The organism is Rhodoferax sp. ZS1R25 (assembly GCF_056521335.1).
This window is the reverse complement of sequence record NZ_JBWMAZ010000004.1, coordinates 53,698-109,328: the sequence shown is the minus strand read 5'-3', so window position 1 is coordinate 109,328 and position 55,631 is coordinate 53,698. Positions and strand designations below refer to the sequence as shown.

Sequence of the window (55,631 nt, the reverse complement as noted above, 5' to 3'; positions counted from 1 at the left end):
GGGGAAAAGCGGTATCCTGAAAACTTAAAAACCCATGTTGGGGGATATAAATGGATAGCCTTTCCACACACAGCGCGTTGGCCCTGGAAGATTCAAACGATCAGGAGCAGGCCACTCGCAAACGTCCCAAAAGGGCGATGCTGGAAAATTTGTCAGTGCGAGCCAGTCTGTGGCTGGCGTTTGCCAGTGTGCTCGCCGGGGCCGTGGTCATTGGCGTGTTTTCGCTGTTCCAGATGGGGCGGTTGAACGCATCCACCAAGGCCATTTACGAGCAAGAGTACGCCGCCGGCCAGGCCGCCGAGCAGGCCCGCGGTCTGATCTTGCGTGCCAGCCGCGCCCAGACCCAGTTGCTGACCGCCACGACCGCGGCTGAGCGCAACACGCTGGGCACCGATATTGAAGCCAGCCTGACCCAGATCGGCCAGCGCCTGGAGACCATCAAGGGCCTCTCCCGCACCGAGGAAAGCAGCGCTTCCAGCCAGCAGCTGATTGACGCGATGACGAGCTGGACCAAACGCCAGCGCGCCTACATCACCCTGGTGAAAGAGCAGCCGCTGGACCTGATGCAGATCAGCCCCGACGTGCCCACCGAAGACGCCCGTCTGCTCAACGACACGCGAAAGCTCGAGAAGATTGTGGACCTGCTGGTGGAGCAACGCTCCAAATCGGCCGAGGCCACCATCGTGCACGCCGGGCAGATTTACCAGTCTTCGCAAACCTGGGTGGTGGGCATCATGGTGCTGTTGTTTGTGCTGTCCCTGGCCATCAGCGGATGGGTGACCCGGCGCCTGGTGCGCCAGCTGGGCGGTGAGCCGGCCTACGCCAAGTCGATTGCCAGCCGCATTGCGCAGGGCGACCTGTCCATGCACATTGCGGTGGACCCCAAGGACACCGAGAGTCTGCTGTATTCCCTGCGCGACATGCAGGGCAAGCTGGCCGACACCATGCGTGAGATTGCCAGCAGCTCCAAACAGGTCGCCAATGCCTCGCGCGAGATTTCCATGGGTAACCTGGATTTGTCACAGCGGACCGAACAGCAGTCTGCCTCGCTGGAAAAAACCACCACCAACGTGGAGCAGATGGCCGCTATTGCCAAGCGCCACGCCGACAGCGCCACCCACGCGGCCCAGCTCTCGGGTGTTGCCACGCGTTCGGCCCAACAGGGCGGCGACGTGGTGGCCAGCGTGGTCTCCACCATGGAGCAGATCAGCAAAAGCACGGACGCTATCCACGGCAACATCAGTGTGATCGAAGGCATTGCGTTCCAGACCAACATCCTGGCGCTGAACGCCGCGGTGGAAGCGGCGCACGCCGGTGAACAGGGCCGTGGCTTTGCCGTGGTGGCCGCGGAGGTGCGTTCCTTGGCCGAGCGCAGCGCCAAGGCCGCACGCGAAATCAACGCGCTGATCGAAGCCTCGTCCAGCCAAGTGAAGGACGGTGCGGCGCTGGCGCAGCGCGCAGGTCAAACCATCCGCGAAATGGCGCAGACGGTGGCCCAGGTGAGCACGGTGATGGAGGAGATTTCGGGCGCCTCGGTGCAGCAGAGCGCGGGCATCGAAGAGATCAACCGCGCGGTGGCCCAGTTGGACGACAGCACGCAGCAAAACGCTGCTTTGGTGGAGCAGGCTGCAGCGGCCGCCCAGTCGCTGGACGAGCAGGCGCAGTCGCTGGACCAGTTGGTCGGCCGCTTTGCCTTGCAGGGCGACAGCGCCCTGCCGATGTTGCGCTGAACCGGCTTACTTGAAGATCACGGTCTTGTGGCCGTTCAGCAGCACCCGGTGCTCGCTGTGCCACTTGACCGCGCGGGCCAGCACCTGGCTTTCGGTGTCGCGGCCCTGGGTGGTTAGGTCTTCCACAGTCTTGCTGTGGTCCACGCGGGCCACGTCTTGCTCAATGATGGGGCCTTCGTCCAGGTCCGCCGTCACGTAGTGGGCGGTGGCGCCAATCAGTTTCACACCGCGGTCATGCGCCTGGTAGTAGGGCTTGGCGCCCTTGAAACTGGGCAAAAAGCTGTGGTGGATGTTGATCGCGCGACCTGACAGCTTGCGGCACAGGTCGTCGCTCAGGATCTGCATGTAGCGCGCCAGCACCACCAATTCGGCCCCTTCGGACTCAATCACCTCGTACTGCTTGGCCTCGGCCTGGGACTTGGTGCCCGCGGTGAGCGGAATGTGGTGAAACGGCACGTTGTAGCTGGCCGCCAGCTGGTAGAACTCGCGGTGGTTGGAGACGATGGCGCGGATGTCCAGCGCCAGCAGCCCGCTCTTCCAGCGGAACAGCAGATCGTTCAGGCAATGGCCTTCCTTGCTGACCATGATGACGGTGCGCATGGCCTGGGCCGTGGCGTGCAGGCTCCATTGCAACTGCAGCGGCTCGGCAAAGTTGCCCAGCTGGGTGCGCAGCTCGGCGTGGCTGAGCTGGCTGCAGCTGAACTGCACGCGCATGAAGAACAGGCCGGTGTCAGGGTCGTTGTACTGGGCGGCTTCTTCAATGTTGCCGCCACGTTCCAGCAAGAAGCCCGAAACAGCGTGCACCAGCCCCAGGCGGTCGGGGCAGGAAAAGGTAAGGATGTAGGTCTGGCTCATGGGCATGGATTGTCGCAGTTCCCCGAACATGAAAAAGCCGCTCGGGGAGCGGCCTTTGTCGGGAGAAGGTGGGGGATTAGTGCACGATGACGGGGTTTTGCGCCAGCTCGGCGTAGCCTTCGAGCGTGTCTTCCACTTCTTCCTGGGTGGGCGTGTTCACCTGCCAGGCCTGGATGTGTTGCTGGAACAGCTCGGCCCAGGAACCATCGAGGTACACCTCTTTGCCGGATCGTTTGTCCACGATCTCAAAGCCGTGGCGGGCCAGGGTGGGCACGCCCATGGGGTAACGCTCGGTTTTTTCGACCACAAAACCCTCGGGCTCGCCATTGGCCAGCATGTGGGTGACAGAGAAGGTTTCAGAGTCGTACAGGGTGTGCATAGTATTTTCCAACGAGAGATACATGCCAAATGGGTGTCATCTTTACGGTTTCAAGAGTAGCAGGAAAAGTGCCCGGCTGTGCAAAGCTCAGGGTTTTTGGCTGCTGGCCCACAACAAATCAAGAAAGTCGCCGTTGGATTCCGTAATGCGGATGCGCAGTGGCAAATACCCCACGCTGGGCACGTACCAAAGTTCCAGTTTCTGGCTGCGCTCGGCCGTGGGCTCGTGCGTCAGCTTGATGGCGGGGAAGGTACCGCCTGGCACCTTGATGGGTTCCAGCGCACCTGCCTTGAAGGTCCAGTTCTCCGCATAGCGGTCGCCCACGGCCTGAAAGGTCACGGTTTTGCCCGCCGTCCAATCCTGGGGCTCGCCCGCCAGCACGCTGGCCAGTTGCATGAAGACGCTGAGCTGGTCTTGCGCGCCGGATTCCAGGGTGGCTTCTGGCGTGTTGGCACTGAACGTGATCTTGCCCTGGGGTCGCAGAAAGTTGGCGCTGATCTCGTCCTTACCCAGGCGCTTGCTGACAAAGCGCAACGGCTCCAGGCCCTGTGCGGTGAGCGCGCCCTTGCTGGTCCAGGTCTGCAGGCTCAGGCCAAATTTGCGCACCACGAGTTGCGAGGTGTAGCTGTTGCCCTCCCGCTGCCACAGCAGCTCGGCACTGCCGGTGTAGGGCGATGAGATCACGCCCTCAAAGTCATAGTTCAGGCGCACGGCAGCGGGCACGCTCACGGTTTGCGCGGCAGAGAGCGACGGCAGCACGGCCAACGTGCAGGCGAGCAGGGAGGCGGTCAGAAGGTGACGGAGTTGGGTGAGGGGCATAAAGAGAGGTTAGGGTTGTTCGCTGTCCGTCCACACCATGTCCAGCACATTGCCATTGCTTTCGGACAGGCGGATATGGGCGGGCAAGTAGGCCAGCTTGGGGGCCAGCCACAGTTCGGCCTTGGTGCTGTAGTCGCCGTTGGCTTCGCGCGTCAGCTTGATCGCGGTGAAGGTACCGCCCGGCACGGTGATGGTTTCCTCGGGTGAGACCACAAAGGTCCAGCTTTCAGACTGGCGCGGGCCAATCGACTGGAAACCAATGCTGTCGCCTGCCGCATAACGTTGTGGCTCGCCGGCCCAGATGCTGGCCAGCTGCATGAACACGCTGAGATGGTCCTGGGCGCCAGGTTGCAGGGGTGCTTCGGGCGTGTTGGCACTGAAGATGACTTTTCCTTCGTCGCGCACGAAATGCGCGGCCACTTCGCTGCTGCGCCCTTTGTCGCCAAAGCGCAGCGGGGCCAGACCCGTATCCGTCAGCGCGCCCTTGCTGGTCCATTGCCGCATGTTGACCAGGAACTTGGTGACCATCAGGTTGGCCTGGTAACTGGTTCCATCGTGCTTCCAGGTGATTTGGGCGCCCGCGGTGTTGCGGTTGCCGCCCGTCAGTGCCGACACGTCGTAGTTCAGCCGCACCGGGGGCGGAAAGGCATAGCGCTGCGGGCTTTCCTGGACTGCGGGCGCCGCAGCCGCGGTCACGGCAGGGGCCTCAACAGGGGGGAGGGGTGTGGGTTCTGCTACCAATTCAGGAGCTGCTGGCGCAATGTCTACAGGGGCTGGAGGCGTAAAAGGTATGGATGCCCCCTGTGCTGCGCCCGCAGGCCGGTGGGCGGGCTTGGCTGTGGTGCGTACGGGGGCTGGCTCTGCCGGCTTGGGCTGCGCGGGTGGCAACACGCGGGTCTGCATCGCCACAGTGCCCGCTTCTTGCGGTGCGTCGGAATAGCCCCAAAGTGTCTGCAGCGGTGCCCCACCCAGCAGCCACCAGTGCGTCCCCAGCACCGCAGCCAACACCAACGCCAGGCCCTTGAGGGGGCTGGAGGTGAGAGGGGCGGGGGAGTGTACGACCGGTGGCAAAGCCAAAGACATGCTGGATAGAACGCAAAAGTCCAGTGTACGGTAGACATGGGGCGAGACCCCGGGCCAAACCCGGCGAAAATGCCGCCATGAAACTCGCTACCTACCAAGACGGCTCCCGCGACGGGCAGCTGGTGGTCGTCTCCCGGGATCTGACCCAGGCGCATTACGCCACCCACATCGCCAACCGCCTGCAGCAGGTGCTGGACGACTGGAATTTCCTCTCCCCGCAGCTGCAAGACTTGTACGTGAGCCTGAACCAGGGCCGCGCACGCCATGCGTTTCCGTTTGACCCGGCGCTGTGCATGGCGCCGCTGCCGCGCGCCTACCAGTGGGCCGATGGCTCGGCCTACCTGAACCATGTGGAGCTGGTGCGCCAGGCGCGGGGCGCCGAGGTGCCCGAGAGCTTTTACACCGACCCGCTGATGTACCAAGGCGGCAGCGACGACTTGGCCGGCCCGCAGGCCGACATCGTCTGCGCCAACCCCGCCTGGGGCGTGGACTTTGAGGCTGAGCTGGCCGCCATCACCGGCGACGTGCCCATGGGCTGCCCGCCGGACCGCGCGATTGATGCCGTGCGCCTCCTGGTGCTGGTGAACGACGTGACGCTGCGCAACCTGATCCCCGACGAACTGGCCAAGGGCTTTGGCTTTGTGCAGAGCAAGCCTGCCACGGCGTTTGGCCCCGTGGCGGTGACGCCGGACGAGCTGGGCGATGCCTGGGCCCGCGGCCGGGTGCACTTGCCCGTGCAGTGCACCTGGAATGGCCGCAAGGTCGGCCTGTGCGAGGCCGGCAGCGACATGACCTTCCACTTCGGCCAGCTGGTGGCCCACCTGGCCAAGACGCGCCGTGTGCGGGCTGGCTCCATCATTGGCTCGGGCACCATCAGCAACAAGGGCGTGGCGCGCAAAAACCGCACCGACTGGCCCAACGGCTACAGCTGCATTGCCGAGAAGCGCGCGATGGAAACCATCCAGGACGGCCAGCCCAGCACCGAATACATGCAGTACGGCGACACCATCCGCATCGAGGTCAAAGGCCGCGATGGACAGAGCGTGTTTGGCGCCATCCTGCAAGAAGTGGTGCCGCCCGAATTCAAGGGCCGCGCGCCCGCAGTGGCCGCTGCTGCCCCGACTGTTCTTGCCGATACGTCTGACACTCCCGAACCACCGACCGAAACCCCAACCGAGACACCCGAATGAAAACACGCGCCGCCGTCGCCTGGAAAGCAGGCCAACCCCTGACCATCGAAACCGTGGACCTGCAAGGCCCCAAATTTGGTGAAGTGCTGGTCGAAATCAAAGCCACCGGCATCTGCCACACCGACTACTACACGCTCAGCGGTGCCGACCCCGAAGGTATCTTCCCCGCCATTCTGGGCCACGAAGGCGCAGGCATTGTGGTGGACGTGGGCCCCGGCGTGACCACGCTCAAAAAGGGCGACCACGTCATTCCGCTCTACACGCCCGAATGCCGTACCTGCAAGTTTTGCCTCTCCCGCAAGACCAACCTGTGCCAGCTGATCCGCGGCACGCAAGGCAAAGGCCTGATGCCCGATGCCACCAGTCGCTTCAGCCTGAACGGCGATCCCATCTTCCATTACATGGGCACATCCACCTTCAGCAACTACACCGTGGCGCCCGAAATCTCGCTGGCCAAGATCCGCGAAGACGCGCCGTTTGACAAGGTTTGCTACATCGGCTGCGGCGTGACCACGGGCATCGGTGCGGTGATCTTCACCGCCAAGGTGGAGGCCGGTGCCAACGCCGTGGTGTTTGGCCTGGGCGGCATTGGCCTGAACGTGATCCAGGGCCTGAAGATGGTGGGCGCCGACAAGATCATTGGCGTGGACCTGAACCCCGAACGCGAAGCGATGGCGCGCAGTTTCGGCATGACCCACTTTTTGAACCCCAAGGACATCGAGGCCGCCGGTGGCAACATCGTCGATGCGATTGTTCAGCTCACCGACGGTGGCGCCGACTACAGCTTCGAGTGCATCGGCAACACCAAGGTCATGCGCCAGGCGCTGGAGTGCACCCACAAAGGCTGGGGCCGCAGCATCATCATTGGCGTGGCCGAAGCGGGTGCCGAAATCTCCACACGCCCGTTCCAGCTGGTCACCGGCCGCAAGTGGGAAGGCTCGGCCTTCGGTGGCGCACGCGGCCGCACCGATGTGCCCAAGATCGTGGACTGGTACATGGAAGGCAAGATCAACATCGACAGCCTGATCACCCACACCATGCCGCTGGAAGACATCAACAAGGGCTTTGACCTGATGAAGCGTGGCGAGTCGATTCGCGGCGTGGTGATCTATTGATGGCGCTGGAGTTGCTCAGCGAACACGCCTGCTTCGGCGGCGTGCAGCGCTATTACCAGCATGCGTCCAGCGCGATCGGCCTGCCTATGCGCTTCTCGGTATTTCTGCCGGCGCAAGCGCAGCAGGGCGCGGTGCCGGCGGTCATGTACCTGGCCGGCCTGACCTGCAATGAAGAAACCTTCATGGCCAAGGGCGGTGCACAGCGCGTGGCGGCGGAACTGGGGCTGGCGCTGATTGCACCTGACACCAGCCCGCGCGGCGCCGGTGTGCCGGGTGAAGCCGAGTCCTGGGATTTCGGTGTGGGCGCGGGGTTCTACCTCGACGCCACGCAGACGCCCTGGGCGCAGCACTACCGCATGGAAAGCTACCTGCTGCAGGAGTTGCTGCCGCTGGTGGGCGAAAGCCTGCCGGTGGATGTGAACCGCCTGGGCCTGTTCGGCCACTCCATGGGCGGCCATGGCGCGCTGACCTTGGCGCTGCGCCATCCCGGACGGTTTAAAAGCCTGTCGGCCTTTGCGCCCATCTGCGCACCCAGCCAGTGCCCCTGGGGGCACAAGGCGTTTGCGGGCTACCTGGGGGAGGAGGACCGCACGGCCTGGGCCGCGCACGATGCCTCGGCCTTGATGGCGCTGCGCGGCACGCCGCTGTTTGCGCAAGGCATCTTGGTGGACCAGGGGCTGGCCGACAAGTTTCTGGAAGTGCAGCTGCACCCGCATCTGTTCGAGGCTGCGTGCGCTACGGCGGGCCAGCCGCTGACGCTGCGTCGCCATGCGGGCTACGACCATGGCTACTACTTCATCAGCACCTTCATGGAAGACCACCTGCGCCACCATGCGCAGGGGCTGGGCCTCGCGGGGTGATCAGGTGGCGGCAGCTACCTGTTGCACAAAGGTCTTGATGCCGCGCAGCATCATTTCAATCGCCACTGACACCAGCACCAAGCCCATCAGCCGTTCTACGGCCACGACCAGCCGCGTGCCAATCCAGCGCTGAATGCGCTCGGCCGACACCAGCACCACAGCGCTGACCAGCATGGTCACGCACAGGGCGCCGATCCACTCCATGCGCTTGTCGGGCTGCTGAGATACCAACAGCAAGACGGTCGCGAGGGCGGACGGGCCGGCAATGGCAGGTACCGCCAAGGGGACGATGAGTGGCTCCGTCGTGAGTTCGCCCTCGGCCGTGGCTGCCGGCGGAAACACCATGCGCAGTGCAATCAAAAACAGGATGACGCCGCCGCCGATTTGCAGGGACAGCTCGCTGAGGTTCATCACGCGCAAAAAGCTCTCGCCCACAAACATGAAGGTGAGCAGTAGCGCAAACGCAATCAGGATCTCGCGCAGGATGACCTTGGGCCGCCGCTCGGGCGCCACATGCTTGAGCGCATTGGCAAAGATGGGGATATTGCCAATCGGGTCGGTGATCAGGATCAGCAGAATGGTCGCCGAGGCGAAGGTGTAGTTCATCATGGTGTGCGGCGAAGAATAGCAGTGTCGCGCACCGCCGTCGGCGATAATTGTGCCCATGCCTGCCCTGCAAACCCTGCGCGAAACCCGCACCCTCGTCCGTTGGATGCTGGTGTGGTTCGCCTTGTCGCTGGGCGTGGCCGTGGCCTCGCCGGTGGTCAACCCGCAGGCACTGACCTTGGTGTGCTCCGCCGCTGGCGTGGTGCAGCTCAAGGCCGGCACCGATGGCGATGCGCCCCAGCCCATGGGCCACACGCTGGACTGCGTGCTTTGCATGGTGGCTGGTGCGCCGCCCGCGGCCCCCGTGGTGGTTCAACCGCCTGCCGCCCTGGCCCATGTGCTGCGCAGCGCCCTGGCACAGCGCCCTGTAGGCGCCATCGTGGCGGCCGCCGCCGCACGCGGCCCGCCTGCGCTGGCCTGACCTTCCCCCCCATCCTTCTCTTTTTTGCGAAGTGCCGTCCGCTGGGCGGTGGTTCGCCCGCGTGGGCCCGCCATCGGGCTGCGTATCTCAGGTATGCTTTTATGATTTCAAAATTTGCTATTCAATTTGTAGCTGCTTGCGCAGCGTTGACGGGGGCTGGCGCCTCTTTTGGACATGTAACCCTGCAAGACCCGGCCGCTGCCGCCGGTGCCGGCTACCGCGCGGTGCTGCAGGTGGGCCACGGCTGTGCCGGCTCGGCCACCACCGCCATCCAGGTCACCATTCCCGCCGGCTTCAATGCGGCGCAACCGATGGTGAAAGCCGGTTGGGCTGTGTCCACCAAGGTCGGCCCGCTGGCCCAGCCCTATGAGATGCACGGCACCCGCTACACCGAAGGCGTGCAGGAAATCACCTGGACCGCCAAGGGCGCTGAGAACGCCTTGCCCAGCGCGCTGTACGACGAGTTTGTGCTGCGCGGCACCACACCACGCAAGCCCGGCACGCTGTGGTTCAAGGTGGTGCAGCTGTGTGAGGTGGGCCGCAACGAGTGGGTAGAGATCCCCGCTGCCGGCCAGGACGCCCACAGCCTGAAGTCCCCCGCCGCTGCACTGGACGTGCTGGACGTGCAGGCCGCAGGCGGCCACGCCCACTGATCCGGCCCCATCAACCAACGGAGTCCCCCATGAAATCCTTGAAACTTGTGATTGCCACCGTGCTGGCTGCCACCGTATCCGCCCCGCTGTGGGCCCAGACCGTGGACGTCAGCGGCGCCTGGGCGCGCGCCACCGTGCAGGGCCAGAAGGCCAGCGGCGCCTTTATGCAGCTCACCGCCAAAGACGGCACCCGCCTGGTGGCCGTCACCAGTCCGGTGGCTGGCGTGGCCGAGGTGCATGAGATGAAGATGGAGGGCGATGTGATGACGATGCGCGCCGTCCAGGGCGGCCTGGAGCTGCCTGCGGGCAAACCCGTGGCGCTGAGCCCCAGCGGCTACCACGTGATGCTGATGGACCTGAAGCTGCCCTTGCGCAAGGACACCACCATTCCGCTGACGCTGGTGTTCAAGGACGCCAAGGGCGTGGAGAGCAAAAAGGAGCTGCAGGTGCCCGTGGCCACAACCGCGCCAACGCAGGGCAAACCCTGAGGCTGTAACTCGCTTGTGGCCGCGGCCTGTGCATTGGGTGTAAGCTGTACGCAGTGGCCTGGTTCACAGGCCCATTGGAGCAACCATGAGCGATGCAGACACCTCCGGTTTTGGCAAATTTGTCCCGGGTTTTGACTTCTTGCAGAACCTGGCCAAAGGCGCCGCCACCAACATTCCGCAAATGCCCAACCTGGCCAACTGGGTGGCGCCTACGCTGAATGTGGAAGAGCTGGACAAACGCATCGAAGAGCTCAAAAACGTGCACTTCTGGCTGGAGCAAAACTCCCGCGCCCTGGGTGCCACCATCCAGGCGCTCGAAGTGCAAAAGATGACCCTGGCCACGCTCAAGGGCATGAACTTCAATATCGGCGACGTGGCCAACGCGCTCAAGCTCAAGGCCGCCGACTCGGTGGCCAGCAGCGTGCAGCGTGTGACCGAAAAAGCAGCCTCCACCGCCAAGACCCTGTCTGACGTGGCCGGCACCACCAAGTCCACCAAGGCGGGTAGCGCTACCGGGCTGGTAGACCCGCTGCAGCTGTGGGGGTCGCTGACCCAGCAGTTCCAGAACATTGCCGCCAGCGCCATGAAAGAGGCCACCACCAAAACCGCGGTGGACATGACCAAGAACATGGCCACTGGCCTGGCCAAGGAGGCGCTGAAGTCCGCCACCGCCGCGGGCAAAAAGGCCGTGGGCAAGCGGCCCGCAGCGCGCAAAACTACCGCCCGCAAGACCACGGGCCGCTGAGCGCCCAGCCCGTCGTCCAGGCGCAGGCGCATGTCCCTGTTTCCGTACGCCCACGCAACCCATCCCCAGTGGCCCATGGCCGCGGCTCTGGTGTTGGCCCAGCTGCGCGCGCAGATGACGCTGCCAGGCTACGCCACCGCGCCCAGCCTGGCTCTGCTCTACATCACCGACCACTACGCGCCCCATGCCCAGGACATTCTGGAGCACCTGAGCGGCGAGCTGCCGCTGGTCACCGACTGGTCGGGCACCGTGGGCATTGGCATTGCGTCGAACAACGTGGAGTACTTTGACGAACCTGCCCTGGCTGTGATGCTGCTGGAGCTGCCCAGCCACCAGTACCGGGTGTTCTCGGGCATTGCGCCGCTGGGGCTGGGCTTTGAGGCCCATACCGCGCTGGTGCATGCCGATGGCGACACGCCCGACCTGGCCGAGCTGATCGACGAGATGGCCCGGCGCACCGACAGCGGCTACCTGTTCGGCGGCCTCTCTAGCAGCCGCAGCCAGAGCGTGCAATTTGCCGTGGCGGCCGATGGCAACCTGAGCGGACATGGCGCCGCCAGTGGCGTGTTCACGGGGGGCTTGAGCGGCGTGGCGTTTGGCGAGGGCGTGGACCTGGTGTCGCGCGTCACCCAAGGCTGCAAGCCTGTGTCGCCCACCCATGTGGTCACCGAGGCGGCCCACAACGTGGTGGTGGCGCTGGATGGTGAACCCGCGCTGGACGTGATGCTGCGCGACCTTGGGGTGTCGCTGGAGCGGCCCCAGGAGGCGCTGGAGGTGGTGCGTGCCACGCTGGTAGGCCTGGTGCAGCCGCAGGAGGGCGCCGCCCACGATGCGGCCATGGTGCGCCAGACCGGTAACTTTGGCAGTGACGTGGTCGTGCGCCACATCATTGGCCTGGACCCCGGCCGCCGCGGTATTGCCGTGGCCGACCAGGTGCAGGTGGGGGCGCAGCTGGCGTTTTGCCAACGCAACATGCAGGCCGCCAAAGCGGACCTCATGCGCATTTGCGCCGAAGTGCGCGAAGAATTGGAGCCGCAAGAGCAGACGCTGGAAGTGGCCACCGCCCTGCAACAAAGCGAGCTGGAGGCCGCGCCCCATCCGGCGCGCCGCATTGCCGGGGCGCTGTATGTGAGCTGCTCGGGCCGCGGAGGCCCGCACTTTGGCGGACCCAGCGCGGAGATGCAGATCGTGCGCCGCGCGCTGGGTGATGTGCCGCTGGTGGGGTTTTTTGCCGGTGGCGAGATTGGCCATCGCCATGTGTTTGGCTACACCGGCGTGCTGACGGTGTTCACCGCGCCGGGGTAAGGGCCCAAGATTTTGCCGGTTGGAATAATAAAGAGGAGAGAGCTGGATGGGGAATTTGAAAATTGCCACCCGCCTGTATGGCGGGTTTGGTGCGTTGACCGCGGTGTTGCTGGCCATTGCGGTGCTGGCCCTCATGCAGATGGCCGCGATCAATGCCAGCTCCAGAGAGATTGCCAACACCTGGCTGCCCGGCGTGGAAAGCGCCAACAAGATCAACACGGCGGTGGCGAATTTCCGCATCTTCGAAATGCAGCACGTGACCAATCCGAGCGAGGCGGGGATGGCCGAGGTCGAAAAATCCCTGATCACAGCCCAAGCCAGGCTGGACGAGGCGCGCAAGGTCTACGAGGCGCGGACCAGCTCCGACGAAGAACGGGCGCTGTACCAGAGCTTTGGCGAGGGCTGGCAACAGTACATGAAGCTGCATGAGCAGTTGTTTGAAGCCTCCAAGCGCAACAGCAAGGCCATCGCCCGCACCATCCTGGAAGGCGAATCCAAAAAGCAATACAACCAAGCCAGTGAAACGCTGGACAAGATCGTCCTGCTGAACCACAACGGTTCCGACGAGTCGGCCAAGTCGGCCGCCTCGGCCTATGTCTCTGCGCGCGGCATCATGGTGGGGGCGGTGGTCTTGGCGCTGCTGCTGGCGGGCCTGGGGGCCGCCCTGATTACCCGTTCCATCACCCGTCCGCTGGGGGGCGCCCTGGCGGTGGCCCAGCAAGTGGCCGCGGGAGACCTGTCAGGGCATGTCGAGGTGGGCTCCACGGATGAGCTGGGCCAACTGCTGCAGGCCATGCAAACCATGCAGGAGAGCTTGGTGAATGTGGTGAGCAGTGTGCGCGGAGGTTCGGAGTCGGTGTCCAACGCCAGCGCGGAGATTGCGCAGGGCAACCACGACCTGAGTGCGCGCACTGAAAGCCAGGCCAGCGCGCTGGAAGAAACCGCGGCCAGCATGGAAGAGCTGAACTCTGCCGTTCAACAAAATGCCGACAGCGCGCGCCAAGCCAACCAACTGGCCCACAGCGCCAGCACGGTGGCCATACATGGGGGAGAAGTTGTTGGTCAAGTGGTGGAGACCATGAAGGGCATCAACGATGCATCCCGAAAGATCAGCGACATCATCGGCGTGATCGACGGCATCGCCTTCCAGACCAATATCCTGGCGCTGAATGCGGCCGTGGAAGCGGCCCGGGCGGGCGAGCAAGGTCGCGGCTTTGCGGTGGTCGCCAGCGAGGTGCGCAGCCTGGCCGGGCGCAGTGCCGAAGCGGCCAAGGAAATCAAAATCCTGATCAATGCAAGTGTGGAGCGCGTCGAGCAGGGCAGCAGCTTGGTCGACAAAGCGGGCGCCACGATGACCGAGGTGGTCAGCAGCATCAAACGCGTGACCGACATCATGGGCGAGATCAGCGCCGCCAGCAATGAGCAAAGCGCCGGTGTGGCCCAGGTGGGCGAGGCCATCACCCAGATGGACCAAACGACCCAGCAGAACGCGGCGCTGGTGGAAGAAATGGCCGCCGCCGCCAGCAGCCTGAAAAGCCAAGCGCAAGACTTGGTGCAGGTGGTGGCGGTGTTCAAACTCACGCCCCAGCCGTAGTACCTGAATAAATAAAGTCCCCTGGGTTGGGCTTTGTTGGGTAGTATTTTGTAGTGCTCGAAAAATAGCATGTGATCACCTCCTGCGGCAACGAAGCCGGTGGGTTGACAAAGGGAATCCGTGCGGAGAACAACAGCGATCACGTCGCTTGGATGCCAAACATTTGGCAGGGACCGTACATCTTCAAAACCGCAGGGCCAGGGCCTTCCTGGAAGCACTGTGGAATCCGTCGTTGGGGGCATTTAGCCCAGCCAGTGGGATGCAAGAGCACTGTCAATCAAGGGAGAGAATCACCATGGATAGTCAAGCCAAATCCGGTTTCAGCCTTTCAACCATCAAGGCGCGCCTCATCTTCAGCTATTTGATACTGGCACTCGCCGTCGTGCTGGTGTCGGTGATGGCCATTCGCAACCTGGCCAGCGCGCAGGCAAACTTTGAACACCAGGTCAGCGTGGTTGAGAAAGAGGATGCGTTGCTGGTCACACTCTTCGACGCCGTCAACGCGCGGGCCGTCGCTGCCCGCAACATCGTGCTGCTGGACGATGCCGCACAAATCGCCATCGAAAAGAAAAGCATTGATGTGGCCTTTGAGCGCATCAACAGCGCCATGAAAATGCTGAAGTCCATGCTGGCCAGTGGTGATGCGAATACGGCAGGGCTGCTGCGCAAGGTCGAAGAGATTGACAAGATCGAGACCAAATACGCCCCGGTGGCTACTGAAATTGTGAAGAAGGCACTCGCTGGCGACCGTGAGGGTGCATCCAAGCAGATCGCCTCCGACTGCCGTCCGCTGCTCATGGCGCTGGTGTCCGCGGTCGAGGTGGCCAAGAAAGAGATCCGCGATATCAGCGAGCACGATGTGGCTGACTCGCTGGCGCAAAACCAAAGCCTGCGCGTGCAGATGTTTCTGGCGATTGCGGTGGCCATTGTGGTGGCCGCCGTGCTGGCCGCGGTGATGACGAAGAAGATCACGCGTCCCCTCTCCCAGGCCGTCACGATCGCAGAGACGGTGGCTTCGGGTGACCTGACCTCGCGCATTGACACCCGCAGCAGTGACGAAACCGGTCAGCTGTTTCGCGCCCTGCGCACCATGCAGGATGGCTTGGTGAAGGTGGTGAGCAGCGTGCGCATTGGCTCCGAGTCCGTTTCCACCGCCAGTTCTGAAATCGCCCAGGGCAACCACGACCTGAGCGCGCGCACCGAGCAGCAGGCCAGCGCGCTGGAAGAAACCGCGGCCAGCATGGAGCAACTCAACTCCGCCGTGAAACAAAACGCTGACAACGCACGCCAGGCTAATCAGTTGGCCCAAAGCGCCAGCTCTGTGGCGGTGCAGGGCGGTGAAGTCGTGGGCCAGGTGGTGGAAACCATGAAAGGCATCAACGACGCATCGCGCAAGATCAGCGACATCATCAGCGTCATCGATGGCATTGCGTTCCAGACCAACATCCTGGCGCTGAACGCGGCGGTTGAAGCGGCAAGGGCCGGCGAACAGGGCCGTGGTTTTGCGGTGGTGGCGTCGGAAGTGCGCAGCCTGGCTGGCCGCAGTGCCGAGGCCGCCAAGGAAATCAAAATCTTGATCAATGCCAGCGTAGAACGGGTCGAACAGGGCACCACGCTGGTGGACAAGGCCGGCGCCACCATGACCGAAGTGGTCACCAGCATCCGCCGCGTGACTGACATCATGGGTGAGATCAGCGCCGCCAGCAACGAGCAGAGCGATGGGGTGGCGCAGGTAGGCGAGGCCATTACCCAGATGGACCACACCACGCAGCAAAACGCCGCGTTGGTGGAGCAGATGGCCGCGGCCGCCAGCAGTCTCAAGAGCCAGGCCGGCGACCTGGTGCAGACCGTGGCTGTGTTCCGCCTCGCGGCCGACCAGGGCGCCCCCCATGCGGCCTTGCCCAGCCCGGTGAAAGCGCCGCAGCTGTCCAAGCCCGCAGCGGCTGCGCCGGTCAAGGCGATTGCACGGCCTGCGGCCCCCAAGCCCGCTGCAGCACCCAAGGCCGCAGCGGCGGGCAAAAACCTGGTGATGGCGACCATTGCCCCCAAAGCCAGCGCCCGCCTGGTGCCCGCCGGTGGGGACGAGGACTGGGAGACTTTTTAAGCGGAAAAGGCCTCTGGCCCCCATCGATATTGCGCAATATGCTCCTAATTAAGGAGCAGATTGGCAGGTGTGAAGTTGATGATTTGTAGGAGAAGAGAATGAGCTTCAATCGGATGTCCGTTGCCGCACGCCTAACATGGGCCTTTGGCGTGGTACTGGTGGTGATGCTGTTGTCGGCCGGGTTCACGCTGCACAAGCTCGGCGCTATTCAGGACAACCTGGAAGATATGCAGCTGGACAACAACGTCAAGATCCGCCTGAGCAACGAGATGTCGCAGGCCGTGCACATGGTGGTGCGGGCGGTGCGCAATCAGATGTTGCTCTCCGATCCCGCTGCCCGTGCGGTGGAGGGGGAAAAGATCGTCAAGGCCCGCCAAGCGTATGACGATGCCTGGAATGCCTTGCAAAAAATGCCGGCCAACGCGGAAGGCAATCGCATACGCGCCAACATCGAAGCGGCCCGGGTGGCTTCCCGCCCCATGAACGACCGGGTGGCGGCCTTGAACGCCGAGGGGAAAACGCCCGAGGCGATCGAGTTGCTGTTCAAGGAGGCCAACCCGCTCACAATCAAATGGCAGGAGGCGCTGGAAGAAAACAGTGCGCTGCAGCAGGCCGCCAACCGCGACCAGTTTGAGGCGGCCGAGGCCGACTACCTGCACACCCGCAACACGCTGATTGGCGTGAATCTGCTGTGCGTGGTGCTGGCGGTGGTTTTAGGGTGGCGGGTCACGCGGTCCATCACATCGCAGCTGGGCACTGAGCCTGCCACCGCCGCCAGCCTGGCCCAAAGCGTGGCCCAGGGGGACTTGACCGTGCACATCGCCCTCAAGCCGGGCGACGGCAGCAGCATGATGGCGCAGCTGCAAAGCATGCGCGACAGCCTGGCACTGGTGGTCAGCAAAGTACGCAGCGGCTCCGAATCTGTGTCCACTGCCAGTGCCGCGATTGCCCAGGGCAACCACGACCTGAGCGCGCGCACCGAGCAACAGGCCAGCGCGTTGGAAGAAACCGCGGCCAGCATGGAGCAACTCAACTCCGCGGTGAAACAAAACGCCGACAACGCCCGCCAGGCCAATCAGTTGGCCCAAAGCGCCAGCTCTGTGGCGGTGCAGGGCGGTGAAGTCGTGGGCCAGGTGGTGGAAACCATGAAAGGCATCAACGACGCATCGCGCAAGATCAGCGACATCATCAGCGTGATCGATGGCATCGCGTTCCAGACCAACATTCTGGCGCTGAACGCCGCGGTGGAGGCCGCCCGGGCCGGTGAGCAGGGGCGAGGCTTTGCGGTGGTCGCCAGCGAGGTTCGTTCGCTGGCAGGACGCTCGGCAGAGGCCGCCAAGGAAATCAAGCACCTCATCAGCACCAGCGTGCAGCGGGTGCAGCAGGGCACCCACCTGGTGGACAAGGCCGGTGCCACCATGAGCGAAGTGGTCAGCAGCATCAAGCGCGTGACCGACATCATGGGCGAGATTGCAGCTGCCAGCCACCAGCAGAGTGCGGGCGTGTCCCAGGTGGGCGAGGCCGTGACCCAAATGGACCACACCACGCAGCAAAATGCCGCTTTGGTGGAGCAAATGGCCGCGGCCGCCAGTAGCCTCAAGAGCCAGGCCGGCGATCTGGTGGAGGTGGTGGCGGTGTTCCGCTTGGCGGGAGATACGGGCACTCAGCCCGCGTCCCGTGCGCTTGCTCCGGGAAAGCCCAAGCCCCAACTGGGCTTGGCGCTCAAGCCACGGCTGGCCTGAGCGAGAAACGGCTTACACGCCGCGTGCGCGGTCGGCGTGGAACTGCTGGATGAAGGCGCCAAAGCGGCCCGCGTCCAGTGCGTCACGGATTTCTTGCATCAGGTTCAGGTAGTAGTGCAGGTTGTGCACACTGGCCAGCATGGGGCCCAGCATCTCGCCGCAGCGGTCCAGGTGGTGCAGGTAGGCGCGGCTAAAGCCTTCGCGCCCGCCATCGGCCCAAGCAACACCACCGGTGCCTGCGCAGGCATAGCAGGTGCAGGTCACGTCCAGCGGCTGTTCGTCGCTCTTGTGGCGGGCGTTGCGGATCTTCAGGTCGCCATAGCGGGAAAACAGTGTCCCGTTGCGCGCGTTGCGCGTGGGCATCACGCAGTCAAACATGTCGATGCCGTTTTGCACACCGGCAATCAGGTCTTCCGGTGTGCCCACGCCCATCAGGTAGTGCGGCTTGTGCTTGGGCAACTTGGGGCCGATGTGCTTGAGCACGCGCATCATGTCTTCCTTGGGCTCGCCGACCGACAGACCGCCGACGGCGATGCCAGGGAAGTCCAACGCTTCCAGACCGGCCAGCGATTCGTCGCGCAGGTGCTCGAACATGCCGCCCTGCACGATGCCGAACAGCGCGTTCGGGTTGTTCAGGCGCGCAAATTCATCTTGGCAACGCTTGGCCCAGCGCAGAGAGAGCTCCATGGAGCTGCGCGCTTCGCTCTCGGTGGTGACCTGGCCCTTGGTTTTGGTCTCTACCGACAAATACGGTGTGCATTCGTCAAACTGCATCACGATGTCGGAGTTCAGCGTGGTCTGGATCTGCATGCTGATCTCGGGCGTAAGGAACAGCTTGTCGCCGTTCACCGGAGACGCGAACTTCACACCTTCTTCGCTGATCTTGCGCATCTCGCCCAAAGACCAGACCTGAAAACCACCCGAATCGGTCAGGATGGGTTTGTCCCATTTCTCGAACTGGTGCAGGCCACCAAATTTTTCCACCACGTCCAGGCCCGGGCGCATCCACAGGTGGAAGGTGTTGCCAAGGATGATCTGGCCCTTCATGTCCTTCAGGCTCTGGGGTGTGACGCCTTTGACGGTGCCGTAGGTGCCCACGGGCATGAAGATGGGGGTTTCGACCACGCCATGGTTCAGCGTCAGGCGGCCCCGGCGGGCGTGGCTGCCCAGGTAGGCGCCGTCGGCGGTGGCGGGGTCGTCCTTCAGCAGGTCGAATTTCAGGCGGGGCAGGGCAGAGGTGGCAGTCATGGCGCGTGGTTCAGAGAGGCAAAGCGAGACCGGGTATTGTCCCCGAACCCGCACCGAACCCGTAGCGAACCCGATCTGAGTGGATCAGGCCAGCCGCCGCACGCCCGTGGCGTGCTGGATGAGCCACTCCAGCCGCCTCCAAAAGCGCAGGGTTTCCAGCACCGGATTCAGCACATTGGTGACCACGCAGTAGTCCGAGTCCCGGTTACCGCTGTGGTGGCGGCCATGGGCGCGTGGTGTTTGCAGGATGCCCCATTGCTGCAGGGTGTGGACCAGCGCGCCTTTCTCCTGCCGGTTCTGGTGGGTCCACTTGTGCAGCTGGTTGGCATTGGCCGTGAGCAGGGCAAACACCCAGACGCCGGCATTCAGGCAATCCAGCCCCCAGGCCAGGGCCAGCACCAGGCCCGAAAGCAGCACCAGATCCCACGAGCTTTGCCACCAGGTCTTGGCTAGAAAGGCGCGCGGTTTGTGGTGGTGCAGGCGGTTGTCCTTGGCCACGCGTGCCAGCCATTTGCCCAGTAGTGGCATGTCGGCGTGCACATAGGCATCCTCAAACCAATGCACCAGGCCCGACACCAGATCCGCCACCATGACACCCACCACCACTTGCAACACCCACATACATCGCTCCTGGTCAGGGCGACGGCCCCGACAACGAAGGCGAGTGTCGAAAACTAAGCGTTAAATGCGGTCAATTGCCTGTCAAGTATCGCTATGCGATACCTTGGGCGGTGGGGCTTGGTGCTGGCAGCCCGGGTTTCAGGCCGCGCGCTGCAGCAGCATGGCATCGCCATAGCTGAAAAAGCGGTAGCCGCGGGCAATGGCTTCTCGGTAGAGACCCATGATGTGGTCGTAGCCCGCAAAGGCACTCACCAGCATCATCAGGCTGCTCTTGGGCAGGTGGAAGTTGGTCACCAGCACGTCAATGAGCTGGAACTCAAAGCCCGGGGTGATGAAGATGGTGGTGTCGCCGCTGGCTTGGCCTGTCTTGGCCCAGCTCTCCAACGTGCGCACGGTGGTGGTGCCCACGGCCACCACACGGCCGCCACGGGCCTTGCAGGCGGCTATCGCGGCCTGGGTCTCGGCGGGCACGTTGTACCACTCGCTGTGCATGTGGTGCTCGGCCAGGTTCTCGGTCTTCACGGGCTGGAAGGTGCCCGCGCCCACATGCAGCGTCACATGCGCGCGTTGCACGCCCATGGCGTCCAGCTGTGCAAACAAGGCCTCATCAAAGTGCAGCGCGGCCGTGGGCGCGGCCACGGCGCCGGGGTTTTTCGCAAACACAGTCTGGTAGCGCTGCACGTCTTCGGGTGAGTCCGAGTGCGTGATGTAGGGGGGCAGTGGCACATGGCCGTGGCGCTCCATCAGCGTGTAGGGGTCATCGCCCCGGTCGTTGCTCAGCACAAAGCGGTAGATGGGGCCATCCACATTGGGCCAGCGGCCCAGCAGCGTGGCACTCAAACCGTCTTCATGGCCGGGTGCGCAGGTCATCTTGATGGTGGCGCCCACCTCGGGCTTTTTGCTCACCCGCATGTGGGCCGCCACCTGGTTGCCGCCCAGCACGCGCTCGATCAGCAGTTCGACCTTGCCCCCCGTGGACTTCTCGCCAAACAGGCGGGCGTTGATGACCTTGGTGTCGTTGAACACCAGCAGGTCACCCGCTTTCAACAGGCTGGGCAACTCACGGAAGATGCGGTCTACCGACGCAGCGCCCGTGCCGTCCAGCAGGCGCGAGCCCGAGCGCTCCGCCGCGGGGTGCTGGGCAATCAGGGCTTCGGGGAGTTCGAAATCAAAGTCGCTCAAGGCGAAGGCACGCTCGGTGCCAGGGAAGAAAGCTTGCATGGTGCTTGAGGGCCGGACGGGCCCGTTCCAAGGGAAAAAGACAGGGCAGAATTGTCCCATGCCCAAGAAACCCGCCCCCCACACCGATGACGCCGCCAAGGAAGGCGCGGCGGGCGGGGCCGGGGACACCAAATCCCCCGCGCAAAAGGCGCTGGAGAAACTGGGCCTCAAGCGTGACATCGACCTGGCGCTGCACCTGCCGCTGCGCTACGAGGACGAGACCCGCATCGTCAAGCTGACAGAGGTGCGCGACGGGCAGCAGGCGCAGATCGAGGCGGTGGTGACGCACCAGGAGGTGACGTTTCGCCCGCGCCGCCAGCTCATCGTGACGGTGGACGACGGTTCGGACACCTGCATGCTGCGGTTTTTCAGCTTCTATGGCTCGCAGCAAAAGGCGCTGGCCGTGGGCAACCGCATTCGCGTGCGGGGTGAGGTCAAAGGCGGCTTCATGGGTCGCACCATGTTGCACCCCAGCTTTCGGGCGGCTGGTGGCGAGCTGCCTACCGCGCTCACGCCCATCTACCCCACGGTGGCGGGGCTGCCCCAGCCCTACCTGCGCAAGGCGGTGCTCTCGGGCCTGGCGCGGTCGGACTTGTCGGACACCTTTGCGCCCGGTGATCTCGAGGTCTTGCACCAGGGAATCGGCCACCAGCCCTTATGGACACTGCGCCAGGCGCTACACTTTTTGCACCACCCCACGCCGGATGTGTCACTGGACACGCTGCAGGACCACAGCCATCCGGCCTGGCAGCGCCTGAAAGCCGAGGAGCTGCTGGCCCAGCAGCTGAGCCAGCTGCAAAGCCGCCGCGAGCGCGCCGCCCTGCGGGCGCCCATGCTGCAGGCGGTGCTGGGCGGCACGCTGCATGCGCGCCTGTTGGCCACCCTGCCGTTTGGCCTGACCGGCGCGCAGCAGCGGGTGGGGGCCGAGATCGCGCACGACATGGCACGCCACATCCCCATGCACCGCCTGCTGCAGGGCGATGTGGGCGCGGGCAAGACCGTGGTGGCCGCGCTGGCCGCCACCACCTGCATCGACGCGGGCTGGCAGTGCGCGCTGATGGCGCCCACCGAGATATTGGCGGAGCAACACTTTCGCAAACTGCTGGGTTGGCTGGAGCCGCTGGGCATCACCACCGCCTGGCTCACTGGCACGCAAAAGACCAAGGAGCGCCGCGCCATGTTGGCCTTGATCGAGAGCGGCGAGGCCCAGCTGGTGGTGGGTACGCACGCCATCATCCAGGAGAAGGTGAAGTTCAAGAACCTGGCCCTGGCCATCATCGACGAGCAGCACCGCTTCGGCGTGGCGCAACGCCTGGCGCTGCGCAACAAGCTGCAGCACGACACCATGGAGCCGCACATGCTGATGATGACGGCCACGCCCATCCCGCGCACCCTGGCCATGAGCTACTACGCCGACCTGGATGTGTCCACGCTGGACGAGCTGCCCCCCGGGCGCACGCCCATCGTCACCAAGGTGGTGAGTGACCATCGGCGCGACGAAGTGGTAGAGCGCATCCGCGGCCAGATCGCCCAAGGCCGGCAGGTGTACTGGGTGTGCCCGCTGATCGAAGAGAGCGAGGCGCTGGACCTGACCAATGCCACGCAAACCCATGCCGACCTGGCCGAGGCGCTGCAGGGCGCCACACGGGCCGACGGCCAGCCCGTGCTGATTGGCCTGCTGCACTCGCGCATGCACGTGGATGACAAAAAGGCCGTGATGGGGGCCTTCACCGCCGGGCTGATGTCGGTGCTGGTCAGCACCACGGTGATTGAGGTGGGCGTGGACGTGCCCAATGCCTCACTGATGGTGATCGAACATGCCGAGCGCTTTGGCCTCTCCCAGCTGCACCAGCTGCGCGGGCGCGTGGGGCGCGGTGCGGCGGCGTCGGCCTGTGTGCTGCTGTACTCAACGGGCGACGCGCCGCGCCTGGGCGAGGCGGCGCGCGAACGCCTGCGCGCCATGGCGGAGACCAACGACGGCTTTGAGATCGCGCGGCGCGACCTGGAGATCCGCGGGCCCGGAGAATTTTTGGGCGCCCGACAGAGCGGCGAGGCCATGCTGCGCTTTGCCGACCTGGCGCAGGACACGGCGCTGCTGGAATGGGCCCGCGCCGAGGCTCCCATGCTGCTGGACCGCTACCCCCACCTGGCCCACAAGCATGTGGCGCGCTGGCTGGGTGGCAAGGCGGAGTACCTCAAGGCCTGATATTCTGGGTCAGGGCTATCCCGGTGGCAGGCACGACGTTTTGTAAGCAAAATGGAGTCCAGCCCCCGTCCCCATTGCGCCGGTAGCTCCTGAAATAATAGCGAACAGTCGTTGTCCAGAAAGTCCCTTCATGCCTTCCACTGCCATTCCTGCGTTCAATCCCGAGCTTGATCTGTTGCTGGAGCGTGTGGTGCCCATTGCCCCCGCGCTGGTCTGGGCCGCCTGGACCCAGCCCGAACATGTGGTGCACTGGTTCACCCCTGCCCCCTGGCAAACGGTGGACTGTGAGATTGACCTGCGTCCCGGTGGCATCTTCCGCACCACCATGCGCTCTCCCGAAGGCCTGGACAACGACCACACCGGTTGCTACCTGGAGGTGGTGGAGCACCAGCGCCTGGTCTGGACCGACGCCCTGGGCCCGGGCTACCGCCCGGCCAACAACCCCTTTGTCACCGCCAGCATCACCCTGCAGGCCGAGGGCAGCGGTACCCGTTACACCGCCCTGGTGCAGCACAAAGATGTGGCTACGCGCCAGCAGCACGAGACCATGGGCTTCGCCCACGGCTGGAGCACCGCGCTGGACCAGCTGGTCGCCTACATGCAGGGGCTGCGCGCATGAGCGAACCCTGGCAATGGATCATCTGGCTGGTGGGCGCCGCCGCCGTCATGGTGGGGGGGCTGTATGGCTACCTGGAGTACCAGGCCTCCTTGCTGAAAACCCGCACCACTGCCATTCCCGGTGGTCTGCGTTTCAGCGCCCATGGCTTCAGTGTGGAGGTGCACCGTGGCGCCCAGCAGGTGGTGGTGCAAACCGACCGCGGGCGCTATGTGCACCAGTCGCTGGAAGGGGGCGAGGAGCAGGAGCAGGACGGCAGCCTGACGGTGACCTTGCCCGCGCCGGGTTTGCGCATCGAGGTGTCGCGCGCCATGCGCAAGTTGCCCGACCAGGAAGAGGCCCAACCCACCGGGCTGTGCACCATCGAGTTCCACGCCTCTGACGAAATGGCTTTCACGGCGCAGGGCAAGGCGGGTGGCGAGCGCTCGGCGCTGCGCATGGACCATGTGCACGAAAAAATCGCCATGGGCTTCAACCAGTTTGCTGGCCAGGTACGCATGTGGGTAGAAAAGCTGGAGAAAAACCTGGCGCACCAGGCCCAGCTGGCGCAGCAGAAGCTGGACGCCGAGGCGGCCGACATCGCGCGCGCCGCCCGTGCCCAAAAGGCCGCGGCGCAGGGCCCGATGAACGAGATGGAGCCCGCAGACCAGATCGCGCAGTGGCGCCAGACCGCTGGCTTCAGCGGCACCAGTGAAGTGGGCTACACGGCCGACGGCAAGATTGACTGGTTCATTGACCTCGATACGCGCGGCCGCATCACCTTGTATGCGAACAAGCTGGTGATCCACACCAACCTGCTGGGGGCCAAGGTGACGGCGCTGGGCGCCGAGCTGGAGATCGGTGTGCGCGACGAATACTGGTCGGAGGCCGAGCCCGAGCTGCAGGTGTTCCGTCTGTTCAAGGGCGCGCATTCCGATGTGCGCCGGGCCTGGAAAGAGCGCATCGAGATTTTGTGCGACAAGCTGCGCAGCGGTGAAATTTCGGTACGCTGAGCGCATGCAGACGTTTGCCCTGCGGTCTGCGCTGCTGGCGGTTACGCTGGCGCTGCTGGGTATGGGTGCGCAAGCTGCGCCGTGCCAAAAATCGGTGCGCTGGTACGACGACGTGCCGTACTCCTACCGCGCGGCCGATGGCCAACTGGCCGGCCTCAACATTGACCTGGTGCGCGAGGCGCTGAGCCGCCTGGGCTGTGAGGCACGCTTTGTGGAGCTGCCCTGGGCCCGTGCGCTGGTGGAGCTGGAAGCCGGGCGGCTGGACATTCTGCCGGGCGCCCTGAAAACGGCAGAGCGCGAGCGCTTTGCCTATTTCTCGCGGCCCGTGACCCGGTCGCCCAACGTGCTGTTTATCAGCAAGGCTGCGGCCGGCAAGTACCGCATTCAGCGCCTGGCGGACGTCATCGACACCGACTTTCGGCTTGGCGTGCAGCTGGGCGTGGTGTATGGCCCGGAGTACAAAGCCTTGCTGGACAACCCATGGTTCAAGGCGCGCCTGAACCCGATTACGCTGCGCCGCAATGCCTGGAACATGATCGAGCTGGGCCGTCTGGATGGGCTGATTGCCGACGAGACCACGGGCCTGGTCGAACTGCAGCAGCTGGGCCTGACCCAGACCATGGTGAAGACCAAGGTGGTGACCTCCGCAGAGCCCGCCCTGATCGCGATTGGCAGGGCCTCCAACACCGCCGAGTTCGCAGAGTCCTTTGACAAGGCCCTGGCCAGCATGCTGTCGGACGGCAGCTTCAAGGCCATCCGCGAGCGACATGTGCCGTGTTCCGCATCGGCAGACCAGATCGGCTGTCGTTAGGGCAGGCATGGGTTTCAGGTTACGTGCGCGCTGGCTGGCGCTGGCCGGCAATACGCGGGGTGTGTTGCTGGTGGTACTGGCGATGGCCTGCTGGGCCGTGCTGGACGCTTGCAACAAGCGGCTGATGGCCCAGGGCATTGCGCCCAAACAGGTGCTGTTTTTGCAAGCGACCATCGTGCTGGCCATGCTGGCGCCCGTGGTGGCGTGGACGCGCGGGCGCATCATCGCCACGCGCCAGCCGCGCATCCACCTGCTGCGTGCGGTGTTCATCGTTACCTCGGCCTGGTGTGCCGCCTACGCGGTGTCGCACCTGCCCCTGGCCGAAGCCAGTGCCTACCTGATGACGGGCTCGCTCTTCATGCTGCCCATGGGCGTGTGGTTCTTGCGCGAGCGGCCGCACTGGCTGCGCTGGAGCGGTGTGGTGGTGGGCTTTGGCGGGGTGCTGGTCATTCTGCAACCCGGGGCGGAGGCGTTTCACCCGGCCGCCCTGGTGGCGCTGTTGGGCGCCCTCATGGAGTCCATGCTGGGCGTGGTGCTCAAGAAGTATTCAGGCCAGGAGCACCCGATTGCCGTGCTGACCTGGAGCCAGGTGGCCTGCTGGCTCACGTTTGGTGTGTTCTCCGGGTTCAGCCTGCCCAGCGTGCCCGTGGCGCTGTGGCCGCTGCTGCCGGTGGTGGGCGTGGCGGCGGCGGGCATTTACCTGAGTTACTTTTTTGCCTACCGCGCGGGCGATGCCTCGGCGGTGGAGGCGGGCAGCTTCTCGCTGCTGTTGTTCAGCCCCACGCTGGGCTGGCTGCTGTTTGCCGAGGCGCCGGATGTGGCCTTTTGGCTGGGCGCGGGCCTCTTGGTGTGTGGGATTGCGCTGGTGATTGTGGAGCCCACGGGCCGGGTGGGAGGACAATAGCGCCATGACCCTGACCGAACTCAAATACATCGTGGCCGTGGCGCGCGAGCGGCACTTTGGCAAGGCGGCCGAGGCTTGCTACGTCTCGCAGCCCACGCTGTCGGTGGCGGTGAAGAAGCTGGAAGAAGAGCTGGACGTCAAACTTTTCGAGCGCAGCGCCAACGAAGTCACGGTGACACCCCTGGGCGAAGAGATCGTGCGCCAGGCGCAGGCCGTGCTGGAGCAGGCCGCCAACATCAAGGACATTGCCAAGCGCGGCAAGGACCCGCTGGCAGGGCCCTTGAAGCTGGGCGTGATCTACACCATTGCCCCCTACCTGCTGCCGGACCTAGTGCGCCAGGTCATCACCCACAGCCCGCAAATGCCGTTGGTGCTGCAGGAGAACTTCACCGTCAAGCTGCTGGAAATGCTGCGCACCGGCGAGATCGACTGCGCCATCCTGGCCGAGCCGTTCCCCGACACGGGCTTGGCGCTGGCGCCGCTGTACGACGAACCCTTTTTTGCCGCTGTGCCCACCAGCCATGCGCTGGCCAAGCAGGACAGCGTGACCACCGAAGAGCTCAAGAGCGAGACCATGCTGCTCCTGGGCAATGGCCATTGCTTCCGCGACCACGTGCTGGAGGTGTGCCCCGAGTTCGCGCGCTTCTCCAGCGACGCCGAGGGCATCCGCAAGAGTTTTGAAGGCTCGTCGCTGGAGACCATCAAGCACATGGTGGCTGCGGGCATGGGCATCACGCTGGTGCCGCGCCTCTCCGTGCCCAAGGACGCGTTCGAGACCAAGAAGCGCCGTGGCGATGAGCCCTTTGTGAAGTACTTGCCGGTGCAAGATGGCAAGCTGCCCCCGCCCACGCGCCGCGTGGTGCTGGCGTGGCGGCGCAGCTTCACGCGCTACGAGGCCATCGCCGCGCTGCGCAATGCAGTCTATGGCTGCGCACTGCCCGGTGTCACGCGGCTGTCCTGATTTTTGAGCCAAATAGGCCACTAGCCCCGTATTCATTGCGCAAGCAGCTCCTTTATTTATAGCAATTCTGTGCCTTCTGTTGTCTCTACTAAGCTCTCGCGCTACCTCGATCTGATCCGCTGGAACCGCCCCGCAGGCTGGCTGCTGCTGCTGTGGCCCACGCTCAGTGCGCTGTGGCTGGCGGCCGACGGTTTCCCTGGCTGGCACCTCATCGTGGTGTTCACGCTGGGCACCATCCTCATGCGCAGCGCGGGCTGCTGCATCAACGACGTGGCCGACCGTGAGTTCGACAAACACGTCAAACGCACGGCCCAGCGTCCGGTCACCAGCGGGCGCATCTCCGCGCGTGAGGCGCTGCTGGTCGGTGCCGTGTTGGCGCTGGCCGCGTTTGGCCTGGTGCTGACGACGAATGCGGTCACTATTGCCTGGTCATTTGCCGCCCTGGCCGTGGCGCTGGTCTACCCCTATGCCAAGCGCTATGTCTCCATGCCGCAGGCGGTGCTGGGCGTGGCCTTCAGTTTCGGCATTCCCATGGCCTTCGCCGCCATGCTTGGGGCCGTGCCCTGGCAGGCCTGGGCGCTGCTGGTGGGCAATCTGTTTTGGGTGCTGGCCTACGACACCGAATACGCCATGGTGGACCGCGACGACGATCTCAAAATCGGCATGAAAACCTCGGCCATCACGCTGGGGCGCTGGGACGTGCCGGCGGTGCTGACGTTTTATGTCGTCTACCTGGCCCTGTGGTCCTGGCTGGTGCAGCCTGCGCTGATGCGCCCCTGGGCCTGGTGGCTGGGCGTGGCCGTGGCTGGTGGCCAGGTGGTGTGGCACGGTACGCTGATTGCCGACCGCGGGCGTGACGGTTGCTTCAAGGCCTTTCGCCTGAATCACTGGGTCGGCTTTGCGGTGTTTGTGGGCCTGGTGTTGGCCATCGGGGCGTAAAAAAGCCCGCGCGGGCAAGCCGGGCGGGCTTTGGGGGCCACCGCGCTAGCGGGGCCCGGCTAGGCTGCTTACTTGGCGCTCAGGCACTCTTTCATGAACTTCTTGCGGTCATCGCCTTTGAGGGCCTTGGTCTTGGCGTCGGCATTGCAGGTCTTCATCTTGGATTGCTGGGCCGTTGCGCCATCCGCTGCGGGGGCGGCTTCTGCCTTGGCACTCAGGCAACTCTTCATGAAGGCTTTGCGCTCATCGCCTGCAAGGGCCTTGGTCTTGGCATCGGCGTTGCAGGTCTTCATCTTGTTTTGCTGCGCGGTAGGTGCCTTTGCGTCAGCGGCGTGTGCGCCACCAACCGCCAATGCCAAACCCAGAGCCATGAGGGAGATCAGTTGTTTCATCAGTCGTCCAATCAAAAAGAGGGCAGCCAGGCTGCCGTTGCAGAAAAACCCCACCGGTTGAAAGCTTATAACGAAAAGATGTCAGCGCCGTTGACCGCGGGCCAGAGTTTCGGGCACGCCCCGTAAAATCGGACCATGCTCACCGTCAAACACGAACTCCTGCAGGCGCTGGCCGCCTGCCTGGACACCCTCTCCCCCGGCGCAGGTGCCAAAGCCGCCTTCGAATCCCCCAAAGTGGCCGCCCATGGCGACCTGGCCACCACGGCCGCCATGCAACTGGCCAAGCCTTTGAAGCTCAACCCGCGCCAATTGGCCGAGCAACTGCGTGATGCCCTGCTGGCCCACCCCGCCTATGTGGCCTGGGTGGACGCGGTGGAAATCGCCGGCCCCGGCTTCATCAACATCCGCCTGAAGCCCGCCGCCAAGCAGGAAATCGTGCGCGAAGTGCTGGGCCAGGCGGATCAGTTCGGTACGCAAAAATCTAACGGCCAGCGCGTGCTGGTCGAGTTTGTGTCGGCCAACCCCACGGGTCCGCTGCACGTGGGCCACGGCCGCCAGGCCGCGTTGGGCGACGCCATCTGCAACCTGCTGGAAACCCAGGGCTGGGATGTGTACCGCGAGTTTTATTACAACGACGCGGGTGTGCAGATCGGCACGCTGGCCAGCAGCACGCACCTGCGCGCCCAAGGCTTCAAGCCCGGTGACGAGCAGTGGCCCAGCGGCGAGAAGGCTGCGGCCTACAACGGCGACTACATCGCCGACATTGCGGCCGACTTCCTGGCGGGCAAGACCGTCAAGTCCGACGACCGCGAGTTCACCGCCAGCGGCGATATCAACGACCTGGACGGCATGCGCCAGTTCGCCGTGGCCTACCTGCGCCACGAGCAAGACCTGGACCTGCAAGCCTTTGCGGTGAAGTTTGACAACTACTACCTGGAAAGCAGCCTCTACACCAGCGGCCGCGTGGACGACGCCGTGAAGCGCTTGCAGGCCGCGGGCAAGACCTATGAACTGGACGGCGCGCTGTGGCTCAAGTCCACCGAATATGGCGACGACAAGGACCGCGTCATGCGCAAGCAGGACGGTACCTACACCTACTTTGTGCCCGACGTGGCCTACCACATCGCCAAGTGGGAGCGAGGCTTCACCAAGGTGGTGAACATCCAGGGCACCGACCACCACGGCACCATCGCGCGCGTGCGCGCCGGCCTGCAGGCGGCGGGCGTGGGCATTCCCCAGGGCTACCCCGACTACGTGCTGCACACCATGGTGCGCGTGGTCAAGGGCGGTGAAGAGGTCAAGATCAGCAAGCGCGCGGGCAGCTATGTGACGCTGCGCGATTTGATCGAGTGGACCAGCAAGGACGCCGTGCGTTTCTTCCTGCTCTCGCGCAAGCCCGACACCGAATACACGTTTGACGTGGACCTGGCTGTGGCCAAGAACAACGACAACCCGGTCTACTACGTGCAGTACGCGCATGCGCGCATCTGCTCGGTGCTGGCGACCTGGGGTGGCGACGTGAGCAGCTTGAAGAGCGTGGACCTGTCGGCGCTGCAAAGCCCGCAGGCCCAGGCCCTGATGCTCCTGCTGGCCAAGTACCCCGAGATGCTGACCGCAGCGGCCGCCGACGAGGCGCCGCACGATGTGACCTTCTACCTGCGTGAACTGGCCGCCAGCTACCACAGCTACTACGATGCCGAGCGCATCCTGGTGGATGACGAAGCGGTGAAGCTGGCGCGCCTGGCGCTGGTCGCGGCGACGGCGCAGGTGTTGCACAATGGCCTGGCTGTGCTGGGCGTGAGTGCCCCGCAAAAAATGTGAGGTCTGGGGGTCAGACCACTTGCGTAGCAGGTGCTCTGACCCCCACGAATTAAGACTGATTAAGAGAGAGAAAGCAGCGCATGAAGTTTGAACGTGGCGGAACCATTGTGGGTTTCATTGTGGGCGTGGTGGTGGGCCTGGGGGCTGCATTGGCGGTGGCGGTGTACGTCACCAAGGTGCCCGTGCCGTTCATGAACAAGAGCCAGAGCCGCAGCGCCGACCAGGACGCAGCCGAAGCCCAGAAGAACAAGAACTGGGACCCCAACGCGCTGCTTTACGGCAAGAACCCGGCCCCCGCCGTGCCCACGGCCACGGCACCGGCGTCTGCCGCGTCCGGCGCCAAAACGGCTGCCAAGCCTGACGCAAAGACTGACCCCAAGGCGGAAGCCAAAACCGACCCCAAGGCAGACGCCAAGACCGCCGTCAAACCGGATGCCAAGGGCGAGTTGAAGCCTGCCGTGTCGGCCGATCCGCTGGGTGACTTGGCCAAGGCCAAGGCAGGTGCCGCCACCGAAGGCGACGCGTTCTCCTACTTTGTACAAGTGGGCGCCTTCCGCACGGCCGAAGACGCCGAGGCCCATCGCGCCAAGCTGTCGCTGAGCGGCATCGAGACCAAGATTTCCGAACGCGAACAGTCGGGCCGCCCGGTGTTCCGCGTGCGCGTGGGACCGTTTGACAAAAAGGACGATGCCGACAAGGCCAAAGACAAGCTGGACAAGAGCGGTCTGGAAACCGCCCTGGTGCGCGTGCAGCGCTAGGCCGCGCTGGAACTTTTTTCCACCCCCTCCACTCACATCCGAGCACTTTGGAGCTTTTGAACCCATGAAACGTCGCGAATTTACCCAAGCCGCTACAGGCGCCGCCTTTGCATCCTCCGCCCTGTGGGCCAGCAGCGCCCAGGCCCAGGCCAAAGGCCCGCAGCCCGGCACCGATTACCAGCCCGTGGACCCCCGTGCCCCGGTGGAAGCACCCGCCGGCAAGATCGAGGTTGTTGAGTTCTTCTGGTACAGCTGCCCGCACTGCAATGCGTTCGAGCCCACGCTGCAAGCCTGGATCCCCAAGCTGCCTAAAGACGTGTCCTTCCGCCGCGTGCCCGTGGCCTTCCAGGACAGCTTTGTGCCCCAGCAGCGCCTGTACTACGCGCTGGAAGCCATGGGCCTGGTGGAGAAGCTGCACGCCAAGGTGTTTGCCGCCATCCACGCCGAGAAGCAAAACCTCAGCGGTGGCGATGCCATCGTCGAATGGGTGGCCAAGCAGGGCGTGGACAAGGCCAAGTTTGTTGAGCAGTACGGCTCGTTCAGCGTGGCCACCAAGGCCACCAAGGCCGCCCAGCTGCAAAACGCCTACAAGGTGGAAGGCGTGCCTGCCCTGGGCGTGGCCGGCCGTTACTACACCGATGGCTCCATTGCCGGCAACATGCAGCGCGCGTTGCAGATCGTGGACGCATTGATCGTCCAGGCGCGCACCGCCCGCTAAAAACACGCCTCTGCGCAGGCCGCAGAGGTATTCCACAGGGCTAGAATGATTTGTCATTCAACCCCTTTGTGGAGAGTCTTCCCATGGCACATCAGAAGTACCGGCTGGTCACCCGCAGTGATTTTGATGGGCTGGTGTGCGCCGTCCTGCTCAACGAGCTGGACCTGATCGACGACATCAAGTTCGTCCACCCCAAAGACATGCAGGACGGCAAGGTGGAGGTGTCCGATCGGGACATCACCACCAATCTGCCGTACGTGCCCGGCGTGCACCTGGCCTTTGACCACCACGAGTCCGAGACGGTGCGCAACACTGGCGAGCGCCCCAACCACATCATCCTGCCCGACGCCGACTCGGCCGCGCGCGTGGTGTTTGACCACTACGGTGGTGCCAACCGCTTCCCGGCGCGCTTCCACGACATGATGGAAGCCGTGGACAAGGGGGACTCGGCCCGCTTCAGCCACGACGAAATCATGACTCCCACCGGCTGGGTGCTGCTGAATTACCTGATGGATTCGCGCACCGGCCTGGGCCGCTTCCGCGAGTTCCGCGTCAGCAACTACCAGCTGATGATGGATTTGATCCAGTACTGCCGCCACCATGGCATTGACGAAATCCTGCAGCTGCCCGACGTGGTGGAGCGTGTGGACCTGTACTTTGAGCATGCGGCCAAGGCCAAGGAGCAACTGCTGCGCTGCTCCACCGTGCATGGCAACCTGTTGGTGCTGGACCTGCGCAATGAGGACACCATCTTTGCGGTGAACCGTTTCATGGTCTACGCGCTGTTCCCGCAGACCAATATCTCCATCCACGTGCTATGGGGCCTGCAGAAGCAAAACACTGTGTTTGCCACGGGCAAGTCCATCACCAACCGCAGCTCGAAGACCAATATTGGCGACCTGATGCTGAGCTACGGCGGGGGCGGCCATGCCAATGCGGGTACCTGCCAGGTGGAGAACGACCGCGCTGCAGACGTGTTGCAGGTGCTCATCACCAAAATTAACGCCGACGGCTGAGTCGGCCAAGGCGCGAAATGCGCAAAGCGCTCGGTACAATGGCCGAAGCGCTTTTCGAGCAAGTTTCGTGCCTTTATGAAAAAAACCATCCTGTCTGTGGCTGTGTCGCTGGTGTTTGCCAGCGCAGGCGGCCTTGCGTGGGCCGAAAAAGCCGACCGAAACAAGCCCATGAATGTGGAGGCGGACGCCCTGCGCTACGACGACATCAAGCAGGTCAGCGTCTTCACCGGCCATGTGGTGCTGACCAAGGGCAGCATCCTGATCCGCGGCGCCCAGATCGAGGTGCGCCAGGACCCGGATGGCTACCAGTACGGTCTGGTCACCGGCTCGGTCGCCACGCCGGCGTTTTTCCGGCAAAAGCGTGAAGGCCTGGATGAGTTCATCGAAGGCGATGGCGACACCATCGAATACGACGGCAAGGCCGACACTGTGCGCTTTGTCAAAAAAGCCCAGCTGCGCCGCCTGCGCGGCGCCACGCTGGCCGACGAGGTGACGGGTGCCGTCATCCTGTACGAAAACCTCAGCGACAAATTCACCGTGGACGGCGCCCCCAAGACCGCTGCGGCGCCGGCCGGCCGTGTGCGCGCCATGCTGACGCCCAAGCCCGAAGGCGAAACTGCCACCGCGCCTCAACCCGGTGCCACTCTGCGCGCCACGCCGCAACTTGAGAAGGCCGCCCAGTGAGCGAGCCCACCCAAGAAGCCCCGGACACCAGCACCGGGCGGCTGGAAGCCCGGCATTTGCAAAAGTCGTATGGCAAGCGCCAGGTGGTGAAAGATGTGTCGCTGACCGTGCGCACTGGCGAGGTCGTGGGCCTGTTGGGCCCCAACGGCGCGGGCAAGACCACCTCGTTCTACATGATCGTGGGCTTGCTGCGCGCCAGTGCGGGCGACATCACGATTGACGGCCATTCCATCGAGCACATGCCCATCCACCGCCGCGCGCGCCTGGGGCTGGGCTACCTGCCGCAAGAGGCGTCCATCTTTCGCAAGCTCAATGTCGAAGACAACGTGCGCGCCGTGCTGGAACTGCAGCGCGACGAGGCGGGCGAGCCGCTCAAGTCGGCCGAGATTGAAGCGCGCCTGACCGCGCTGCTGCAAGACCTGCGCGTGGAGCATCTGCGCGAGTCGCCCTCGCTGGCCCTGTCGGGTGGTGAGCGACGCCGTGTGGAGATTGCGCGCGCACTGGCCACGCGGCCGCGCTTTATCCTGCTGGACGAACCGTTTGCCGGTATCGACCCGATTGCGGTGATCGAGATCCAGCGCATCATCAACTTCCTCAAGGGCCGTGGCATCGGTGTGCTGATCACCGATCACAACGTGCGCGAAACCCTGGGCATTTGCGACCACGCCTACATCATCAGCGACGGCCATGTGCTGGCGCAAGGCACCCCCTCCGAGATCGTGAACAATGCCGATGTGCGCCGTGTCTATCTCGGTGAGCATTTCAAAATGTAATGAAGCAAGGTCTTTCATTACGCGTCTCCCAACACCTGGCGCTCACGCCCCAGTTGCAGCAGTCCATCCGTCTGCTGCAGCTCTCTACGCTGGAGCTGAGCCAGGAGGTGGAGCAGATGCTGGACGAAAACCCGTTTCTGGAGCTGACCGAGGACCGGGCCGAGCGCGAGGACTTTGGGCTGAACGCAGTAGATGCGACGGTCAGCGAAGGCGACCGACTGTCCGAGAGCAGCGAGGTGGACTACGCGCCCAGTGCGGTGGCCGACTACGCCACCTCGACCAGTACCAGCAGCAATGACGAAGAAGCCACGCCGCTGAGCAGCAGCGACGAGCCCAACTGGGAAGGCGACGGCACCACCGAGATGATGCCCGACGATGGCGAGTGGGGGGTGGACGCCAAAGCCAAGGCCAACAACCTGGGCGACGACGAGGAGAAAGACGCCACCGAGCTGGCGCGCTCTGCCGAATCGCTGCAGGCCTTTTTGCACCGCCAGGCGCTGAGCCTGCGCACCAATGCCACCGACGCGGCCGCGCTGCGCTTCCTCATCGAATCACTCAACGACGACGGCTACCTGGAAGACCCGCTGGAAGAGCTGGCACGCAGCCTGAACCCCGGCGACGAAGAGCAGCTGCAGGACCTGGTGCACCACTTCACCGTGGCGCTGGGCTTGCTGCACAGCCTGGAGCCCGTGGGCGTGGGCGCGCGCGACTTGGGCGAGTGCCTGCGTTTGCAGGTCAAGGCCTTGCTGGCCCAAGCTGAAGTGGATGGTGAGGACGAGCGTGCCGAGCTGCTGCAGGTGGCCCTGGGCATCTGCAGCAAACCCATGGACCTGCTGGCGCGGCGCGACATCAAGCGCCTGGTGCAAATGGGCGTGGGCAGCGACGCGCTGGTGCGCGAAGCGATCGCGCTCATCGCACGGCTGGAACCCAAGCCCGGGCGGCGCTTTGTGGACGTGGAGCGCAACATCGTGGTGCCCGACGTGCTGGTGGTGGCCATCGGCAAGGCCGGTGGCATTCCCAAATTCCGCGTGCAGCTCAACCCCGAGGTGATGCCACGCCTCAAGGTGCATGACATCTACGCCAATGTGCTGCGCAACCACCGCGGTGGCCGCGACGGTGCTGGCCACGCGGCGCTGCAGCAACGCCTGCAGGAGGCGCGCTGGTTCATCAAGAACATCCAGCAGCGCTTTGACACCATCCTGCGCGTGAGCACGGCCATTGTGGAGCGGCAGAAGAACTTTTTCACCCATGGCGAGCTGGCCATGCGCCCCCTGGTGCTGCGCGAGATTGCCGACGAATTGGGCCTGCACGAGTCCACCATCAGCCGCGTGACCACGGCCAAGTACATGGCCACGCCGTTTGGCACGTTTGAGCTGAAGTACTTCTTCGGCTCTGGCCTGGGCACCGAGAGCGGTGGCAATGCCTCCAGCACCGCGGTGCGCGCGCTCATCAAACAGTTCATTGCCTCCGAGAGCAGCAAGAAGCCCTTGAGCGACAACCAGATCTCTGACATGCTCAAGGAGCAGGGCATCGAATGCGCCCGGCGCACCGTGGCCAAATACCGCGAGGGGCTGAAGATTGCCCCCGCCTCACTCCGCAAAGCGCTATGAACCAATTGACCCTTTTTCTCCCCTGCGCCGCCGGCGTGGAGGAGTACCTGGCGCCGGAGATTTTGCAAATCACCGGTCTGCCGCCCGGCTGCGTGACCAAGCAGCGCGGTGGCGTGGCCGTGCGCACCTCGTTCGCGCATGCCATGTTGCTCAACCTGTACAGCCGCCTCTCGCAGCGCGTGCTGGTGCTGGTGTCGTACACCGAATACCGCAGCGAACAGGACCTGTACCGCGCCGGCCTGCAGGTGCCATGGGAGCAGTGGTTCACGCCCAAGGAAAGCATCAAGGTCGAGGTGACGGCGCAGCACAGCCCGCTGACCTCGCTGAACTTTGCCGCGCTCAAGGTGAAGGATGCCGTGTGCGACCGCTTCCGCGAAGTGGCGGGCGGCGTGCGCCCCGACGTGAACACGCAGTGGCCCGATGTGCGCATCTATGCCCACCTGACCACCGACAGCTGCTCGCTGTACGTCGACACCTCGGGCGAGCCGCTGTTCAAGCGCGGCTGGCGCGAGGACAAGGGCGACGCACCGCTGAAGGAAACCCTGGCCGCGGCCATGATTGCCGCCAGCGGCTGGGCCTCGGGTGAGGACGACCTGATGCCGCTGTACGACCCCTGCTGCGGCAGCGGCACGGTGGCCATCGAAGCCGCGCAGATTGCCTGCAACATCGCGGCCGGTTCGCTGCGCCGCTTTGCGTTCGAAAAATACCGACCCTTCCGTTCGCAGGAGTGGGCGGACATGAAGGCCGAGGCCGCAGCGAATGTGGTCAAGCCCGAGCCGGGCCAGACTGCGCTGATCTACGGCAGCGATGTGTCGCACCGCATGGTGGACTTTGCGCAGCGCAACGCGCAACGCGCCGGCGTGGCCGATGTGATTGAGTTTCGCGGTGGCGACGCGCTGCAGCGCATGCCGCCGATTGAAGGCGGCGGCGTGATGGTGCTGAACCCGCCCTATGGCGAGCGTATTGGCATTGGTGGCGTAGCCGGTGAAGGCGAAGGTGCCCGCTTTGGCGCACGCGAACTCGCGCAGACCGACGAAGGTGTGGACTTCTTCAACCAACTGGCCAGCCACTGGAAGAAGAACTACAGCGGCTGGACCGCCTGGGTGCTGACGCCGGACCTGAAGCTGCCCAGCAAGATGCGCCTGAAGGAATCGCGCCGCGTGCCCATGTGGAACGGACCGCTGGAGTGCCGCCTGTTCAAGTTCGACATGGTCAAGGGCCGCCTGGCTAAGGGCGCCGCGCCAGCTGCCCAGGAGCCCAATGACTGAGGGCGTGGCGGAGGGTGTGAGCCAGATCGTGCTGGACACCAACATCGTGCTGGACTTGCTGGTGTTCAACGATGCGGCCACCCCCCCATTGCGCGAGGCCCTGCAGGGCGGTCGCCTGCAGTGGGTGGCCACCGCCCCCATGCGCGACGAGCTGGAGCGTGTGCTGGCCTACCCCCAAATCGCCAAACGCCTGGCCTTTTACGGCCTGTGCGCAGCGCAGGTGCTGCAGGCGCGCGATGCCCAGGTGCAGACCGTGGACGTGCCGCCCAAGGCCAGCGTGACCTGCAAGGACCCGGACGACCAGAAGTTCATTGACTTGGCCGTCGCCCAGCGCTGTCCGGTGCTGAGCAAGGACCACGCCGTACTTTGCATGGCAAAACGGCTGCTAGCCCTCGGCGCTGCTGCGCGAGCAGCTATCGAATAGATAGCGCTGCACCGCTGCCGCCCGCCACGGGCCAGAGCCGCACGGCCAGCGCGGTGGTTGCCGCCGCGGCCGCCATGCCACACACTCCGGCCCATCCCCATTGCGCCAACGCCAGACTTCCCAGCCAGGCGCCACTGGCCATGCCGATGAACATGCCCCCCATGAGCACGGCGTTGAGCCGGCTGCGTGCGGCGGGCTCCAGGCTGTAGACGATGGTCTGGTGCGCGATCAGGCTGGCCTGCACACCGAGGTCAAACACCACGGCACCCACGGCCAGCAGCCACAGTGGGCTGTCCGTTTCGAGCGCACCCAAACCCATGGCCAGAAACGCGGCCACCACAAGGGCGGCACCCAGCCGTGTCACCACCTCGGGGCCGCGGCGATCGGCCATGCGGCCTGCCAGCGGCGCAGCCAACGCACCTGCGGCACCGGCCAGGCCAAACGCACCGGCTGCGGCGCTGCCCAGGTGGGCCGGTGCGGCATGCAACATCACCGCCAGCGTAGACCAGAAGGCGCTGAACGCCACACTGAGCAGCCCCTGTGCGAGGGCCGCCCGGCGCAGGCCTCGGTGGCGCTGCCACAACGTAGCCAGCGTGCGCATGAGCGCCAGGTAGGGCAGCTGCGTGGTGGGCGCAAAGCGCGGCAGGCCGCGCCATACGGCTACACCCAAGAGCGCAATGCTGAGCGCCGCCGCCACAAACATGGCGCGCCAGCCCGCCTGCTCGGCGACCAGGCCTGACACCACGCGCGACAGCAGAATGCCCAGCAGCAGCCCGGTCATCACCGTGCCCACGGTCTTGCCGCGGCTGGCTTCGGGTGCCAATGTGGCGGCGGCGGGCACGATGTCCTGCGCAAGCGTGGCGGATACGCCAATCACCAGGCTGGCGGCGAGCATCACGCCCAGCGAGGGCGCGGCGGCGGCAACCAGCAGCGCCAGGCACAGCACGGCGGCCTTGCCCAGGATGATGCGGCGCCGGTCAAACCGGTCGCCCAGCGGGGCCAGTGCCACCAGGCCCAGCGCGTAGCCCAGCTGCGTGAGCGTGGGCACCAGGCCAATCGCCGCGGGGGTGGCGCCGAACTCGGTGCCCAGCACGCCCAGCATGGGCTGGCTGTAGTACAGCGCGGCCGCGGCCAGGCCGGCGCCGACGGCCAGCAACAGCACCAGGGCCGCGGGCAGGGCGCTTGCTGGCTTATGCGTGGAAGTGGTTGATGTCATAGTGTTAACCCTTGGTTTTGCAATGAAGGCAAGTGTGTCATCGCATAAACCGCTTGGGAACGCCCACAATTCGCACAATTGTTATACGCTTGGCGTATGAAGACCGCCCCCGACCGCATCGAACTCATGCAGACCCTGGTGCGCATCGTGGAGGCCGGCAGCCTGTCGGCCGCGGCGGCGCAGCTGGGCACCACCCAGCCCACGGTGAGCCGGCGCCTGCAAACGCTGGAGCGCATGCTGGGTGCCAAGCTGCTGCAGCGCTCCACCCACGCCATGCAGCTGACCGAGGAAGGCCAGCGCTGCTTCGCCCACGCCAAGGAGCTGCTGCAGAACTGGGATGCCTTTGAGGCCGACCTGCGTGGCAGCACCGAGGTACCCGAGGGCACGCTGCGTGTGGTGGTGCCGCACGCCATTGGCCAGCAGCAGCTGGTGGGTCCGCTGGCCGACTACCTGCAGCGCCACCCGCGCGTGGCCGTGGAGTGGCTGCTGCACGACCGCACGCCTGACTTCATTGCCGATGGCATTGACTGCGCCATCCACGTGGGTGCGGTGGACGACCCCGCAGTAGTGGCCGTCAAGCTGGCGGAGATTCCGCGCATTGTGGTCGCCGCGCCCGCGGTGCTGGGCGATGCACCGCCACCGGTGCACGCGGCTGACCTGGCCACGCTGCCCTGGCTGGCGCTGCGCACCTTCTACCGCAATGACATCACGCTGCGCCACAGTGACGGCACGCAGCAGCGCCTGGCGCTAAAGCCGCGCATGAGCACCGACAGCCTGTACGCGCTGCGCAGCGCGGCACTGTTGGGGCTGGGCGTGTGTGTGGCGTCCAGCTGGGCGGTGGCCGACGACGTGGCCGAAGGCCGGCTGTTACACCTGCTACCTGAGTGGCGCGCCGAGCCGCTGCCCATCTACTTGCTCTACCCCTATGCCCACTTCTACCCGGCCAAGCTGCGCCGCTTTGTGGACATCTTGCGGCCCGCGCTGGTGGCGGGCTGGGGCACGCCAGCGAGCCCCTGAAACCATAGCTGCTATTGCAGCGGTGCTGGCGCGCTGTGGCCCGGTGCATCGGTCGGCAGACGCAGCACAAAGCGGGTGCCAGCGCCCGGCGTGCTGTGCGCGGTGATGCTGCCACTGAGCACGTTGGTGACCAGGTTGTAGACGATGTACAGCCCCAGGCCGCTGCCGCCGCGGCCCAGTTTGGTGGTGTAGAAGGGCTCGAAGATGTGCTGCAGATTGCCCGGGGCAATGCCGCAACCGTTGTCGGCGTACTCCAGCACCACGTCATCGCCATCCTGGTGTGCGTGGATGGTGATGCGGCCGTGGGATAGGCCCTCAAAGCCATGGCTCAGCGTGTTGGTCAAAAAGTTGGTCAGCACCTGCTCCAGCGGCCCGGGGTAGCTGTCCAACACCAGGTCGGTGGGAATGTCCACGTCCACCAGGTGCTGCGCGTGTTTGAACACCGGCCGCGTGGTGGTCAGCACCTCGCCCACCACGCTGTGCAGCGCAAATTCGCGTCGGCGTGTGCTGCTCTGGTCTACCGCCACTTCCTTGAAGTCGTTAATCAGCTTGGCCGCTTTCACCGCGTTACGTTCGATCAGCGTGCTGGCCTCTTGCAGGCGCGCGGCGCCCTTGTCCACGTCCGAGCGGCGGGCCGTGCCCGAGAGCAGGCGCTGGCTGAAGTCGGCGACCTCTTCCTTGAGCGTGGAGGCCACGGCCATCACATTGCCAATGGGGGTGTTGAGCTCGTGCGCGATACCGGCCACCAGGCTGCCCAGTGCGGCCAGTTTTTCAGACTGCACCAGCTGGCCCATGGCGCGCTTGAGTTCGGCATTGCGTGCCTCGACGCGGGCCTCCAGGTCGTGGTTGAGTTCTTCCAGCGTGGTCTGCGTGCGTTTGAGCTGGGTGACGTCGATCAGGGTCTCAATGGCGCCGGTGATATTGCCCTGCGCATCGCGCAGCGGTGCGGCGCAGTATCGGGCCCACATGCCGCGCTTGCCGTCCAGGCTCTCGAAGTAGTCTTCGCCCTCAATGGCGCCGGGGATCACCGGGCTCTTGCGCAGCTTGCCGGGGTAGAAACGCTCCACGTCTTCGGGCTTGGCGCCGTCCACCATCACGTCCACCAGGCAGGGGCGCGGGCTGGGGTAGATGCCGCGCCAGGTATCGGTGGTGCCCACCACCTCGTCGGCATGCACGCCGGTCAGGCGCGTCATGTGCGGGTTCCAGAAGGTGATTTTGTGCTGCGCGTCGATGGCGAACACGGCCACGGGCAGGTTGCGGTAGACCTGCTGCAGGCTGTGTTCAAAGTCTTTGCCCATAGCCTCGGCCTGCTTGCGGTCCGAGATATCGCGAATGGTGGACACCGTGCGCTGGCCCTGGGCCATGTCAAACCGCGTCATGGAGATCTCGGACCAGAAGACGCTGCCGTCCTTGCGGCGTGAACGCCATTCGAACGACTGCGGCCCCTCGCTGCGGGTTTTTTCGTACCACTGCGCGGCTTCTGCGGCGCTGTAAGGGGCCTCATTTGTGCTCAGTTCGCCAGGGGACAGGGGGCGTACCTCGTCGCTGTTGTAGCCAAACAGCGCCTGGAAGCGCGGGTTGATCTCCACCACCTGGCCGTTGCCAAGGTCGCGCACCATGATGGCGTCGGGGCAGTTGTCAAACAGCTCCCGGTAGTTTTTGCTGCTGATGCGCAGAGCCGCCTCGGAGGTGTGCTTGAGGCGCAGCCCGTACAGCAGCAGGCCAATGATGATGAGCAGGCTGCCAAACAGCACGGACAGCCAGGGCAGGTGGGGGCGCAGGTCTTCCCAGGTGCCGTTGGGGCGGTTGAGCACCGTGGCGTTGGCGGGCAGGCGCGACTCATCCACGCCCCAGCGCCGCATCTGGACGTAGTCGAAGGTGGCGTGGGACGACCCTTCGATCAAGGGCAGCGGCGAGGGCGCCAGGCCATGCAGCAGGTCCAGCGCCAGCCGGCCCACGGTTTGCCCTTGCTCAAAGCCCGACACCAGAAAACCGCCCATCACCCCGGGCTGCATGGCCACATCGCGTGTCACCGCCAATGGCGCGTGTGCCGCTGCGGCCCACAGCTGGGCAGCTTCCTCGTGGGTCAGCAGGCGGTCGTTGGCGTCGCGGTTGAAGGGCAGTGCAAACACCAGGTCGGTGGAGCCAAGTTGGCGCAGCCGCTGGTCGATGGCCTCGACCGTGGTGTTGGTCAGGTATTCCAGCGCGACCTGGGTGTGCGTACTGTGGCGGTTTTGCAGGGTCTCGACCTGGGCCAGGCTGGTGCGGCTCTGGTCGTGGATGACGACTACGCGCCGGGTCTTGGGCAACAGGTCCAGCAGGCGCTCCAGGCTGTCGCCCACGTCCAGGTCGTCGAACACGCCGCCCAGGTTGGGCTCTTGCAACAGCGCTATGCGCCGGCTGCTGGAGACACCGGAGAACAAGATGGAGACACCCGGAAAGTGCTTTTTGCGCACGCGCAGGGCTAGGTCCAAGGCGTCGTCGTCGGCCGCCAAGATCACGGTGGGTGGCGTCTTGCCGTACTTCGTGACCAGCAGGTCTTCAAACTGCTGGTAGTAGCGCTCGCTGGGCTTGACGTGTTTGGTGTCCAGAAAATCCAGCTGCAGGTCCAGTTGGGGCTCCACCGTGATCAGTTGCGCGCGCACCCCGGCGATCTGCGCGTCACTCCAAGGCATGCCCGCGTGGTACGACGCCAGCATCAGCACCCGGGAGAGGTCGGTGACGGCCAATGCGGGCCCTACACACAGCAGCAGCCCCCATAGCCATACACCCCGCCACAGCCACTTGCGGGCAGATGGGACAGGGGCGGCGTGGTGCTGGGCCAAGGGGCGCTCAGGCCGTGAGTGTCAGCCTGTCGTTGCTGGCGCGGGATGGCGCTGTGAGCTTGAAGACCGCCATCACCTCCACCAGCGCGCGCGCCTGCGAGCGCAGGCTGCTGGCTGCGGCGGCCATTTCCTCCACCAACGCGGCGTTTTGCTGGGTGGTCTGGTCCATCTGGGTCACCGCATTGCCGACTTGGTTCACCCCCGAAGCCTGTTCGCTGCTGGCCGCGCTGATCTCGCCCACGATGTCGGTCACGCGACGGATGGCCGCCACCACCTCGCTCATGGTGGTGCCGGCCTGGTCCACCAAGGCCGTGCCTTGCTCGACCCGCTGCACGCTGGTGCCAATGAGCTGCTTGATTTCCTTGGCGGCCTCGGCACTACGGCCCGCCAGGGCGCGCACTTCTGAAGCCACCACTGCAAAGCCGCGGCCCTGCTCGCCCGCACGCGCCGCTTCCACCGCCGCGTTCAGGGCCAGGATGTTGGTCTGGAAGGCGATGCCATCAATCACGCTGATGATGTCTGCGATCTTGTTGGACGCCTCGTTGATGCCCTTCATGGTTTCCACCACCTGGCTCACCACTGCACCACCGCGCACGGCCACCGTGGACGCTGTCATGGCCAGCTGGTTGGCCTGGGCGGCGCTGTCGGCGTTTTGGCGCACCGTGGCGCTCAGCTCTTCCATCGATGCCGCGGTTTCCTGCAAGGCGCTGGCTTGCTGCTCGGTGCGGGCTGACAGGTCGTTGTTACCCTGCGCAATTTCCGAGCTGGCGCTGGACACGCCCTCGGCGCTGGTGCGGACTCCGCCCACCATGCGGGCCAGGTTGTCGCGCATGCCCATGAGGGCATGCATCATGTCAGCGGCCTCATCGGTGCCATCGGGCTGGATGTGGATGCTCAGGTCGCCTGCGCTGATGGCCTGGGCCGACTTCACCGCGTGCTGGATGGGGTAGGTGATCGAGCGGGTGGCCAGTGCGGCCAGCGTGAGCCCAATGACGGCCGACAGGATGGCGCCCACGCTCAGAATCCACTGCCCACTGTTGGCCACCGCCTCGGTCTTGGCCACGCCATCCTTGAGCTGGTCTTCCATGTGGTCCATCAGCGTGTCCAGCGACTTGAGGTAATTGGTGGCCAGGGGCAGCAAGGTGGTATCTACGGCCGCATTCACGTCCTCGCCGGCCTGCTTCTTTTTCATCAGGTCGGTACGCGGACCGCGGTACAGCTCGCGCTGCTTGCCAATGTCGGTGAACAGCGCTTTGCCCGCGTCATCGGTGATCAGGGGCTCCAACTGCTTTTGCAAGTCGCTGATGACCTTGGAGGTGGCATCCATCTCCTTTTGCAGGGAGGTGACATGATTGGGGTCCGACGCGTGCAGGGCTGCCGAGGTGCGCACCCAATTGATGCGGATGTTTTCTACCCATTTCTGGGCCAGCGAGGAACGCTCCACCTCAACGTAGGCCAGGGCGTGGGCCTGGTCTTTCAGGATTCCCAGTCGCCACACGCCGGTCAGAGCCATCACCGCCGTGATCAGCAGCACAACCCCAAACGCCAAGCCCAGTCGGGCGCCGATGCGCAAGTTAGTACCCATCATGGTCGCTCCTCTTGTTGTAGTCTTCAACGACTGTACTCCGAAGCCCGGCAAAGCAAAAGGCTGAAGGAGGCTACTCCCCTTGCAGCGCAAAGCTGCGCGCGCTGGCCCGGGGCCAGCTGTGGCGGTAGATCAGCGGCAGCGCGGCCACACTCTCGTGCAGCAATGCACCGCTGGGCAGTTGTGTCAGGATCAGTTGGGCCAGCGACTTGACCTTGTGGTCGGTGGAGCGGCGCACGATATGGTGGGCCGTGATTTCGCTGGGGTGCAGCACACCGGCGGCCTGCACCAGTTCCTTGAGTGCGTACAAGGTTTGCTGGTGGAAGTTGTAGACGCGCTCGGCCTTGTCGGGCACCACCAGCGACTGCTGGCGCAGCGGATCCTGCGTGGTCACGCCCGTAGGGCAAGCGCCCGTGTGGCAGTGCTGGGCCTGGATGCAGCCCAGTGCAAACATGAAGCCGCGCGCGCTGTTGCACCAGTCGGCGCCCAGCGCCATCAGGCGTGCGATGTCAAACGCGCTGACCACCTTGCCCGCACAGCCCACCTTGATGCGCTCGCGCAGGCCGGCGCCGCGCAGCGTGTTGTGCACCAGCAGCAGCCCTTCTTGCAGCGGCGAACCCACGTGGTCGGTGAACTCCAGCGGTGCCGCACCCGTGCCGCCTTCGGCACCGTCCACCACGATGAAGTCGGGCGTGATCCCGGTTTCCAGCATGGCCTTGACCATGGCAAACCATTCCCAGGGATGGCCGATGCAGAGCTTGAAGCCCGTGGGCTTGCCGCCCGACAGTTCGCGCAAGCGGGCGATGAACTGCATCATCTCCACGGGCGTAGAGAAGGCGCTGTGCGCTGCGGGCGAAATGCAGTCCACGCCCTCGGGCACACCGCGTGCCGCGGCAATTTCGGCCGTCACCTTGGGGCCCGGCAGCATGCCCCCGTGGCCGGGCTTGGCGCCCTGGCTGAGCTTGAGCTCAATCAGTTTGACCTGTGGGTCACGCGCGTTGGCGGCGAATTTGTCGGGGTTGAAGCTGCCATCGTCGTTGCGGCAACCAAAGTAGCCCGAGGCCACCTCCCACACCAGGTCGCCGCCATGCACGCGGTGGTGCACCGAGATCGACCCCTCGCCCGTGTCGTGGGCAAAGCCACCGCGTTTGGCGCCTGCGTTGAGCGCCAGGATGGCGTTGGCGCTGAGCGCCCCAAAACTCATGGCCGAAATGTTGAACACGCTGGCGCTGTAGGGCTGGGCTGTATCGGAGCCAATGGTGATGCGGAAGTCATGTGAGGCCAGCTTGGTGGGCGCCACGGAGTGGTTCATCCACTCGTAGCCCTCGGCATGCACGTCGAGTTGGGTGCCAAAGGGGCGTTTGTCGGGCTCGGTCTTGGCGCGCTGGTAGACCAGCGAGCGCTGTGAGCGCGAAAACGGTGTGGCCTCGTTGTCGCTCTCGATGAAGTACTGGCGAATCTCGGGCCGAACAAACTCCAGCATGAAGCGGATGTGGCCAATGATGGGATAGTTGCGCAGGATGGAGCGCCTGGTCTGCCGCAGGTCGTAAACCCCCACCCCGACCAGCAGGGCCGACAGCAGCAGCGTGCCCCACCCCACCCCAAACACCACCACACTGAAGCCACTGAGCAGAAAGGCGAAGGCACTGAGCCCCAGAACGGTGTAGCGGATGGGGAAGATGGAATTGAGCGTGTGCAGCATGGAAACCCTTTGTTCGGAGAGACAATACCAGCCTGCTATCTTTTTGCACAGCCTATGTCTACCCTAACTCCCTCTGCAGACGCCGCTTCCGGCGCACCCGTGGACGCCCTGACCCCTGACGAGTTCGACGCAATCGACACCATCCTTGACGATTTGCGTTCCCGCCACGATGAAATTCCCCAGTGGGAGTTTTGTGAAGGCTTCATGGCCGCGCTGGTGTGCTGCCGCCGCCCGATTGCACCGGCCGAGTACTTCCCGGTGTTGTTGGACATGGAGATGCCCGCGGACGGCGAAGCCGGTGGATTCTCCAGCGTGGAGCAGGCGCAGCAGTTTCAGTCGCTGTGGACCCGTCGCTGGAACGATGTGGTGCGCGGGCTGAACACGGAAGTGCAAAGTCTGGACGAGGACAACGCCTACCACCCCGAGGTGATGGACGTGCGCGGTGCCGTGGCCGTGTTGCCCGAGGAAGAGCGCGCCGCGATGGCCGATCAGGCGTTGCCATCGTTTGCCCAGGTCTGGGCGCTGGGTTTCATGTTCGCGGTGGAAAGCTGGCCCGAAGAGTGGGCAGCGCCACGTGACAAGGAAGCCGAGAAGTGGCTGGACGCATCGCTGCAGTCCATCGTGGCACTGACCGAAGACGACACCGACGAACCCACCCTCTCCGTGTTTGACGATGACGGCCCGCCCAGCGTGAGCCAGGAACGCATCAATGCCTTCGCCGACGGCGTGTGGGCCACCTATGACCTGCGCGAGCTATGGCGCAACTTCGGTCCGCGCGTGGAGACAGTTCGCAAAGAAGCCGAACCCGGCCGCAATGACCCCTGCCATTGCGGCAGTGGCAAAAAATACAAGAAGTGCCATGGGGCGTGATGCCTGGCAGCGTTGACGTTTAGTTGGTCTGCTGAAAGAAATCCGCCAAACATTGCGCCGTTGCCTCAGGCAGTTCTTCGGGGATGAAATGCCCTGCAGGCAGGCTCTTGCCATGGACCGTGCCCGCACACTGGGCCTGCCATAGCGGCACGGGCTGGAACATGCGCTGTACGACGCCGCGCTCGCCCCAGATGACCAGTGTGTCGCAGGCGATTTTTCCTTGTTCACCAGGCAGTGCCCGGCTGGTGCGGTCGTGCTCCAGGTCGATGTCTGCGCTGGCGCGGTAGTCCTCGCACATGGCGTGGATGGTGCCGGGCAGGGTGAAGCAACGGTCGTAGGCGGCCAGCGCCTGGGGTTCGATATAGCCCAGACCGCCGGAGCCCCAGCCGCCCAGCTTGGCATGCAGGTAGGCCAGGGGTGCGCCGCCAATCATGGTCTCGGGCAGGGGCGTGGGTTGGATCAGATGGAACCAGTGGTAGTAGGCGCGTGCATAGGCAAAGTCGGTGGCGGCGTACATGTCCAATGTGGGGGCAATGTCGATCACGCACAGGCCCAGCACCCGGCCGGGGTGGTCCACCGCCAGGCGGTGTGCGACGCGGCCCCCACGGTCATGGCCGCAGAGGTAAAACTGGTCAACGCCCAATGCATCCATCACGGCCACCATGTCCTGGGCCAGGGTGCGTTTGCTGTAGTTGCTGTGGTCGGCCAACCCTTCAGGTTTGGCCGAGTCGCCGTAGCCACGCAGATCGGGCATCACCAGGTAGAAGCGGTCTTGCAGTTGCTGGGCCACGCGGTGCCACAGCACGTGGCTTTGCGGAAAACCGTGCAGCAACAGCAGGGCCGGCCGTCCGGCGCGCGCCGCACTGGGAACGCGGGCATGGATGCGCACGCCGTTGACCTCGAAATCGCGTTCTTCGAAATGTTCAAACCAGGGTGCGGGCATAGTGGTTTTTCCTCGCTTCTGCGGGGTCCGTACAGGATGGGGGCTCAGGGTAATTCAATTCCCTGTCACCCGCGCGTCAAGCGACGGCTTTTCCTTGTTTTTGGCGGTGAAAAAGTGGCATCATGGCCGCAAAAGTTGGCATGCGCACGCACGTGAATGACCAACCCGCAGGGAGACTGCGCATTGCGCGCCAACTACAGCGTGGGGTCTGACGGACATGGCTTTTACCAATTTCAAGATCAGCGTCAAGCTGGGCATTATTTTTGCGGTGCTGGTGGTGATGACCGCAATCGCCGGCGGCTTTGCGTTGCTGCAAATGGCCAACATCAATGGCAATACCGAAGACATCGCTGATAACTGGCTGCCCAGTGTTCAGTACCTGGGCGAGATGCAGACCTACCTGAGCGAGATGCGCAGTGCGGAACTGCTGCACGCGTTGGCCGTGGCGCCAGAAGACAAAAAGCCCGAGGCCGAACGCATCGCCACCACCAAGCGCAAGCTCGACGAGGTGGGGCAAAAGTTTTTTGTGCTGGTGGATTCGCCGCAGGAGCAAAAAGCCTGGGATGCCTACAGCAAGCAGCTCAAGGCCTATTACGAAACCGGAACCAAGCTGCTACAGCTGTCGGACATCGGTCCGTCCGAAATGGACGCCACGTCGGTCTATGTGCGCGGAGAATCCAGAACCGCATTCCGCGCCTTGCAGGCCACTATGGCCGATATGGCGGCCCTCAATGTGAATGGCGCCCACGCGGCGCGTGAAGCCGCCCACAGCACGTATGGATCGGCGCGCATGGCCGTGAGTGTGGTGGTGGTGGTGGCCGTGCTGCTGGCCATCGTGCTGGGCGTGTGGATCAGCCGCCAGATCACCCGCCCGCTGGCGTTTGCCGTGCAGGCGGCTGAGGGCTTTGCGGCGGGGGATCTGGTGAAGCCTTTGCGCGTGCAAGGCAACGACGAACCCGCCCAGCTGTTGCGGGCCATGGAGACTATGCGCACCAGCCTGTCGCGCGTCGTCGCCAGCGTCCGCCAAGGCAGTGAATCGGTGGCCACCGCCAGCGCCGAGATCGCCCAAGGCAACCACGACCTGTCTGCCCGCACCGAACAACAAGCCAGCGCCCTGGAAGAAACCGCCGCCTCCATGGAAGAACTCGGCTCCACCGTCAAACAAAACGCCGACTCCGCCCGCCAGGCCAATCAATTGGCCATGAATGCCTCTATGGTCGCCATCCAAGGCGGAGAAGTCGTCGGCCAAGTCGTGGAAACCATGAAAGGCATCAACGAATCCAGTCGAAAGATCGCCGACATCATCAGCGTCATCGACGGAATCGCCTTCCAGACCAACATCCTGGCCCTGAACGCAGCCGTAGAAGCCGCAAGAGCCGGAGAACAGGGACGAGGCTTTGCGGTGGTGGCGTCTGAAGTCAGAAGCTTGGCCGGACGCTCTGCAGAAGCTGCCAAAGAAATCAAAACCCTCATCGGCACCAGCGTAGAACGCGTAGAACAGGGAACCGCCCTGGTCGACAAAGCCGGCTCCACCATGACCGAGGTTGTTACCAGCATCAAACGGGTCACTGACATCATGGGAGAAATCAGTGCAGCCAGCAGTGAACAAAGCAGTGGAGTGGCGCAGGTAGGAGAAGCCGTCACCCAGATGGACCAGGCCACCCAACAGAACGCAGCGCTAGTCGAACAAATGGCCGCAGCAGCCTCCAGCCTGAAGAGCCAGGCACAGGACCTGGTGCAGGTGGTGGCGGTGTTCAAGTTGGGTGCGGACCAGGGTGCGCTGGAGTCCTCAGGCCGTTCGGTGCCGCTGCTGCGCTAAACCAACTCGGGCAGGGCGTCGGCCAAAAAGTCGTAGACCGCGCGGATGCGCTGGCTGGTGCGAATCTCGCGGTGCACCGCCAGCCACATGGGCAGCGGCGGAATGGCCAGCTGGCCCGGCAGCACGCGCACCACCTGCGCGTCGGTGCGCGCCATGTAGTCCGCCACAAACCCAATGCCCAGACCCGCCTGTACGGCGCGCCACTGCACGATGAAGTCATCGCTGCGGAATGAAAATGCCTCACGCGTGACCGGAAACCCCATGGACTGAAAGCCCTGCAGGATGGCGGTGTCGGTGTCGCTGCCAATCAGGTCGTGCTGCACCATATCGGCGGGCGTGCGCAGCGCACCGCGGCGCGCCAGGTAGCTCTGGTGCGCATAGGCCCCAATGCCCACGGCGCCAATCTTTTTGGCAATCAGCGTGGCCTGCTCGGGGCGCACCATGCGCACGGCGATGTCGGCCTCGCGCCGCAGCAGGTTGCTCACCTGGTTGCTGGACACCAGCTCCACCTGCACCTCGGGCAGGGCCACGCGCATGCGTGCCAGCACGGGGGGCAGCAGCTGCACGGCCACGGGCACACTGGCCGTGATGCGCACCGTGCCCTGGGTCTGCCCCTGGTTGCCCGACAGCGTGCGCGCCAGCTGCAGCGCCCCGGCCTCCATGCCGCGGGCCGATTCGGCCAACAGTCGCGCACTGGCGGTGGGCACCAGCCCGCGCCCCGTGCGCTCAAACAGCACCACACCCCACTGGCTCTCTAGCTCGGCAATGTGCCTCCCCACGGTGGGTTGGCTGGCCTTGAGGACGCGCGCAGCGCCCAGCAGGCTGCCTTGGTCCAGCGCCGCCAAGAAAGAACGCACCAGGCTCCAGTCAAACGCGTAGGGAGCGGTCATAAAGAGGTATTCAAAAATGAAATTCAGTTATGGATATTTATGCAATTGTGAAGTATCGCCTTTGTTTCCACAATCCACCCACTAGCAACAGCACACGGAGAAAAACCATGCAACAACGGGTCTTGATTTTGGGCGCACGCGGACGTTTTGGCCTGGCGGCAGCGCGCGCCTTTGCCGATGCCGGCTGGCAGGTGCTGGGCCACATGCGCCCAGGCGCGCAGGTGCCCGCCGAGGTGGCGAATGACCCACGCATCGAGTGGCTGGCCAGCGACCTGGCTGATACCGCCGCCCTGGCGCGCGCAGCTGGCACGGCTGACGTGGTGGTGCACGCGCTGAACCCGCGATACACCCACAAGGCCTGGAAGGCCGAGGCCCTGCCCATGGCCGAGGCGGCGGTGGAGGTGACCCGCGCTTTGGGCGCCACGCTGATGTTCATGGGCAACATCTACAACTTTGGAAAGGACATGCCGGGCCTGCTGCGCGAAGACACGCCGCGGCGCGCGCAGACCGTCAAAGGCCAGATCCGCATCGCCATGGAGTCGCTGATCGAGCGTTCCGGCGTGCGCGCCGTAGTCATCCGCGCGGGCGACTTTTTTGGCAGTGGCCAGGGCACCTGGTTTGACCAGGTGATCGTGAAGGACATCCGCAAGGGCGTGTTCACCTATCCCGGCCACCGCGACATTGCCACGGCTTGGGCTTACCTGCCCGACCTGGCCCGCACCTTTGTGCTGGTGGCGCAAAAGCGCGCAGAGCTGCCGCGCTTCGAGGTCTTGCACTTTGCGGGCTACCAGATCACCGCGCAGCAGTGGTTGGACGCCATCAAGCCAGTGGCGCGTGCGCAGGGCTGGATCCAACCGCAGGCCGAGGTGAAGTTTGCTCGCCTGCCCTGGCCCGTGATCACGGTGGGTGCGCTGTTTGTTCCGACCTGGGCCGCGCTGCTGGAAATGCGCTACCTGTGGGACAAGCCCCATGCGCTGGCCAATGACCGGCTGGTGGCCCTGATCGGCCAGGAGCCACACACCCGGTTGGAGACCGCCGTAGCGCAGGCCCTTGCCGACCTGCATTTGTTGCCCGCCACGGCTGCACCGGTATCCGCACCGGTGGCGGCCTGAGCACTGCACACAAGAGGACACCACCATGCAACGACGCCAACTTCTGCGCGTGCTCGGCGGCACCGCCATCGCCGCGGTCAGCCTGGGTGCGGCGGGCTATGCCAGCCTGCCCACCGCCATGCCGGTTGACGCCATTGCGCCTTGGCAAGGCCCGAGCACCGAGATGGCCGGCGACCTGCGGCGCCAGCTGTTGTCCTACGCCATGCTGGCGCCGCATGCCCACAACCTGCAGTCCTGGTCCGTGGATTTGTCGGAGCCCAACTCCATCACGCTGTACTGCGATCTGCAGCGCCAGCTGCCGCAGACCGACCCGCTGTCACGCCAGGTGCTCATGAGCCACGGCACCTCTCTGGAGCTGCTGGACCTGGCTGCGCGGGAGCAAGGTGTGCGGGCCGACATCACGCTGTTTCCCCAGGGCGTGTTCAGTCCACATGCGCTGGATGCGCGCCCCGTGGCGCGCATCGTGCTGGTTCCCCAGCCCGGCCTAGCCGGTGACCCGCTGTTCGCCCAGGTGCTGGCACGCCACACCAACCGCGCCGCCTACGATGCCACTCGCTTGGTGCCTGCCGCGGCAGTGGACGCCATGCGTCAAGCGGCGGGCCCGGGTGTCACCGTGGGATTTGTGGGCGCAGACCAGCCCGCACTGGCCACGCAGCACCGCACGCTGGCCAGCGAAGCCTGGCGTACTGAACTGACCACGCCGCGCACGGCGATGGAGTCCATGCACCTGTTGCGCGTGGGCAGTAGCGAGGTGGCGCAGCACCGCGATGGCATCCATGTGCTGGGGGCCTTTCCCGTCGCGCTGGACCGTCTGGGCATGCTGGACCGCAACGCGCCCCCGGCGGGCGTGGCGCTGGACTCGCAGCTCACAGAATTCGATGCCAAGTTGGCCACTACACCGGGCTTTCTGTGGCTGAGCACCGCAGGCAACAGCCGCGCCACGCAGATCGCGGCGGGACGCGCGTATGTGCGCGCGCAGTTGGCGGCCACGCAGCAGGGGCTGTCGTTCCATCCGCTGTCGCAGGCGCTACAGGAGTACCCCGAGCAGGCCGAGGCCTACCGCAGCATCCACGCGCTGACAGGCGCGGCCGCCCAAGGCCACACACTACAAATGTGGGTGCGCGTGGGCTACGCGGTGCCCGGCGGTCCATCGCCACGCCGGCCGCTGCAGGCGCTGATTCGCAGCTAGCCCAGCAGCAGCGTGCTGGCCAGTGCCAGCATCACCACGGCGATCACGCTGTCGAGCACGCGCCAGGCGGTGGTGGTCTCAAACAGCGGGCCCAGCAGGCGCGCACCAAAGCCCAGGGCGGTGAACCACACCACGCTGGCGGTGCAGGCACCTGCGCCAAATACCCAGCGCCCGGCGTCGCTACGCTGGTTGGCCACGGCGCCCAGCAGCACCACGGTGTCCAGGTACACGTGGGGGTTCAAAAAGGTGAAGCCAAAGCAGGCGGCCAGTGCCGTGCCCAGCGTGGTGGCTGCGGTCTTGCCCAGCTCCATGTGGCCGCCCTGCCAGGCGCGGCGCGCGGCCAGCAGGCCATAGCCCGCCAGAAAGGCTGCACCACCGTAGCGGGCCACCGCCATCAGCGTGGTGCTGTCCCGCAGCACGGCCCCGGCGCCCCCAATGCCTGCCAGGATCAGTAGCGCATCGGCCCCCGCACAAAACAGCACCAGCGGCAGCACATGCTCCTTGCGAATGCCCTGGCGCAGCACATAGGCGTTTTGCGAACCAATGGCCACGATCAGCGCCAGGCCGGTGGCAAACCCCGTCAAAAAATCAGCATTCATTCAGCAATACGGTCAGTTGGGTGAGGGCGTGGTGCACGGTCGCGGCGCGCACCGCGGCGCGGTCGCCCGCGAAATGCTGCACCTCGCTGCGCAGGCCGGTGGGCGTGGCCCAGCCAAACCAGACGGTGCCCACGGGTTTGTCGGCGCTGCCACCGGTGGGGCCGGCCACGCCGGTCACGGCCACGGCCACTTGCGCGTGCGAGTGTTGGAGGGCGCCCTGCGCCATGGCGCGCACCACGGCTTCGCTCACGGCGCCGTGGGTGGCAATCAGCGCGGCGTCCACGCCCAGCTGCTCAGTCTTGGCGGCGTTGGAGTAGGTGACAAAGCCACGCTCAAACCAGGCGCTGGACCCGGCCAGGTCGGTGCAGGCACCGGCAATCAGGCCGCCAGTGCAGCTCTCGGCCGTGGCCAGCATCCACCGGTGTTTAAGCATCAAATCGGCCACTAGCACCCGTGAATATTGCGCGAGCAGCTCCTGATTTGATAGCGAATCGGTGGTGCTCACATGAACCTCCACAGCGCCACTACCAGCACGGTGCAGCCCGCGGCCACGAAGTCGTCCAGCATGATGCCGAAGCCGGCCTTGGTCCAGGCGCGGCGGTCGGTTTGCGGGTCCACGTGGTGGAACAGGGCATCGGCCCATCCCACCGGGCCGGGTTTGACGGCATCAAAAAAGCGGAACAGGCCAAAGGCCATGACCTGTCCGACCAGCGAGGTCGGCGTCACCAGCCACAGCACCAGCCAGAAGGCGATGATCTCGTCGATCACTACGTTGCTGGGGTCCAGCACGCCCAGGTTGCGCGCGGTGACGGTGCTGGCCCACCAGCCCGCCAGGGTGCCCCCGCCGATCAGCAGGGCCCAGCCGGTGTCACCCAGCCAGGGCTGCAGCGCCACAAAAGCCGCCCACGCCCACAGCGAGCCCGATGTGCCGGGCGCAATGCGCGACAGGCCCGAGCCAAAGCCCAGCGCCAGCACATGCGCCGGGTGCGCGAACATGAATTTGGCGGTGGGCCGGGAGGATGGAGGGGTCAAGGGGGTGCCGCTGACGGTGTCCAGCGGAATCAGGGTCACGGGTTCACTCATGCCCCGATTATCGAAGACGCCGCGGCGGACGTCTTCCGGACGCTCGGCTCAGTCGTGCAGGGACGACAAAAACTGCTGCAGCTCGGGCGTTTGTGGTTTGCCAAAGATGTCGGCCGGCGGCCCCATCTCGTGCACGCGGCCCTGGTGCATGAAGATCACGCGGTTGGAGACCCGGCGCGCAAAGCTCATCTCGTGCGTCACCATCAGCAGCGTCATGCCGTCCTGCGCCAGGCCTTCCACCACGCGCAGCACCTCGCCCACCAGCTCGGGGTCCAGCGCGCTGGTGATCTCGTCACACAGCAGCACCGCGGGCTCCATGGCCAGCGCACGCGCAATCGCCACCCGTTGCTGCTGCCCGCCTGACAGCTGGTCGGCATAGGCATCAAACTTTTCGGCCAGGCCCACGCGCGCCAGCAGGGCGCGGGCATGGGTCTGGGCGCTGGCGGCGTCCTTGGCTTTCACCAAGCTGGGCGCCAGCATGATGTTCTTGCCCACTGTCAGGTGCGGGAACAGGTTGAAGCCCTGAAAAATCATGCCCACGCGCTGGCGCAGTGCGCGCATGGCGGCGGCGTTCTTGTGCAGCAGGGGTTTGCTGTCCACCGTCAGCGCACCGCTCTGGAACTCTTCGAGCCCGTTGATGCAGCGCAGCAGCGTGCTTTTGCCCGAGCCGCTTTTGCCGATGATGGCGATCACCTCGCCCGGGGCTATTTGCAGGTCAATGCCCTTGAGCACCTCGTTGCTGCCATACGATTTGCGCAGTGCGCGGATGTCCACAATGGGCGCCAGGGTGGCGCTGGTTTCAACGGGGGGCATGCAACTTCCTCTCCAAGGATTTGGCGTAAAGGCTCACGGGGTAGCACAGCACAAAGTACATGACGGCCACGCAGCTGAAGACGAGAAACGGGCTGTAGGTGGCGTTGGCAATGGTCTTGCCCACCTTGGTCAGCTCCATGAAACCGATGACCGAGGCCAGCGCCGTGCCTTTGATGACCTGCACCAAAAAGCCCACGGTGGGTGCCACCGCAATCTTGAAGGCCTGCGGCAGGATGACGTAGCGCAGTTGCTCGGCAAAGTTCAGCGCCAGGCTTTGGGAGGCCTCCCACTGGCCG

The 55,631-nt window shown here is 64.7% G+C and carries 53 protein-coding genes (1 of these 53 running past the window's edge); 33 read left to right on the top strand and 20 right to left on the bottom strand.

The window, feature by feature from the left end; translation table 11 throughout:
• Positions 1-50: 50 nt before the first annotated feature.
• The gene (locus tag AC097R_RS20075; RefSeq protein WP_479599999.1) at positions 51-1,730 is read left to right on the top strand and encodes a methyl-accepting chemotaxis protein; all 1,680 of its coding nucleotides are present in this window, start codon (positions 51-53) and stop codon (positions 1,728-1,730) included.
• 6 nt (positions 1,731-1,736) lie between these two features.
• Here AC097R_RS20075 and purU read toward each other — a convergent pair whose 3' ends face one another.
• The 4 genes from purU to AC097R_RS20055 all read right to left on the bottom strand — a co-directional run bounded on the left by purU (position 1,737) and on the right by AC097R_RS20055 (position 4,866).
• The gene (gene purU / locus AC097R_RS20070; RefSeq protein WP_479599998.1) at positions 1,737-2,585 is read right to left on the bottom strand and encodes a formyltetrahydrofolate deformylase; all 849 of its coding nucleotides are present in this window, start codon (positions 2,583-2,585) and stop codon (positions 1,737-1,739) included.
• Positions 2,586-2,661: 76 nt separating this feature from the next.
• Positions 2,662-2,964 carry a BTH_I0359 family protein gene (locus AC097R_RS20065; RefSeq protein ID WP_310342244.1) on the bottom strand — a complete coding sequence of 101 codons (303 nt, stop codon included), beginning with the start codon at positions 2,962-2,964 and terminating at the stop codon, positions 2,662-2,664.
• Between the two features lie 87 nt (positions 2,965-3,051).
• Positions 3,052-3,783 (bottom strand): DUF3108 domain-containing protein, encoded by a 732-nt coding sequence (locus AC097R_RS20060; protein WP_479599997.1) that lies wholly within the window; start codon positions 3,781-3,783, stop codon positions 3,052-3,054.
• 9 nt (positions 3,784-3,792) lie between these two features.
• Entirely contained in the window at positions 3,793-4,866 is a 1,074-nt protein-coding gene (locus AC097R_RS20055) for a DUF3108 domain-containing protein (RefSeq protein WP_479599996.1), read from the bottom strand.
• Between the two features lie 77 nt (positions 4,867-4,943).
• On the opposite strand from AC097R_RS20055, the gene AC097R_RS20050 reads away from it, so the two are divergent.
• The 3 genes from AC097R_RS20050 to fghA are packed head-to-tail and all read left to right on the top strand — an operon-like array spanning position 4,944 to position 8,031.
• Complete coding sequence (locus AC097R_RS20050) at positions 4,944-6,056, top strand: fumarylacetoacetate hydrolase family protein (protein WP_479599995.1); 1,113 nt, start codon at positions 4,944-4,946, stop codon at positions 6,054-6,056.
• Positions 6,053-7,171, top strand: a complete 1,119-nt coding sequence (locus AC097R_RS20045) for an S-(hydroxymethyl)glutathione dehydrogenase/class III alcohol dehydrogenase (RefSeq protein ID WP_479599994.1) — start codon at positions 6,053-6,055, stop codon at positions 7,169-7,171. The genes AC097R_RS20050 and AC097R_RS20045 overlap by 4 nt, the downstream gene beginning before the upstream one ends.
• Positions 7,171-8,031, top strand: coding sequence for an S-formylglutathione hydrolase (gene fghA, locus AC097R_RS20040; RefSeq protein ID WP_479599993.1), 861 nt, complete (start codon positions 7,171-7,173; stop codon positions 8,029-8,031). The genes AC097R_RS20045 and fghA overlap by 1 nt, the downstream gene beginning before the upstream one ends.
• Here the strand turns inward: fghA and AC097R_RS20035 are convergent, their stop codons facing one another.
• Positions 8,032-8,637 (bottom strand): MarC family protein, encoded by a 606-nt coding sequence (locus AC097R_RS20035; protein WP_479600045.1) that lies wholly within the window; start codon positions 8,635-8,637, stop codon positions 8,032-8,034.
• 58 nt (positions 8,638-8,695) lie between these two features.
• Between AC097R_RS20035 and AC097R_RS20030 the strand changes: the two genes are divergently transcribed.
• The 8 genes from AC097R_RS20030 (at position 8,696) to AC097R_RS19995 (ending at position 17,689) form a co-directional block, all read left to right on the top strand.
• Positions 8,696-9,058, top strand: coding sequence for a DUF2946 family protein (locus AC097R_RS20030; protein WP_479599992.1), 363 nt, complete (start codon positions 8,696-8,698; stop codon positions 9,056-9,058).
• Positions 9,059-9,159: 101 nt separating this feature from the next.
• Positions 9,160-9,711 carry a YcnI family copper-binding membrane protein gene (locus AC097R_RS20025; RefSeq protein WP_479599991.1) on the top strand — a complete coding sequence of 184 codons (552 nt, stop codon included), beginning with the start codon at positions 9,160-9,162 and terminating at the stop codon, positions 9,709-9,711.
• A gap of 29 nt (positions 9,712-9,740) precedes the next feature.
• Complete coding sequence (locus AC097R_RS20020) at positions 9,741-10,199, top strand: copper chaperone PCu(A)C (protein WP_479599990.1); 459 nt, start codon at positions 9,741-9,743, stop codon at positions 10,197-10,199.
• A gap of 85 nt (positions 10,200-10,284) precedes the next feature.
• Positions 10,285-10,944, top strand: coding sequence for a PhaM family polyhydroxyalkanoate granule multifunctional regulatory protein (locus AC097R_RS20015; protein ID WP_479599989.1), 660 nt, complete (start codon positions 10,285-10,287; stop codon positions 10,942-10,944).
• 30 nt (positions 10,945-10,974) lie between these two features.
• A complete protein-coding gene (locus AC097R_RS20010) occupies positions 10,975-12,249 on the top strand; it encodes an FIST signal transduction protein (protein WP_479599988.1) in 1,275 nt (424 codons plus the stop codon).
• A 46-nt stretch (positions 12,250-12,295) separates the two neighbouring features.
• Positions 12,296-13,843 carry a methyl-accepting chemotaxis protein gene (locus AC097R_RS20005; protein WP_479599987.1) on the top strand — a complete coding sequence of 516 codons (1,548 nt, stop codon included), beginning with the start codon at positions 12,296-12,298 and terminating at the stop codon, positions 13,841-13,843.
• A 295-nt stretch (positions 13,844-14,138) separates the two neighbouring features.
• Entirely contained in the window at positions 14,139-15,947 is a 1,809-nt protein-coding gene (locus tag AC097R_RS20000) for a methyl-accepting chemotaxis protein (RefSeq protein ID WP_479599986.1), read from the top strand.
• A 98-nt stretch (positions 15,948-16,045) separates the two neighbouring features.
• On the top strand, positions 16,046-17,689 hold the full coding sequence (locus AC097R_RS19995; RefSeq protein WP_479599985.1) for a methyl-accepting chemotaxis protein: 1,644 nt from the start codon (positions 16,046-16,048) through the stop codon (positions 17,687-17,689).
• Between the two features lie 12 nt (positions 17,690-17,701).
• Here AC097R_RS19995 and tgt read toward each other — a convergent pair whose 3' ends face one another.
• The 3 genes from tgt to queA all read right to left on the bottom strand — a co-directional run bounded on the left by tgt (position 17,702) and on the right by queA (position 20,779).
• Complete coding sequence (gene tgt, locus AC097R_RS19990) at positions 17,702-18,937, bottom strand: tRNA guanosine(34) transglycosylase Tgt (protein ID WP_479599984.1); 1,236 nt, start codon at positions 18,935-18,937, stop codon at positions 17,702-17,704.
• Between the two features lie 84 nt (positions 18,938-19,021).
• On the bottom strand, positions 19,022-19,558 hold the full coding sequence (locus AC097R_RS19985) for a fatty acid desaturase CarF family protein (RefSeq protein WP_479599983.1): 537 nt from the start codon (positions 19,556-19,558) through the stop codon (positions 19,022-19,024).
• Between the two features lie 138 nt (positions 19,559-19,696).
• Complete coding sequence (gene queA, locus AC097R_RS19980; protein WP_479599982.1) at positions 19,697-20,779, bottom strand: tRNA preQ1(34) S-adenosylmethionine ribosyltransferase-isomerase QueA; 1,083 nt, start codon at positions 20,777-20,779, stop codon at positions 19,697-19,699.
• A 58-nt stretch (positions 20,780-20,837) separates the two neighbouring features.
• On the opposite strand from queA, the gene recG reads away from it, so the two are divergent.
• From recG to ubiA, 7 genes are all read left to right on the top strand, one after another.
• A complete protein-coding gene (gene recG, locus AC097R_RS19975; protein ID WP_479599981.1) occupies positions 20,838-22,985 on the top strand; it encodes an ATP-dependent DNA helicase RecG in 2,148 nt (715 codons plus the stop codon).
• Between the two features lie 130 nt (positions 22,986-23,115).
• The gene (locus AC097R_RS19970; protein WP_479599980.1) at positions 23,116-23,604 is read left to right on the top strand and encodes an SRPBCC family protein; all 489 of its coding nucleotides are present in this window, start codon (positions 23,116-23,118) and stop codon (positions 23,602-23,604) included.
• On the top strand, positions 23,601-24,593 hold the full coding sequence (locus tag AC097R_RS19965; RefSeq protein WP_479599979.1) for a hypothetical protein: 993 nt from the start codon (positions 23,601-23,603) through the stop codon (positions 24,591-24,593). Before AC097R_RS19970 ends, AC097R_RS19965 begins: the two co-directional genes overlap by 4 nt.
• A gap of 4 nt (positions 24,594-24,597) precedes the next feature.
• The gene (locus tag AC097R_RS19960) at positions 24,598-25,404 is read left to right on the top strand and encodes a substrate-binding periplasmic protein (protein WP_479599978.1); all 807 of its coding nucleotides are present in this window, start codon (positions 24,598-24,600) and stop codon (positions 25,402-25,404) included.
• Between the two features lie 7 nt (positions 25,405-25,411).
• Entirely contained in the window at positions 25,412-26,308 is an 897-nt protein-coding gene (locus AC097R_RS19955) for a DMT family transporter (RefSeq protein ID WP_479599977.1), read from the top strand.
• Positions 26,309-26,312: 4 nt separating this feature from the next.
• Positions 26,313-27,269 carry a LysR substrate-binding domain-containing protein gene (locus AC097R_RS19950; protein WP_479599976.1) on the top strand — a complete coding sequence of 319 codons (957 nt, stop codon included), beginning with the start codon at positions 26,313-26,315 and terminating at the stop codon, positions 27,267-27,269.
• 69 nt (positions 27,270-27,338) lie between these two features.
• Positions 27,339-28,208 carry a 4-hydroxybenzoate octaprenyltransferase gene (gene ubiA / locus AC097R_RS19945; RefSeq protein WP_479599975.1) on the top strand — a complete coding sequence of 290 codons (870 nt, stop codon included), beginning with the start codon at positions 27,339-27,341 and terminating at the stop codon, positions 28,206-28,208.
• A gap of 68 nt (positions 28,209-28,276) precedes the next feature.
• Here ubiA and AC097R_RS19940 read toward each other — a convergent pair whose 3' ends face one another.
• Positions 28,277-28,600 carry a PsiF family protein gene (locus tag AC097R_RS19940; RefSeq protein WP_479599974.1) on the bottom strand — a complete coding sequence of 108 codons (324 nt, stop codon included), beginning with the start codon at positions 28,598-28,600 and terminating at the stop codon, positions 28,277-28,279.
• A 135-nt stretch (positions 28,601-28,735) separates the two neighbouring features.
• Between AC097R_RS19940 and argS the strand changes: the two genes are divergently transcribed.
• From argS to AC097R_RS19895, 9 genes are all read left to right on the top strand, one after another.
• Positions 28,736-30,421, top strand: a complete 1,686-nt coding sequence (gene argS / locus AC097R_RS19935; protein ID WP_479599973.1) for an arginine--tRNA ligase — start codon at positions 28,736-28,738, stop codon at positions 30,419-30,421.
• An 80-nt stretch (positions 30,422-30,501) separates the two neighbouring features.
• A complete protein-coding gene (locus AC097R_RS19930) occupies positions 30,502-31,179 on the top strand; it encodes an SPOR domain-containing protein (protein WP_479599972.1) in 678 nt (225 codons plus the stop codon).
• A gap of 64 nt (positions 31,180-31,243) precedes the next feature.
• Complete coding sequence (locus tag AC097R_RS19925) at positions 31,244-31,897, top strand: thiol:disulfide interchange protein DsbA/DsbL (protein ID WP_479599971.1); 654 nt, start codon at positions 31,244-31,246, stop codon at positions 31,895-31,897.
• Between the two features lie 83 nt (positions 31,898-31,980).
• Positions 31,981-32,913 carry an exopolyphosphatase gene (locus AC097R_RS19920; RefSeq protein WP_479599970.1) on the top strand — a complete coding sequence of 311 codons (933 nt, stop codon included), beginning with the start codon at positions 31,981-31,983 and terminating at the stop codon, positions 32,911-32,913.
• Positions 32,914-32,988: 75 nt separating this feature from the next.
• Complete coding sequence (gene lptA / locus AC097R_RS19915; protein ID WP_479599969.1) at positions 32,989-33,597, top strand: lipopolysaccharide transport periplasmic protein LptA; 609 nt, start codon at positions 32,989-32,991, stop codon at positions 33,595-33,597.
• The gene (gene lptB, locus AC097R_RS19910; RefSeq protein WP_479599968.1) at positions 33,594-34,370 is read left to right on the top strand and encodes an LPS export ABC transporter ATP-binding protein; all 777 of its coding nucleotides are present in this window, start codon (positions 33,594-33,596) and stop codon (positions 34,368-34,370) included. The genes lptA and lptB overlap by 4 nt, the downstream gene beginning before the upstream one ends.
• Positions 34,370-35,980, top strand: coding sequence for an RNA polymerase factor sigma-54 (rpoN, locus tag AC097R_RS19905; RefSeq protein WP_479599967.1), 1,611 nt, complete (start codon positions 34,370-34,372; stop codon positions 35,978-35,980). The genes lptB and rpoN overlap by 1 nt, the downstream gene beginning before the upstream one ends.
• Complete coding sequence (locus AC097R_RS19900) at positions 35,977-37,248, top strand: THUMP domain-containing class I SAM-dependent RNA methyltransferase (protein ID WP_479599966.1); 1,272 nt, start codon at positions 35,977-35,979, stop codon at positions 37,246-37,248. The genes rpoN and AC097R_RS19900 overlap by 4 nt, the downstream gene beginning before the upstream one ends.
• Entirely contained in the window at positions 37,241-37,672 is a 432-nt protein-coding gene (locus AC097R_RS19895; RefSeq protein WP_479599965.1) for a putative toxin-antitoxin system toxin component, PIN family, read from the top strand. The genes AC097R_RS19900 and AC097R_RS19895 overlap by 8 nt, the downstream gene beginning before the upstream one ends.
• Here the strand turns inward: AC097R_RS19895 and AC097R_RS19890 are convergent.
• Positions 37,662-38,888, bottom strand: coding sequence for an MFS transporter (locus AC097R_RS19890; RefSeq protein WP_479599964.1), 1,227 nt, complete (start codon positions 38,886-38,888; stop codon positions 37,662-37,664). The genes AC097R_RS19895 and AC097R_RS19890 overlap by 11 nt on opposite strands.
• 96 nt (positions 38,889-38,984) lie before the next feature.
• Here AC097R_RS19890 and AC097R_RS19885 point away from each other — a divergent pair, with 96 nt between their 5' ends.
• Complete coding sequence (locus tag AC097R_RS19885; protein WP_479599963.1) at positions 38,985-39,905, top strand: LysR family transcriptional regulator; 921 nt, start codon at positions 38,985-38,987, stop codon at positions 39,903-39,905.
• Between the two features lie 11 nt (positions 39,906-39,916).
• On the opposite strand, the gene AC097R_RS19880 is transcribed toward AC097R_RS19885, so the two are convergent.
• The 3 genes from AC097R_RS19880 to AC097R_RS19870 form a co-directional block, all read right to left on the bottom strand.
• On the bottom strand, positions 39,917-42,730 hold the full coding sequence (locus AC097R_RS19880) for a PAS domain S-box protein (RefSeq protein ID WP_479599962.1): 2,814 nt from the start codon (positions 42,728-42,730) through the stop codon (positions 39,917-39,919).
• Between the two features lie 7 nt (positions 42,731-42,737).
• The gene (locus tag AC097R_RS19875) at positions 42,738-44,318 is read right to left on the bottom strand and encodes a methyl-accepting chemotaxis protein (RefSeq protein ID WP_479599961.1); all 1,581 of its coding nucleotides are present in this window, start codon (positions 44,316-44,318) and stop codon (positions 42,738-42,740) included.
• Between the two features lie 70 nt (positions 44,319-44,388).
• Positions 44,389-46,017 carry an FMN-binding glutamate synthase family protein gene (locus AC097R_RS19870; RefSeq protein ID WP_479599960.1) on the bottom strand — a complete coding sequence of 543 codons (1,629 nt, stop codon included), beginning with the start codon at positions 46,015-46,017 and terminating at the stop codon, positions 44,389-44,391.
• A 54-nt stretch (positions 46,018-46,071) separates the two neighbouring features.
• On the opposite strand from AC097R_RS19870, the gene AC097R_RS19865 reads away from it, so the two are divergent.
• Positions 46,072-46,887, top strand: a complete 816-nt coding sequence (locus AC097R_RS19865) for a UPF0149 family protein (protein ID WP_479599959.1) — start codon at positions 46,072-46,074, stop codon at positions 46,885-46,887.
• A gap of 19 nt (positions 46,888-46,906) precedes the next feature.
• Here the strand turns inward: AC097R_RS19865 and AC097R_RS19860 are convergent, their stop codons facing one another.
• Positions 46,907-47,830: an alpha/beta fold hydrolase gene (locus AC097R_RS19860; RefSeq protein ID WP_479599958.1), complete on the bottom strand. Its 924-nt coding sequence runs from the start codon at positions 47,828-47,830 to the stop codon at positions 46,907-46,909.
• 217 nt (positions 47,831-48,047) lie between these two features.
• On the opposite strand from AC097R_RS19860, the gene AC097R_RS19855 reads away from it, so the two are divergent.
• Positions 48,048-49,649: a methyl-accepting chemotaxis protein gene (locus AC097R_RS19855; RefSeq protein ID WP_479599957.1), complete on the top strand. Its 1,602-nt coding sequence runs from the start codon at positions 48,048-48,050 to the stop codon at positions 49,647-49,649.
• On the opposite strand, the gene AC097R_RS19850 is transcribed toward AC097R_RS19855, so the two are convergent.
• Complete coding sequence (locus tag AC097R_RS19850) at positions 49,646-50,539, bottom strand: LysR family transcriptional regulator (RefSeq protein WP_479599956.1); 894 nt, start codon at positions 50,537-50,539, stop codon at positions 49,646-49,648. The genes AC097R_RS19855 and AC097R_RS19850 overlap by 4 nt on opposite strands.
• Positions 50,540-50,646: 107 nt before the next feature.
• Here AC097R_RS19850 and AC097R_RS19845 point away from each other — a divergent pair, with 107 nt between their 5' ends.
• Together AC097R_RS19845 and AC097R_RS19840 are read left to right on the top strand one after the other, a co-directional pair.
• Positions 50,647-51,651 carry a sugar nucleotide-binding protein gene (locus AC097R_RS19845; RefSeq protein WP_479599955.1) on the top strand — a complete coding sequence of 335 codons (1,005 nt, stop codon included), beginning with the start codon at positions 50,647-50,649 and terminating at the stop codon, positions 51,649-51,651.
• 25 nt (positions 51,652-51,676) lie between these two features.
• Positions 51,677-52,840, top strand: a complete 1,164-nt coding sequence (locus AC097R_RS19840; protein WP_479599954.1) for an Acg family FMN-binding oxidoreductase — start codon at positions 51,677-51,679, stop codon at positions 52,838-52,840.
• Here the strand turns inward: AC097R_RS19840 and AC097R_RS19835 are convergent.
• The 5 genes in view from AC097R_RS19835 to AC097R_RS19815 are tightly spaced (at most 48 nt apart) and all read right to left on the bottom strand, a layout consistent with a single transcriptional unit that may run on beyond the window.
• Positions 52,837-53,439, bottom strand: a complete 603-nt coding sequence (locus AC097R_RS19835) for a LysE/ArgO family amino acid transporter (protein ID WP_479599953.1) — start codon at positions 53,437-53,439, stop codon at positions 52,837-52,839. The two genes, AC097R_RS19840 and AC097R_RS19835, sit on opposite strands and share 4 nt — an antisense overlap.
• Positions 53,429-53,944: a CinA family protein gene (locus AC097R_RS19830; RefSeq protein WP_479599952.1), complete on the bottom strand. Its 516-nt coding sequence runs from the start codon at positions 53,942-53,944 to the stop codon at positions 53,429-53,431. The genes AC097R_RS19835 and AC097R_RS19830 overlap by 11 nt, the downstream gene beginning before the upstream one ends.
• On the bottom strand, positions 53,941-54,522 hold the full coding sequence (locus AC097R_RS19825; protein ID WP_479599951.1) for a phosphatidylglycerophosphatase A family protein: 582 nt from the start codon (positions 54,520-54,522) through the stop codon (positions 53,941-53,943). The genes AC097R_RS19830 and AC097R_RS19825 overlap by 4 nt, the downstream gene beginning before the upstream one ends.
• A gap of 48 nt (positions 54,523-54,570) precedes the next feature.
• Positions 54,571-55,335 (bottom strand): amino acid ABC transporter ATP-binding protein, encoded by a 765-nt coding sequence (locus AC097R_RS19820; RefSeq protein WP_479599950.1) that lies wholly within the window; start codon positions 55,333-55,335, stop codon positions 54,571-54,573.
• Positions 55,322-55,631 carry the 3' end of an amino acid ABC transporter permease gene (locus AC097R_RS19815; protein WP_479599949.1) on the bottom strand. 341 nt of this gene lie beyond the right edge of the window, so the window shows 310 of its 651 coding nt (coding positions 342-651); its start codon lies beyond the right edge, outside the window; the stop codon is at positions 55,322-55,324. The genes AC097R_RS19820 and AC097R_RS19815 overlap by 14 nt, the downstream gene beginning before the upstream one ends.

What these genes read in the sequence shown, in the direction of transcription:
- AC097R_RS20075 (WP_479599999.1), top strand. Translation starts at nt 51, where the DNA reads ATGGATAGCCTTTCCACACACAGCGCGTTGGCCCTGGAAGATTCAAAC.
- purU (WP_479599998.1), bottom strand. Translation starts at nt 2,585, where the DNA reads ATGAGCCAGACCTACATCCTTACCTTTTCCTGCCCCGACCGCCTGGGG.
- AC097R_RS20065 (WP_310342244.1), bottom strand. Translation starts at nt 2,964, where the DNA reads ATGCACACCCTGTACGACTCTGAAACCTTCTCTGTCACCCACATGCTG.
- AC097R_RS20060 (WP_479599997.1), bottom strand. Translation starts at nt 3,783, where the DNA reads ATGCCCCTCACCCAACTCCGTCACCTTCTGACCGCCTCCCTGCTCGCC.
- AC097R_RS20055 (WP_479599996.1), bottom strand. Translation starts at nt 4,866, where the DNA reads ATGTCTTTGGCTTTGCCACCGGTCGTACACTCCCCCGCCCCTCTCACC.
- AC097R_RS20050 (WP_479599995.1), top strand. Translation starts at nt 4,944, where the DNA reads ATGAAACTCGCTACCTACCAAGACGGCTCCCGCGACGGGCAGCTGGTG.
- AC097R_RS20045 (WP_479599994.1), top strand. Translation starts at nt 6,053, where the DNA reads ATGAAAACACGCGCCGCCGTCGCCTGGAAAGCAGGCCAACCCCTGACC.
- fghA (WP_479599993.1), top strand. Translation starts at nt 7,171, where the DNA reads ATGGCGCTGGAGTTGCTCAGCGAACACGCCTGCTTCGGCGGCGTGCAG.
- AC097R_RS20035 (WP_479600045.1), bottom strand. Translation starts at nt 8,637, where the DNA reads ATGAACTACACCTTCGCCTCGGCGACCATTCTGCTGATCCTGATCACC.
- AC097R_RS20030 (WP_479599992.1), top strand. Translation starts at nt 8,696, where the DNA reads ATGCCTGCCCTGCAAACCCTGCGCGAAACCCGCACCCTCGTCCGTTGG.
- AC097R_RS20025 (WP_479599991.1), top strand. Translation starts at nt 9,160, where the DNA reads ATGATTTCAAAATTTGCTATTCAATTTGTAGCTGCTTGCGCAGCGTTG.
- AC097R_RS20020 (WP_479599990.1), top strand. Translation starts at nt 9,741, where the DNA reads ATGAAATCCTTGAAACTTGTGATTGCCACCGTGCTGGCTGCCACCGTA.
- AC097R_RS20015 (WP_479599989.1), top strand. Translation starts at nt 10,285, where the DNA reads ATGAGCGATGCAGACACCTCCGGTTTTGGCAAATTTGTCCCGGGTTTT.
- AC097R_RS20010 (WP_479599988.1), top strand. Translation starts at nt 10,975, where the DNA reads ATGTCCCTGTTTCCGTACGCCCACGCAACCCATCCCCAGTGGCCCATG.
- AC097R_RS20005 (WP_479599987.1), top strand. Translation starts at nt 12,296, where the DNA reads ATGGGGAATTTGAAAATTGCCACCCGCCTGTATGGCGGGTTTGGTGCG.
- AC097R_RS20000 (WP_479599986.1), top strand. Translation starts at nt 14,139, where the DNA reads ATGGATAGTCAAGCCAAATCCGGTTTCAGCCTTTCAACCATCAAGGCG.
- AC097R_RS19995 (WP_479599985.1), top strand. Translation starts at nt 16,046, where the DNA reads ATGAGCTTCAATCGGATGTCCGTTGCCGCACGCCTAACATGGGCCTTT.
- tgt (WP_479599984.1), bottom strand. Translation starts at nt 18,937, where the DNA reads ATGACTGCCACCTCTGCCCTGCCCCGCCTGAAATTCGACCTGCTGAAG.
- AC097R_RS19985 (WP_479599983.1), bottom strand. Translation starts at nt 19,558, where the DNA reads ATGTGGGTGTTGCAAGTGGTGGTGGGTGTCATGGTGGCGGATCTGGTG.
- queA (WP_479599982.1), bottom strand. Translation starts at nt 20,779, where the DNA reads ATGCAAGCTTTCTTCCCTGGCACCGAGCGTGCCTTCGCCTTGAGCGAC.
- recG (WP_479599981.1), top strand. Translation starts at nt 20,838, where the DNA reads ATGCCCAAGAAACCCGCCCCCCACACCGATGACGCCGCCAAGGAAGGC.
- AC097R_RS19970 (WP_479599980.1), top strand. Translation starts at nt 23,116, where the DNA reads ATGCCTTCCACTGCCATTCCTGCGTTCAATCCCGAGCTTGATCTGTTG.
- AC097R_RS19965 (WP_479599979.1), top strand. Translation starts at nt 23,601, where the DNA reads ATGAGCGAACCCTGGCAATGGATCATCTGGCTGGTGGGCGCCGCCGCC.
- AC097R_RS19960 (WP_479599978.1), top strand. Translation starts at nt 24,598, where the DNA reads ATGCAGACGTTTGCCCTGCGGTCTGCGCTGCTGGCGGTTACGCTGGCG.
- AC097R_RS19955 (WP_479599977.1), top strand. Translation starts at nt 25,412, where the DNA reads ATGGGTTTCAGGTTACGTGCGCGCTGGCTGGCGCTGGCCGGCAATACG.
- AC097R_RS19950 (WP_479599976.1), top strand. Translation starts at nt 26,313, where the DNA reads ATGACCCTGACCGAACTCAAATACATCGTGGCCGTGGCGCGCGAGCGG.
- AC097R_RS19940 (WP_479599974.1), bottom strand. Translation starts at nt 28,600, where the DNA reads ATGAAACAACTGATCTCCCTCATGGCTCTGGGTTTGGCATTGGCGGTT.
- argS (WP_479599973.1), top strand. Translation starts at nt 28,736, where the DNA reads ATGCTCACCGTCAAACACGAACTCCTGCAGGCGCTGGCCGCCTGCCTG.
- AC097R_RS19930 (WP_479599972.1), top strand. Translation starts at nt 30,502, where the DNA reads ATGAAGTTTGAACGTGGCGGAACCATTGTGGGTTTCATTGTGGGCGTG.
- AC097R_RS19925 (WP_479599971.1), top strand. Translation starts at nt 31,244, where the DNA reads ATGAAACGTCGCGAATTTACCCAAGCCGCTACAGGCGCCGCCTTTGCA.
- AC097R_RS19920 (WP_479599970.1), top strand. Translation starts at nt 31,981, where the DNA reads ATGGCACATCAGAAGTACCGGCTGGTCACCCGCAGTGATTTTGATGGG.
- lptA (WP_479599969.1), top strand. Translation starts at nt 32,989, where the DNA reads ATGAAAAAAACCATCCTGTCTGTGGCTGTGTCGCTGGTGTTTGCCAGC.
- rpoN (WP_479599967.1), top strand. Translation starts at nt 34,370, where the DNA reads ATGAAGCAAGGTCTTTCATTACGCGTCTCCCAACACCTGGCGCTCACG.
- AC097R_RS19900 (WP_479599966.1), top strand. Translation starts at nt 35,977, where the DNA reads ATGAACCAATTGACCCTTTTTCTCCCCTGCGCCGCCGGCGTGGAGGAG.
- AC097R_RS19895 (WP_479599965.1), top strand. Translation starts at nt 37,241, where the DNA reads ATGACTGAGGGCGTGGCGGAGGGTGTGAGCCAGATCGTGCTGGACACC.
- AC097R_RS19890 (WP_479599964.1), bottom strand. Translation starts at nt 38,888, where the DNA reads ATGACATCAACCACTTCCACGCATAAGCCAGCAAGCGCCCTGCCCGCG.
- AC097R_RS19885 (WP_479599963.1), top strand. Translation starts at nt 38,985, where the DNA reads ATGAAGACCGCCCCCGACCGCATCGAACTCATGCAGACCCTGGTGCGC.
- AC097R_RS19875 (WP_479599961.1), bottom strand. Translation starts at nt 44,318, where the DNA reads ATGATGGGTACTAACTTGCGCATCGGCGCCCGACTGGGCTTGGCGTTT.
- AC097R_RS19870 (WP_479599960.1), bottom strand. Translation starts at nt 46,017, where the DNA reads ATGCTGCACACGCTCAATTCCATCTTCCCCATCCGCTACACCGTTCTG.
- AC097R_RS19865 (WP_479599959.1), top strand. Translation starts at nt 46,072, where the DNA reads ATGTCTACCCTAACTCCCTCTGCAGACGCCGCTTCCGGCGCACCCGTG.
- AC097R_RS19860 (WP_479599958.1), bottom strand. Translation starts at nt 47,830, where the DNA reads ATGCCCGCACCCTGGTTTGAACATTTCGAAGAACGCGATTTCGAGGTC.
- AC097R_RS19855 (WP_479599957.1), top strand. Translation starts at nt 48,048, where the DNA reads ATGGCTTTTACCAATTTCAAGATCAGCGTCAAGCTGGGCATTATTTTT.
- AC097R_RS19850 (WP_479599956.1), bottom strand. Translation starts at nt 50,539, where the DNA reads ATGACCGCTCCCTACGCGTTTGACTGGAGCCTGGTGCGTTCTTTCTTG.
- AC097R_RS19845 (WP_479599955.1), top strand. Translation starts at nt 50,647, where the DNA reads ATGCAACAACGGGTCTTGATTTTGGGCGCACGCGGACGTTTTGGCCTG.
- AC097R_RS19840 (WP_479599954.1), top strand. Translation starts at nt 51,677, where the DNA reads ATGCAACGACGCCAACTTCTGCGCGTGCTCGGCGGCACCGCCATCGCC.
- AC097R_RS19835 (WP_479599953.1), bottom strand. Translation starts at nt 53,439, where the DNA reads ATGAATGCTGATTTTTTGACGGGGTTTGCCACCGGCCTGGCGCTGATC.
- AC097R_RS19825 (WP_479599951.1), bottom strand. Translation starts at nt 54,522, where the DNA reads ATGAGTGAACCCGTGACCCTGATTCCGCTGGACACCGTCAGCGGCACC.
- AC097R_RS19820 (WP_479599950.1), bottom strand. Translation starts at nt 55,335, where the DNA reads ATGCCCCCCGTTGAAACCAGCGCCACCCTGGCGCCCATTGTGGACATC.